General features: G+C 75.0%; 52 protein-coding genes (2 of these 52 cut by a window edge). 28 read left to right on the forward strand and 24 right to left on the reverse strand.

Annotated features, from left to right (window positions below; genetic code table 11):
• Positions 1–747, reverse strand: the 5' portion of a protein-coding gene (locus tag LG379_RS06935; protein WP_225753869.1) for a purine-nucleoside phosphorylase. Its footprint begins 99 nt before the window's first position; only the first 747 of its 846 coding nucleotides appear in the window; the start codon lies at positions 745–747; its stop codon lies beyond the left edge, outside the window.
• A 69-nt stretch (positions 748–816) separates the two neighbouring features.
• Between LG379_RS06935 and LG379_RS06940 the strand changes: the two genes are divergently transcribed.
• Both LG379_RS06940 and LG379_RS06945 read left to right on the forward strand, forming a co-directional pair.
• The gene (locus LG379_RS06940) at positions 817–2,295 is read left to right on the forward strand and encodes an NAD(P)H-quinone dehydrogenase (protein ID WP_370634461.1); all 1,479 of its coding nucleotides are present in this window, start codon (positions 817–819) and stop codon (positions 2,293–2,295) included.
• Complete coding sequence (locus tag LG379_RS06945; RefSeq protein WP_225753870.1) at positions 2,292–2,945, forward strand: MBL fold metallo-hydrolase; 654 nt, start codon at positions 2,292–2,294, stop codon at positions 2,943–2,945. The genes LG379_RS06940 and LG379_RS06945 overlap by 4 nt, the downstream gene beginning before the upstream one ends.
• Positions 2,946–2,957: 12 nt before the next feature.
• Here LG379_RS06945 and LG379_RS06950 read toward each other — a convergent pair whose 3' ends face one another.
• The 4 genes from LG379_RS06950 to LG379_RS06965 form a co-directional block, all read right to left on the reverse strand.
• On the reverse strand, positions 2,958–3,464 hold the full coding sequence (locus LG379_RS06950; protein ID WP_225753871.1) for an NUDIX domain-containing protein: 507 nt from the start codon (positions 3,462–3,464) through the stop codon (positions 2,958–2,960).
• A 1-nt stretch (position 3,465) separates the two neighbouring features.
• On the reverse strand, positions 3,466–5,313 hold the full coding sequence (locus LG379_RS06955) for a biotin carboxylase N-terminal domain-containing protein (protein ID WP_225753872.1): 1,848 nt from the start codon (positions 5,311–5,313) through the stop codon (positions 3,466–3,468).
• Between the two features lie 150 nt (positions 5,314–5,463).
• Entirely contained in the window at positions 5,464–6,126 is a 663-nt protein-coding gene (locus LG379_RS06960) for a nucleoside triphosphate pyrophosphatase (protein WP_225753873.1), read from the reverse strand.
• A 107-nt stretch (positions 6,127–6,233) separates the two neighbouring features.
• Positions 6,234–7,946, reverse strand: a complete 1,713-nt coding sequence (locus LG379_RS06965; protein ID WP_225753874.1) for a DUF885 domain-containing protein — start codon at positions 7,944–7,946, stop codon at positions 6,234–6,236.
• 119 nt (positions 7,947–8,065) lie between these two features.
• Here LG379_RS06965 and LG379_RS06970 point away from each other — a divergent pair, with 119 nt between their 5' ends.
• Positions 8,066–8,464 (forward strand): hypothetical protein, encoded by a 399-nt coding sequence (locus tag LG379_RS06970; RefSeq protein WP_225753875.1) that lies wholly within the window; start codon positions 8,066–8,068, stop codon positions 8,462–8,464.
• Between the two features lie 53 nt (positions 8,465–8,517).
• On the forward strand, positions 8,518–9,123 hold the full coding sequence (locus LG379_RS06975) for a DinB family protein (protein WP_225753876.1): 606 nt from the start codon (positions 8,518–8,520) through the stop codon (positions 9,121–9,123).
• A gap of 80 nt (positions 9,124–9,203) precedes the next feature.
• Here the strand turns inward: LG379_RS06975 and LG379_RS06980 are convergent, their stop codons facing one another.
• Positions 9,204–9,437, reverse strand: coding sequence for an acyl-CoA carboxylase epsilon subunit (locus tag LG379_RS06980; RefSeq protein ID WP_225753877.1), 234 nt, complete (start codon positions 9,435–9,437; stop codon positions 9,204–9,206).
• On the reverse strand, positions 9,434–11,044 hold the full coding sequence (locus LG379_RS06985; RefSeq protein ID WP_225753878.1) for an acyl-CoA carboxylase subunit beta: 1,611 nt from the start codon (positions 11,042–11,044) through the stop codon (positions 9,434–9,436). The genes LG379_RS06980 and LG379_RS06985 overlap by 4 nt, the downstream gene beginning before the upstream one ends.
• A 113-nt stretch (positions 11,045–11,157) precedes the next feature.
• Here LG379_RS06985 and LG379_RS06990 point away from each other — a divergent pair, with 113 nt between their 5' ends.
• Both LG379_RS06990 and LG379_RS06995 read left to right on the forward strand, forming a co-directional pair.
• Entirely contained in the window at positions 11,158–12,033 is an 876-nt protein-coding gene (locus LG379_RS06990) for a biotin--[acetyl-CoA-carboxylase] ligase (RefSeq protein ID WP_225753879.1), read from the forward strand.
• A 14-nt stretch (positions 12,034–12,047) separates the two neighbouring features.
• Entirely contained in the window at positions 12,048–13,106 is a 1,059-nt protein-coding gene (locus tag LG379_RS06995; protein ID WP_225753880.1) for an adenylate/guanylate cyclase domain-containing protein, read from the forward strand.
• 6 nt (positions 13,107–13,112) lie between these two features.
• Here the strand turns inward: LG379_RS06995 and LG379_RS07000 are convergent, their stop codons facing one another.
• The gene (locus LG379_RS07000; protein WP_225753881.1) at positions 13,113–14,015 is read right to left on the reverse strand and encodes an SOS response-associated peptidase; all 903 of its coding nucleotides are present in this window, start codon (positions 14,013–14,015) and stop codon (positions 13,113–13,115) included.
• Positions 14,016–14,186: 171 nt separating this feature from the next.
• Here LG379_RS07000 and LG379_RS07005 point away from each other — a divergent pair, with 171 nt between their 5' ends.
• From LG379_RS07005 to LG379_RS07015, 3 genes are all read left to right on the forward strand, one after another.
• On the forward strand, positions 14,187–15,665 hold the full coding sequence (locus LG379_RS07005; RefSeq protein ID WP_225753882.1) for a multidrug effflux MFS transporter: 1,479 nt from the start codon (positions 14,187–14,189) through the stop codon (positions 15,663–15,665).
• Positions 15,666–15,674: 9 nt separating this feature from the next.
• On the forward strand, positions 15,675–16,904 hold the full coding sequence (locus tag LG379_RS07010; protein WP_225753883.1) for a pyridoxal phosphate-dependent aminotransferase: 1,230 nt from the start codon (positions 15,675–15,677) through the stop codon (positions 16,902–16,904).
• A gap of 122 nt (positions 16,905–17,026) precedes the next feature.
• Positions 17,027–18,820 carry an HNH endonuclease signature motif containing protein gene (locus LG379_RS07015; protein WP_225753884.1) on the forward strand — a complete coding sequence of 598 codons (1,794 nt, stop codon included), beginning with the start codon at positions 17,027–17,029 and terminating at the stop codon, positions 18,818–18,820.
• A 191-nt stretch (positions 18,821–19,011) separates the two neighbouring features.
• Here the strand turns inward: LG379_RS07015 and LG379_RS07020 are convergent, their stop codons facing one another.
• A complete protein-coding gene (locus tag LG379_RS07020; protein ID WP_225753885.1) occupies positions 19,012–19,953 on the reverse strand; it encodes a DUF72 domain-containing protein in 942 nt (313 codons plus the stop codon).
• A gap of 175 nt (positions 19,954–20,128) precedes the next feature.
• Here LG379_RS07020 and LG379_RS07025 point away from each other — a divergent pair, with 175 nt between their 5' ends.
• From LG379_RS07025 to LG379_RS07040, 4 genes are all read left to right on the forward strand, one after another.
• A complete protein-coding gene (locus LG379_RS07025) occupies positions 20,129–21,625 on the forward strand; it encodes an RNB domain-containing ribonuclease (RefSeq protein WP_225753886.1) in 1,497 nt (498 codons plus the stop codon).
• A gap of 84 nt (positions 21,626–21,709) precedes the next feature.
• On the forward strand, positions 21,710–23,392 hold the full coding sequence (gene pgi, locus LG379_RS07030) for a glucose-6-phosphate isomerase (RefSeq protein WP_225753887.1): 1,683 nt from the start codon (positions 21,710–21,712) through the stop codon (positions 23,390–23,392).
• A 150-nt stretch (positions 23,393–23,542) separates the two neighbouring features.
• Positions 23,543–24,829, forward strand: coding sequence for an AI-2E family transporter (locus tag LG379_RS07035; RefSeq protein ID WP_225753888.1), 1,287 nt, complete (start codon positions 23,543–23,545; stop codon positions 24,827–24,829).
• 103 nt (positions 24,830–24,932) lie between these two features.
• The gene (locus tag LG379_RS07040; RefSeq protein ID WP_225753889.1) at positions 24,933–25,334 is read left to right on the forward strand and encodes an RNA-binding S4 domain-containing protein; all 402 of its coding nucleotides are present in this window, start codon (positions 24,933–24,935) and stop codon (positions 25,332–25,334) included.
• Positions 25,335–25,411: 77 nt separating this feature from the next.
• On the opposite strand, the gene LG379_RS07045 is transcribed toward LG379_RS07040, so the two are convergent.
• The 3 genes from LG379_RS07045 to LG379_RS07055 form a co-directional block, all read right to left on the reverse strand.
• The gene (locus LG379_RS07045; RefSeq protein ID WP_225753890.1) at positions 25,412–26,458 is read right to left on the reverse strand and encodes an ABC transporter ATP-binding protein; all 1,047 of its coding nucleotides are present in this window, start codon (positions 26,456–26,458) and stop codon (positions 25,412–25,414) included.
• The gene (locus tag LG379_RS07050) at positions 26,455–28,029 is read right to left on the reverse strand and encodes an iron ABC transporter permease (RefSeq protein WP_225753891.1); all 1,575 of its coding nucleotides are present in this window, start codon (positions 28,027–28,029) and stop codon (positions 26,455–26,457) included. The genes LG379_RS07045 and LG379_RS07050 overlap by 4 nt, the downstream gene beginning before the upstream one ends.
• A gap of 107 nt (positions 28,030–28,136) precedes the next feature.
• Positions 28,137–29,186 carry an extracellular solute-binding protein gene (locus LG379_RS07055; protein ID WP_225753892.1) on the reverse strand — a complete coding sequence of 350 codons (1,050 nt, stop codon included), beginning with the start codon at positions 29,184–29,186 and terminating at the stop codon, positions 28,137–28,139.
• A 206-nt stretch (positions 29,187–29,392) separates the two neighbouring features.
• On the opposite strand from LG379_RS07055, the gene LG379_RS07060 reads away from it, so the two are divergent.
• Positions 29,393–30,880 carry an L-serine ammonia-lyase gene (locus LG379_RS07060; protein WP_225753893.1) on the forward strand — a complete coding sequence of 496 codons (1,488 nt, stop codon included), beginning with the start codon at positions 29,393–29,395 and terminating at the stop codon, positions 30,878–30,880.
• A gap of 6 nt (positions 30,881–30,886) precedes the next feature.
• On the opposite strand, the gene LG379_RS07065 is transcribed toward LG379_RS07060, so the two are convergent.
• The gene (locus tag LG379_RS07065; RefSeq protein WP_225753894.1) at positions 30,887–31,357 is read right to left on the reverse strand and encodes a DUF4395 domain-containing protein; all 471 of its coding nucleotides are present in this window, start codon (positions 31,355–31,357) and stop codon (positions 30,887–30,889) included.
• 79 nt (positions 31,358–31,436) lie between these two features.
• Positions 31,437–31,946, reverse strand: coding sequence for a thioredoxin family protein (locus LG379_RS07070; protein ID WP_225753895.1), 510 nt, complete (start codon positions 31,944–31,946; stop codon positions 31,437–31,439).
• A 496-nt stretch (positions 31,947–32,442) separates the two neighbouring features.
• Here LG379_RS07070 and malQ point away from each other — a divergent pair, with 496 nt between their 5' ends.
• From malQ to mtnN, 8 genes are all read left to right on the forward strand, one after another.
• Positions 32,443–34,269: a 4-alpha-glucanotransferase gene (gene malQ / locus LG379_RS07075; protein WP_225753896.1), complete on the forward strand. Its 1,827-nt coding sequence runs from the start codon at positions 32,443–32,445 to the stop codon at positions 34,267–34,269.
• Between the two features lie 143 nt (positions 34,270–34,412).
• Complete coding sequence (locus tag LG379_RS07080) at positions 34,413–35,078, forward strand: hypothetical protein (RefSeq protein WP_225753897.1); 666 nt, start codon at positions 34,413–34,415, stop codon at positions 35,076–35,078.
• A 229-nt stretch (positions 35,079–35,307) separates the two neighbouring features.
• On the forward strand, positions 35,308–36,357 hold the full coding sequence (locus LG379_RS07085; RefSeq protein WP_225753898.1) for an agmatine/peptidylarginine deiminase: 1,050 nt from the start codon (positions 35,308–35,310) through the stop codon (positions 36,355–36,357).
• Entirely contained in the window at positions 36,345–37,355 is a 1,011-nt protein-coding gene (locus LG379_RS07090; RefSeq protein ID WP_225753899.1) for a nitrilase-related carbon-nitrogen hydrolase, read from the forward strand. Before LG379_RS07085 ends, LG379_RS07090 begins: the two co-directional genes overlap by 13 nt.
• Before the next feature lie 94 nt (positions 37,356–37,449).
• Complete coding sequence (locus LG379_RS07095; RefSeq protein ID WP_225753900.1) at positions 37,450–37,905, forward strand: Rieske (2Fe-2S) protein; 456 nt, start codon at positions 37,450–37,452, stop codon at positions 37,903–37,905.
• Positions 37,906–37,994: 89 nt separating this feature from the next.
• Positions 37,995–38,537 (forward strand): hypothetical protein, encoded by a 543-nt coding sequence (locus LG379_RS07100; RefSeq protein WP_225753901.1) that lies wholly within the window; start codon positions 37,995–37,997, stop codon positions 38,535–38,537.
• A 361-nt stretch (positions 38,538–38,898) separates the two neighbouring features.
• Complete coding sequence (locus LG379_RS07105; RefSeq protein WP_225754883.1) at positions 38,899–39,360, forward strand: S-ribosylhomocysteine lyase; 462 nt, start codon at positions 38,899–38,901, stop codon at positions 39,358–39,360.
• Positions 39,357–40,112, forward strand: a complete 756-nt coding sequence (gene mtnN, locus LG379_RS07110; RefSeq protein ID WP_225753902.1) for a 5'-methylthioadenosine/S-adenosylhomocysteine nucleosidase — start codon at positions 39,357–39,359, stop codon at positions 40,110–40,112. The genes LG379_RS07105 and mtnN overlap by 4 nt, the downstream gene beginning before the upstream one ends.
• Before the next feature lie 12 nt (positions 40,113–40,124).
• Here the strand turns inward: mtnN and LG379_RS07115 are convergent, their stop codons facing one another.
• Genes LG379_RS07115 through LG379_RS07125 form a run of 3 tightly spaced genes read right to left on the reverse strand, consistent with a single transcriptional unit; the run spans position 40,125 to position 43,232 of the window.
• The gene (locus LG379_RS07115) at positions 40,125–40,988 is read right to left on the reverse strand and encodes an ABC transporter permease (RefSeq protein ID WP_225753903.1); all 864 of its coding nucleotides are present in this window, start codon (positions 40,986–40,988) and stop codon (positions 40,125–40,127) included.
• The gene (locus LG379_RS07120; RefSeq protein ID WP_225753904.1) at positions 40,975–41,952 is read right to left on the reverse strand and encodes an ABC transporter ATP-binding protein; all 978 of its coding nucleotides are present in this window, start codon (positions 41,950–41,952) and stop codon (positions 40,975–40,977) included. Before LG379_RS07120 ends, LG379_RS07115 begins: the two co-directional genes overlap by 14 nt.
• On the reverse strand, positions 41,949–43,232 hold the full coding sequence (locus LG379_RS07125) for a hypothetical protein (protein WP_225753905.1): 1,284 nt from the start codon (positions 43,230–43,232) through the stop codon (positions 41,949–41,951). The genes LG379_RS07120 and LG379_RS07125 overlap by 4 nt, the downstream gene beginning before the upstream one ends.
• Positions 43,233–43,337: 105 nt before the next feature.
• Between LG379_RS07125 and LG379_RS07135 the strand changes: the two genes are divergently transcribed.
• The gene (locus LG379_RS07135; protein WP_370634463.1) at positions 43,338–45,074 is read left to right on the forward strand and encodes a DUF4921 family protein; all 1,737 of its coding nucleotides are present in this window, start codon (positions 43,338–43,340) and stop codon (positions 45,072–45,074) included.
• Positions 45,075–45,090: 16 nt separating this feature from the next.
• Here the strand turns inward: LG379_RS07135 and LG379_RS07140 are convergent, their stop codons facing one another.
• Positions 45,091–45,423, reverse strand: coding sequence for a hypothetical protein (locus tag LG379_RS07140; protein ID WP_225753906.1), 333 nt, complete (start codon positions 45,421–45,423; stop codon positions 45,091–45,093).
• Positions 45,424–45,599: 176 nt separating this feature from the next.
• Between LG379_RS07140 and LG379_RS07145 the strand changes: the two genes are divergently transcribed.
• Positions 45,600–46,058, forward strand: a complete 459-nt coding sequence (locus LG379_RS07145) for a GyrI-like domain-containing protein (protein WP_225753907.1) — start codon at positions 45,600–45,602, stop codon at positions 46,056–46,058.
• A 46-nt stretch (positions 46,059–46,104) separates the two neighbouring features.
• The gene (locus tag LG379_RS07150) at positions 46,105–47,211 is read left to right on the forward strand and encodes an AAA family ATPase (RefSeq protein WP_225753908.1); all 1,107 of its coding nucleotides are present in this window, start codon (positions 46,105–46,107) and stop codon (positions 47,209–47,211) included.
• A 41-nt stretch (positions 47,212–47,252) separates the two neighbouring features.
• On the opposite strand, the gene LG379_RS07155 is transcribed toward LG379_RS07150, so the two are convergent.
• Together LG379_RS07155 and LG379_RS07160 are read right to left on the reverse strand one after the other, a co-directional pair.
• Entirely contained in the window at positions 47,253–47,855 is a 603-nt protein-coding gene (locus tag LG379_RS07155; protein WP_225753909.1) for an NUDIX hydrolase, read from the reverse strand.
• Positions 47,855–49,060: a putative sulfate/molybdate transporter gene (locus LG379_RS07160; RefSeq protein ID WP_225753910.1), complete on the reverse strand. Its 1,206-nt coding sequence runs from the start codon at positions 49,058–49,060 to the stop codon at positions 47,855–47,857. The genes LG379_RS07155 and LG379_RS07160 overlap by 1 nt, the downstream gene beginning before the upstream one ends.
• A gap of 62 nt (positions 49,061–49,122) precedes the next feature.
• On the opposite strand from LG379_RS07160, the gene LG379_RS07165 reads away from it, so the two are divergent.
• Together LG379_RS07165 and LG379_RS07170 are read left to right on the forward strand one after the other, a co-directional pair.
• On the forward strand, positions 49,123–50,049 hold the full coding sequence (locus LG379_RS07165; protein ID WP_225753911.1) for a Ppx/GppA phosphatase family protein: 927 nt from the start codon (positions 49,123–49,125) through the stop codon (positions 50,047–50,049).
• 121 nt (positions 50,050–50,170) lie between these two features.
• Positions 50,171–51,226 carry a zinc-dependent alcohol dehydrogenase family protein gene (locus LG379_RS07170; protein ID WP_225753912.1) on the forward strand — a complete coding sequence of 352 codons (1,056 nt, stop codon included), beginning with the start codon at positions 50,171–50,173 and terminating at the stop codon, positions 51,224–51,226.
• A gap of 134 nt (positions 51,227–51,360) precedes the next feature.
• On the opposite strand, the gene LG379_RS07175 is transcribed toward LG379_RS07170, so the two are convergent.
• On the reverse strand, positions 51,361–52,149 hold the full coding sequence (locus tag LG379_RS07175; RefSeq protein WP_225753913.1) for a hypothetical protein: 789 nt from the start codon (positions 52,147–52,149) through the stop codon (positions 51,361–51,363).
• Between the two features lie 11 nt (positions 52,150–52,160).
• Positions 52,161–52,583: a pyridoxamine 5'-phosphate oxidase family protein gene (locus LG379_RS07180; RefSeq protein ID WP_225753914.1), complete on the reverse strand. Its 423-nt coding sequence runs from the start codon at positions 52,581–52,583 to the stop codon at positions 52,161–52,163.
• A 163-nt stretch (positions 52,584–52,746) separates the two neighbouring features.
• Between LG379_RS07180 and LG379_RS07185 the strand changes: the two genes are divergently transcribed.
• The gene (locus tag LG379_RS07185; protein WP_225753915.1) at positions 52,747–54,090 is read left to right on the forward strand and encodes an NYN domain-containing protein; all 1,344 of its coding nucleotides are present in this window, start codon (positions 52,747–52,749) and stop codon (positions 54,088–54,090) included.
• 20 nt (positions 54,091–54,110) lie between these two features.
• Here the strand turns inward: LG379_RS07185 and LG379_RS07190 are convergent, their stop codons facing one another.
• A complete protein-coding gene (locus tag LG379_RS07190; protein WP_225754885.1) occupies positions 54,111–56,039 on the reverse strand; it encodes an ABC transporter ATP-binding protein in 1,929 nt (642 codons plus the stop codon).
• 143 nt (positions 56,040–56,182) lie between these two features.
• Positions 56,183–56,515: the 3' portion of an ABC transporter ATP-binding protein gene (locus tag LG379_RS07195; protein ID WP_225753916.1), read on the reverse strand. Its footprint extends 1,398 nt past the window's final position; the window shows 333 of its 1,731 coding nt (coding positions 1,399–1,731); its start codon lies off the right edge, out of view; its stop codon occupies positions 56,183–56,185.

Genomic DNA, 56,515 nt, shown 5'->3' on the forward strand with positions numbered 1-56,515 from the left:
GATCCCGGCAGCCAGGTTCGTCACGAGGGAGATGCCGAGCACCTCGAGCCCCGCGTGCCGGGCGGCGATCGCTTCGAGCGTCGTGGACATGCCGACGAGGTCCGCGCCCATCCGGCCGGCCATCCGGACCTCCGCGGGGGTCTCGTAGTGCGGCCCGCGGAACTGCGCGTACACGCCCTCCGGCAGGTCCGGGTCGACCTCCCGCGCCACCGCGCGCAGGCGGGCCGAGTACAGGTCCGTGAGGTCCACGAACGTGGCGCCCTCCAGGGGGGACGTCGCGGTGAGGTTGAGGTGGTCGCTGATGAGGACCGGAGTCCCCGGCGTCCAGTCCGGGTCCAGTCCGCCGCACCCGTTGGTGAGGACGACGGCACGCGCGCCGGCCGCCGCGGCGGTCCGCACGCCGTGCACCACCCGGCGCACGCCGCGCCCCTCGTACAGGTGGGTGCGCGAGCCGAGGACGAGGGCGTGGCCGCCGTGGGGGAGCCGGATCGACCGCGTGGTCCCGCCGTGCCCGGCGACGGCGGGAGCGGAGAACCCGGGGAGCTCGTGGCTCGGGATCTCGGCGACCGTCTCGCCGACCAGGTCCGCGGCACCGCCCCAGCCGGACCCGAGCACGAGCAGCACGTCGTGGCGGTCGACGCCGGTGCGCTCCGCGACGACCGCGGCGGCCTCGCGCGCGATGTCGAACGGGTCGGTGGTCGGGTCCTCGAGGGTGGCGACTGCGGCGTCGTCGGCGGTGCTCGTCATGGTCCCCGAGGCTAGTGCCCGCGCCGTGCCGGTGTGCCGTGGGTGGCGCACGGACGGCACAATGCGGGTGTGACAGCGACGACACCCGGCATCGCCGAGCCCCCGCCCGAGCAGCCGACCGAGGACGTCCGCCCCGCCAGCCGGGTCGTCGTCGTCGGGGGAGGGCCGGGCGGATACGAGGCCGCGCTGGTCGCGCGGCGCGCCGGCGCCGAGGTGACGCTCGTCGAGCAGCAGGGGCTGGGCGGCGCCGCGGTGCTCACGGACGTGGTGCCGTCCAAGACGCTCATCGCGACGGCGGAGTGGATGACCATCGCGGAGCGGGCTCCCGAGCTCGGCATCCGGGACGGAGGCGTGCCGGACCCGACGGGGACGCATCCCGCCCACCTCGTCGACCTCGCGCGCGTCAACGCGCGGGTCGTCGAGCTCGCGGCGGCGCAGTCCCGGGACATCTGCGCGCGGCTGGAGTCCGAGGGCGTCCGCGTGCTGGACGGGCACGGTCGCCTCGACGGGCCCCAGCGGGTCGTGGTCGACCGCACGGACGGCGGCACCGAGACCGTCGACGCCGACGTCGTCCTCCTGGCCACCGGCGCCACGCCGCGCACCCTCCCGGAGGCGATGCCCGACGGCGAGCGCATCCTCACGTGGACACAGCTGTACGACCTCACCGAGCTGCCCGAGCGCCTCGTCGTCGTCGGCTCGGGCGTCACCGGCGCGGAGTTCGCCGGCGCCTACAAGGCCCTCGGCGCCCAGGTGGTCCTCGTGTCCTCGCGCGACCGGGTCCTGCCGGGGGAGGACGCGGACGCCGCGGAGCTCATCGAGGACGTCTTCCGGCAGCGCGGCATGGAGGTCATGTCCCGCTCGCGCGCGCAGTCGGCGGTGCGGACCGACGACGGCGTCCTCGTCACCCTCGCGGACGGGCGCACGGTCGAGGGCAGCCACTGCCTCATGGCTGTGGGCTCCGTGCCGTCGACGAGCGGTCTGGGCCTGGAGACGGCGGGCGTCCGGACGACGCGCACCGGCCACATCGAGGTCGACCGGGTGTCCCGGACCAGCACGCGCGGCGTCTACGCCGCCGGGGACTGCACCGGCGTGCTCCCGCTCGCGTCCGTCGCCGCCATGCAGGGCCGCATCGCGATGGCGCACGCGCTCGGCGACGCGGTCGTCCCGCTGGACCTCCAGGTCGTGGCCGCCAACATCTTCACCGCCCCGGAGATCGCGACCGTCGGGGCGTCCCAGAACAGCCTCGAGGAGTCCGGCGTGCGGTACCGGACCAGCATGCTCGAGCTGGCGCGGAACCCGCGGGCGAAGATGCTCGGCATGCACGACGGGTTCGTCAAGCTCTTCGCGCACGCCACGACGGGCATCGTGCTCGGCGGCGTCGTCGTGGCCCCCCGCGCCGGGGAGCTGGTCTTCCCGATCACCCTCGCGGTGGCGCAGCGCCTCACGGCCGACGACGTCGCGCAGTCCTTCACGGTCTACCCGTCCCTGTCCGGGTCCATCGCCGAGGTCGCCCGGACGCTGCACCACACGGAGGTCGGATCCCGATGACGACGACGACGCTCACGCTCCACGGCCACGCCTGCGCGCGCCTCGAGCGCGACGGGCGCGTGCTCGTCGTGGACCCCGGCTCCTACAGCGACCGTTCCGTGCTGGACGAGGCCGACGCCGTCCTCGTGACGCACGACCACGCCGACCACCTCGTCGCCGCGGACGTCGTGGCGGCCCTGGCGGAGCGGCCCGCGCTGCACGTCTGGGGCCCGGCGCCGGTGGTGACGCTGCTGGTCGCGGAGGGCGCGGACCGCGGTCGCGTGCACGAGGGCGCGCCGGGCGAGCGCTGGACCGCCGGGGGCTTCGAGGTGCAGGCGTTCGGCGGGAGCCACGCGGTCATCCACCCCGACCTGCCCGTCCCCGCGAACCTGGCCTACCTCGTCGACGGCGTGCTGCACCCCGGGGACTCGTTCACGGTGCCGGACCTGCCGGTGGAGGTGCTGCTCCTGCCGGTGGGCGGTCCGTGGATGAAGGTCGCCGAGGCCGTGGACCACGTCCGGGCGGTCGGGCCGCGGGTCGTCGTGCCCATCCACGACGCCGTCCTCGCGGAGGCCGGCAAGGGGCTCGCGGACCGCCTGGTCGGCACGCTCGGCGGGGCGCCGCAGTACCGCCGCCTCGCGCCGGGGGAGCGGCTCGCCGTCGGCGGCTGACCGTCCGTCCGGCTACGGCAGGAGGTCCCGGAGCGCGGGCCACGCCGCCTCGAACGCCGGGAGCAGCGGCCGCGCCGGGACCTCGGCCAGCCCGACCCAGGCGACCGCCAGGCTCTCGTGGTCGGTCGGTCTCGCGTCGTGCGCGGTGGTGGCGCGCGCCACCACCGTCGTGTAGCTCCACACGCCGTGGTCGAGCACCCGCGTGGTGAGGACGAGGACGCCGGCGGGGTCGATGCCAGCCTCCTCCGCGGCCTCGCGGACGGCGCCGTCCTCGGGACGCTCACCGGGCGCCAGGGCGCCTCCCGGGATGCCCCAGGTGCCGCCCTGGTCGCTCCACTCGGCACGGTGCTGGAGGACGACGGCCTCCGCGCGGCCCTGCGGGTCCGTGCGGAACAGGAGCAGGCCCGCGGCTCCGTGCAGCCCCCAGTGCCGGCGGCCGCAGCCGCACTCGACCCAGCCGTCCCCCGGCTGCCGGTGCAGGCCGGCGGGCCGCGAGGGTGGTCCGGTGGGCGCGGGCACCTCAGGCAGGTGCCGTGGCGCCGTCGGTCGTGCCGCCCTCGGCGGCGGAGGCGTCCACGATGTCGCACAGCGCGCTGCCCGCGCTGACCGTCGCGCCGACCACGGCGGACAGGCCGCGCACGACGCCGGCGCGGTGCGCGACGAGCGGCTGCTCCATCTTCATCGCCTCGAGGACCACCACGAGGTCACCCTGTGCCACCTCGGCGCCCTCGGCGACCGCGACCTTGACGATGGTGCCCTGCATGGGCGACGTGAGCGCGGCGCCGTTGCTGGCGGCGGGCCCGCCCGAGCGCGCCGCGGACCGCCGTGGCCGGGCGCCGCCGCGCTGCGGCGCGCCGGGGCGCCCACCGCGGGCCAGGCCGCCGAGGCCCGCCGGCAGCACGACCTCGATCCGCTTGCCGCCCACCTCGACGACGACCCGCTCGGTCGCCGGGGCCTCGTCGTCCGTGCCGGCCACCCCCGCCCCGCCCTCGCGCAGCGTCGGCAGGACGTCGGCGAAGTCGGTCTCGATCCAGCGGGTGTGGACGCGGAACGGCTGCGTCGGGTCCGTGGGCACGAAGTCGGGGGAGTCGAGGACCGCGCGGTGGAACGGGACGACGGTCGGGATGCCCTCCACCTCCAGCTCGCGCAGCGCGCGGCGGGCGCGCTCGACGGCCTGCGTCCGCGTGGCGCCGGTGACGATGAGCTTGGCCATCATCGAGTCGAACGCCCCGGAGACGGTGTCGCCCTCGATGACGCCGGAGTCGACGCGGACGCCCGGCCCGGACGGGAAGCGCAGGCGGGACAGGCGGCCCGGTGCGGGCAGGAAGCCCTGCGCCGGGTCCTCGCCGTTGATTCGGAACTCGAACGAGTGGCCGCGCACGGGCAGCTCGGTGTAGCCGAGCGGCTCGCCGGCGGCGATGCGGAGCTGCTCCCGGACGAGGTCGACGCCGGTGACCTCCTCGGTCACGGGGTGCTCGACCTGCAGGCGCGTGTTCACCTCGAGGAACGAGATCGTGCCGTCCGTGCCGACGAGGAACTCGCAGGTGCCGGCGCCGACGTACCGCGCCTCGCTGAGGATCGCGATGGAGGACTCGACGAGGAGCCGGTTCTGCTCGTCGGTGAGGAACGGCGCGGGCGCCTCCTCGACGAGCTTCTGGTGCCGGCGCTGCAGCGAGCAGTCGCGCGTGGAGACGACGACGACCGTGCCGTGCTGATCCGCCAGGCACTGCGTCTCGACGTGTCGGGGCGAGTCGAGGTAGCGCTCCACGAAGCACTCGCCGCGGCCGAACGCCGCGACCGCCTCGCGCACCGCGGAGTCGTACTGCTCGGTGATCTCCTCGGCGACGCGGGCGACCCGCAGGCCGCGCCCGCCACCGCCGAACGCAGCCTTGATCGCGATGGGCAGGCCGTGCTCCTCGGCGAACGCGTGCACCTCGCTGACGTCCGCGACGGGGTCCCGGGTGCCGGCGACGAGGGGCGCACCGGCGCGCTGCGCGATGTGCCGGGCGGAGACCTTGTCGCCGAGCGCCTCGATGGCCGCCGGGGGCGGACCGATCCAGGTCAGGCCGGCGTCGATGACCGCGCGGGCGAACTCCGCGTTCTCCGACAGGAAGCCGTAGCCGGGGTGCACCGCGTCCGCGCCGCTGCGGCGCGCGACGTCCAGCAGCTTGGCGATGTCGAGGTACGTCTCGGCGGCGCGGGTCCCCCCGAGGGCGAACGCCTCGTCGGCGAGGCGGACGTGCTGCGACTCCCTGTCGGGGTCGGCGTACACGGCGACGCTGGCGATGCGGGCGTCCGCGCAGGCGCGGGCGACACGGACCGCGATCTCACCGCGGTTGGCGATGAGGACCTTGTGGATCTCGGGCACGGCTCACCGTAACGTCAGGCGCTCCGGCCGTTCACCTGCGGCGCAGGTGGTGGACCAAGACTGTGGGGAACCGACAACGCTCCGGCGAGGCTTTGTGGGTTCACCCAGCAGCGCGCGGCGGCGCCGTCGGGCGGGGGGTACGAGGACCGCTCAGGTCCACAGGTCCGTGACGGAGAGGTCGACCTGCTGCAGGAGATCCCGCAGGACCGGCAGGCTCAGCCCGACGACGCCGTGGTGGTCACCCTCGATCCCGCGGACGAACGCGCCGCCCCGGCCGTCGACGGTGAAGGCGCCCGCCACCGCGAGCGGCTCACCCGTGGCGACGTAGGCGTCGATCTCGGCGTCCGTCACGTCGGCGAAGTGGACGACCGTCGTCGAGGTGGCCCCGAGCGTCGCGGTCGGGCTGCCCGGTCGCAGGTCGACGAGCCAGTGGCCGGTGTGCAGCAGCCCGGAGCGCCCGCGCATGCGCTTCCAGCGGGCCACGGCGTCGTCCGCGTCGCGGGGCTTGCCGAGCGCCTCGCCGTCGAGGTCCAGCAGGGAGTCGCAGCCGAGGACGAGGAGGTCCTCGGGCAGCCCGTCCTCCTGCCCGGGCACGGTCTCCCCGCCCTCGAGCCGTGCTGCGACGTCGTCGGCCTTGGCGTTGGCGAGCACGAGGACGGCGTCGACCGGGTCGAGCGTCCCGAAGCGGGCCTCGGCCTCGCGCAGGACCGCGTCCTCGTCGACCCCCGAGACGAGCACGTGCGGCTCGATGCCGGCGGCGACGAGGGTCGCGCGGCGGGCGGGTGAGGCGGAGGCGAGGAGGAGCGACGGCACCCCCGCAGGGTAGTGGCCGGGCCCGGTCCGCGACGGACCGGGCCCGGCCAGGACTCAGGCGCCGACGGTCACCCGGGTCCGGCAGGCTCGAGGCTCGGGCCCGGCCGTCACACCAGCGCGACGCGCAGCACGTCCAGCCCGATCGAGCCGAGGCCGAGCGCGCGGGCGTGGAACGCCCGGAGGTCCGCGTCCTCGCCCCGGCGCGTGGCGGCGGCCGCCGCCTCGTCCCGCGCCGCCTCCCACAGCCGCTGGCCGACCTTGTACGACGGCGCCTGGCCGGGCCAGCCGAGGTACCGGTTCAGCTCGAACCGCAGGAAGCCCTCGTCCATGTTGACGTTGGCGCGCAGGAACTCCCACGCGGTCTCCGCGTCCCAGGGGCCGCCGCCCCACCGCTGGGGCCGGTCCAGCCCCAGGTGCACGCCGATGTCGAGGACGACGCGTGCGGCGCGCATCCGCTGGGCGTCGAGCATGCCCAGCCGGTCGCCCGGGTCGTCCATGAAGCCCAGGTCCGCCATGAGCCGCTCGGCGTAGAGGGCCCAGCCCTCGCCGTGGCCCGAGACCCAGCACGCGAGCCGGCGCCAGGTGTTGAGCGCCTGCCGCTGGTGCACCGCCTGGGCGATCTGGAGGTGGTGGCCGGGGACGCCCTCGTGGTAGACGGTCGTCTTCTCGCGCCAGGTCGTGAACGTCTCGACGCCGGGCGGCACGGACCACCACATCCGCCCCGGCCGGGAGAAGTCGTCCGACGGCCCGGTGTAGTAGATGCCGCCGTTCTGCGTGGGCGCGATCATGCACTCCAGCGCGAGCAGCGCGTCCGGGATGTCGAAGTGCGTCCCGCGCAGGGCGGTGATCGCGGCGTCCGACGTCTCCTGCATCCAGCGGCGCAGCTCCTCGGTGCCGTGCAGGACGCGTGCCGGGTCCTTGTCGAGCTCGGCGATGGCGTCGGCGACGGTGGCGTCGGGGCCGGCGATCCGCCGCGCGACCTCCTCCTGCTCGTCGATGATCCGGTCGAGCTCCTCCAGGCCCCAGCGGTACGTCTCCTCGAGGTCCACCTCCGCGCCGAGGAAGTACCGGGACCACAGGAGGTAGCGCGCGGCGCCGACGGCGTCCTCGGCCGGCGCCTCGGGCAGGAGCTCCTCGCGCAGGTAGGTGGCCAGGTGCGCGTAGGCGGCGCGGGCGGCGGCGGCACCCCGGTCGAGCGCGTCCCGACGCTCGGCGGCGTCGGGCGCGTCGGCGAGGGCCGCCTGGGCCTTCGGCCCGGTCACGAAGGTCGTGAAGAAGGATGTGTCCGGCGCGGCGAGCTGCTCGGCCTGGGCGATGCACTCGAGCACCTGCCGCCGGGCGGCGGTGCGGCCCCGGGCGGCGGCGAGGCGCAGCGACTCCACGACGCCGTCGGCCGCTGCGGGCAGCGCCTCGAGACGGGCGAGCACGGCGTCCCAGTGGGCGGGCGTCGCCGTCGGCATGAGGTCGAAGACGTCGCGGAGCTCCTGCACGGGGGAGGCGATGTTGTTGAGCTGACCGAGCAGCTCGTCCGCCTCGTGCAGCTCGAGCTCCAGGCCGATGCGCTCCCGCATCGCGGCGAGCGTCACGGTGTCGGTGTGGTCCTGCGGGGTCGCGGCGTCGAGCTCGGCGAGCACGGCACGTGCGGCGTCGGCCTGGGCCTGGTGGCCGGCGGGGGAGAAGTCGGTCATGAGGTGGTCGTACCCGGACAGCCCCATCGCGGTCGCCGCCAGGGGGTTGAGGCGGGCGATCGTCTCGACGTAGCGGTCGGCGATCGCGTCGATCGCCGTGGGGGTGCGGGCCGGCTGAGCGTCGGTGGTCATGGGGCAGGAGCCTATTCCGGTCCCCGGTGTCTCTCGCAGGCGAGCCGCAGGGACCTCCGTCCCTCCCGCCGGCGTGCGACACGGTCGAACACTGGAGCCACGTCGTCGGAGGAGGAGCCATGCACCCGTCCCGACTGGTCGCCGCCGCGGCGGCCTGGGCCGCAGCGGTCCTGTACGTCCTTGTCGGCCTGGGCGTGCTCGACATCGGCCGCGCCGTCGAGCCCGGAGCGGAGGACCTCCTGGCGTTCGGGCTCGCCGCGGGTGCCGCTCAGCTGCTCGTCGGCGTCGCTGTCCTGGTGGCGCGCGGGCGGGCGCCGCTGCTCGTCGTCGTCGGCTTCGAGATCCTCGTGGTGCTCATGTACGTGGCCGTGGCGAGCGTCCGGGTCCCGGCGTACGAGGTCTACGGCGTGACCATCAAGGCGCTCGAGATCGTCGCGATGGTGGCCACGCTCGTGCTCGCGACCCACCTGCAGCCCGTCCGCACCGGTGCGGAGCGCCACGTCGGCCACGGCATCTGACGCGGGCCGCGCGTACCGTCGTCCTCGTCGAGCGGAGTCGCGAGGAGGACCCGGTGACGCAGGACGAGGCGACCTACGGGTCGGAGGAGTTCGACTGGTCGGTCCTGCAGGTGCCGACGGCCGCCGCGATGGTGCGGGGGCAGCTCGAGTTCTCCTGGCTGGAGCTGCGCGACCGGCTGCGTGCGGTCGACGACGAGACGTTCCGGTGGGAGCCGGTGCCCGGTGCCCTGTCCGTGGTGCGGCGGGGCACCGAGCGGACGCCGCGCACCCTCGGCACGGGGGACTGGGTCGCCGAGTGGCCTGGCGGCACCGACGAGCCGACCCCGCGGACGATCGCGTGGCTGGTCGCCCACCTCACCGAGGCGGTCTTCGAGCGGTGGGAGTGGACGTTCGGCGAGCACCGGCGGCGGCGCACCGACGTGGAGGTGCACGGCGAGGTCGGCCCGGCGGTCGCCGGGCTGTCACGCTGGGTCGACGCCTGGCGGGCGGGCATCGCGGCCCTGCCGGACGAGGACGTGATGCGGGTCGGGCTGAGCACCGCGACGCCCATCGACGCCCAGGCGCCCTTCGGCCACCTCGTGCTCCACATGAACCGCGAGATCATCCACCACGGCGCGGAGATCATGGCGTTGGCCGACCTGCGCGGCGCCCTGCGCTGACGGCCGCCACGGCGCCCGGCTGGCACGGCGTGCGAGAGCTCACGACGCTCGCGCCACCACTGCCGGCGCGGGACCGCACCTCAGGGGTGCGTGCTCCAGCGCCAGGCGTCGGGCCCGGGCGAGAGGCGGTCGGACAGGCGGTTCGCGGCGTCGCGCCAGCGGCGCCGCGCCTGCACCGAGGGGGTGGGGTCGGCGGCGAGGTGCGCGGCGTCGTCGTCGGCGGACTGCGCGCCGGCGGCGAGCCCGGCGACCAGGGCCGCCAGCTCGACGTCGTCGGGGGCTCCGCGGACGACGCGGACGTCGGGCGGGGTCACAGCGGGATGTTCCCGTGCTTCTTGGCCGGCAGGCTCGCGCGCTTGGTGCGCAGCGCCCGCAGCGCGCGGACCACCTGGGCACGCGTCTCGGACGGCCGGATGACGGCGTCGACGTAGCCGCGCTCGGCGGCGTCGTAGGGGTTCACCAGCGCCTCCTCGTACTCGGCGGTCAGGCGGGCGCGCTCGGCGTCCACGTCACCACCGTCCTCCGCGACCTTCTTGAGCGCACCCCGGTGGAGGATGTTGACGGCGCCGCCCGCGCCCATGACGGCGATCTGGGCGGTCGGCCACGCGAGGTTGACGTCGGCACCGAGCTGCTTGGACCCCATGACGATGTACGCGCCGCCGTAGGCCTTGCGCGTGATGACGGTGACGAGGGGCACCGTGGCCTCGGCGTAGGCGTAGATGAGCTTCGCGCCGCGGCGGATGATGCCGTTCCACTCCTGGTCGGTGCCCGGGAGGAAGCCCGGGACGTCCACGAAGGTCAGCACCGGGATGTTGAACGCGTCGCAGGTGCGCACGAAGCGGGCGGCCTTCTCGGCGGCGTTGATGTCGAGCGTCCCCGCCATCTGCTGCGGCTGGTTGGCGACGACGCCCACGGGGCGCCCCTCGACGTGGCCGAACCCGACGATGACGTTCTGCGCGTACAGCGGCTGGACCTCGAGGAAGTCGCCGTGGTCGAGGACGTGGCCGATGACGGTGTGCATGTCGTACGGCTGGGAGTCGGAGTCCGGGACGAGGGTGTCCAGCTCGAGGTCCTCGTCCGTGGTGCCCAGGTCGGCGTGCGCGTCGTCCTCCCACACCGGGGGCTCGGAGAGGTTGTTCGACGGCAGGTAGCCGACCAGCGCCTTGACCCAGTCGATGGCGTCGTCCTCGTCCGCGCCGAGGTAGTGCGCGACGCCGGAGCGTGCGTTGTGCGTCTGACCGCCGCCGAGCTCCTCGAAGCCGACGTCCTCGCCCGTCACGGCGCGGATGACGTCCGGGCCGGTGATGAACATGTTGGACGTCCCGTCGGCCATGACGACGAAGTCGGTGAGGGCGGGGGAGTACACCGCCCCGCCGGCGCTCGGGCCGAGGATGAGGGAGATCTGCGGGATCACGCCCGACGCGGCGACGTTGCGGCGGAAGATCTCGGCGAACTGCGTGAGGGCCGCCACGCCCTCCTGGATCCGCGCGCCGCCGCCGTCCAGCACGCCGATGAGCGGCACGCCGGTGCGCAGCGCCAGGTCCATGACCTTGGTGATCTTCTGCCCGTGCACCTCGCCGAGGGAGCCGCCGAAGACGGTGAAGTCCTGGCTGTAGACGCAGACCTGGCGGCCGTCGATGGTGCCGTACCCGGTGACGACGCCGTCGCCCGGCGTCTTGCGCTTCTCGAGGCCGAAGCGGGTCGACCGGTGGGCCGCGAAGGCGTCGAGCTCGACGAAGCTGCCCTCGTCCAGCAGGGCGGCGATGCGCTCCCGTGCGGTCTTCTTCCGCCGCGGGTGCTGCTTGGCCGCCGCGACCTCCTCCTGGGCGTCGACGGCACGGGACGTGCGCCCGGCGAGGTCGGCGAGCTTCGCGTCCGTACCCGCGGAGGTGCCGGTCGAGGTGGCGAGTGCGTCAGTCACCCGAGTGAGGGTAGTTGTCGGGATCAGCACATGCCGGATGCCGTTCCCCACCGTGTCGGCCCACCGCCGTGTGCGGGTCTCGACAAACGTCGGCGTGTCGCTAGGGTCGCGCCATGTCTGCTGCGCGTGAGCCGTTGGAGCCCGCTGCCGTCGTGGCGGCGCTGCGGTCCGCGGGGGCGACCGGGCGCGTCGTCGTCGTCGAGCGGACGGCGTCCACCTCGGCGGACGTCCTTGCCGGTCTCGCCGCGGCGCCGGCGGACTGGCCCGACCGCTCGGTGCTGGTGACCGACCACCAGGAGGGCGGGCGCGGCCGGCGCGGGCGGACCTGGACGACGCCGGCGCGCGCCGCCCTGACCTTCTCCGTCGTGCTCCGGCCCGCGGGTGCGGTGCCGCCGGACCGGTGGGGGTGGTTGCCGCTCCTGGCCGGGCTGGCGGTCGTCGAGGCGGTCGAGCGGGTCGCCGGTGTGCGGGCCGGGGTGAAGTGGCCGAACGACGTGCTTGTCGACGCGGACGCCGAGGACCTCCCGGGCTGGGGGACGCGCCGCAAGCTCGTGGGCATCCTCGGCGACCTCGCACTCGTGCCGGAAGGACGCGCGGCGGTCGTGGGGATCGGCGTCAACGTCGACCAGACCGCGCACGAGCTGCCCGTGGCGACCGCGACGTCGCTGCGCCTGCTCGGTGCGGACGGCAGCGGGGCCGCGCCGGAGCGCACGGCGCTGCTGGCCGCCGTCGTCGAGGGCCTCCTCGAGGTCGACGCCCGGTGGCGTGCGGCGGGTGGCGACGTCCACCGGGCCGGCCTGGACTCCCGCGTCGCCGCGGTCTGCACGACGCTCGGTCGGCAGGTCCGTGTGGACCTCCCCGGCGACGGGGTCCTCGAGGGCGTCGCCCGGTCGCTGGCACCCGACGGGTCCCTCGAGGTGGTCGATGCCGGCGGCCGTGTGCACGGCGTCCTGGCCGGTGACGTCCGTCACACGCGGATGGCCCGCTGAACTAGCCTGGCCGGGTGGACGACGACGAGCGGGGGGACGGGCCCGAGGCCTCGACGGACGCCGACTCGACCGTCGCGCGGCTCGAGGACCAGCTCCTCGGCGGGCCCCGGACGCTGTCCCTCTCGGATGTCGCCGCCAGCGCGGGCGCCGGCATCGAGGACGTCCGCCTCTTCTGGCACGCGCTCGGCCTGCCGACGCTCGAGGACGGCGCGGTCGCCTACACCGAGGCCGACGCCGAGGCGGTCCGGCTGCTGCACCGCGCGTCGCAGACCTACGACGTCTCCGACCGAACGGCCGTCTCCCTCGTGCGGTCGATCGGCCACACGACGGACCGGCTGGTGCTGTGGCAGGTGGAGGCGCTGACAGAGCACCTCGCCCAGCGCCACGACCTCGACGACGTCACGGCGCGCCTCCTCGTGCTCGACCGCCTCAGCGAGATCGCCCCGTTGCTCGAGCACCAGCTCGTGCACGCCTGGCGCCGGCAGCTCGCGGCGCTGGCGGCGCGCATCGCGGCGGAGTTCGGATCCGCCCGCGGCAGGCCCTCCGGCGACGACGACGAGCTGCCGCTTGCCCGGGCCGTCGGGTTCGCCGACATGGTGTCCTTCACCAAGCGCACGGCCCGCCTCGGGGCGCACGAGCTGGCCGACTTCGTGCAGCACTTCGAGACCGGCGCACGCGACGTCGTCACGAACAACGGCGGACGCGTGGTCAAGACGATCGGCGACGCGGTGCTCTTCGTCGCCGACGACGTGCGGGCGGGCGCGGAGATCGCGCTGGGCCTGGCCGACAGGTTCCACGCGGGCGCTCCGACGCCCGTGCGCGTCAGCTGCGTGTGGGGCCGCGTGCTCTCGCGCTTCGGCGACGTGTTCGGGCCCACCGTCAACGTGGCGGCCCGCCTGACGGAGGAGGCGGAGCCGGGCACGGTGCTGCTGGACCCCGGGACGGCCGCCGAGGTGCGCGCGTTGGGCGGGTACCACCTGGTGGAGCTGACGGACCGCGAGATCGAGGGCATCGGCCCGTTGCGCCCGGTGCGGCTCGAGCGCGTGCGGCTCCGGCTGGCGCACGAGGACTGAGCGCGATCACGCTCGTCGCGGCCCGCTGGGCGACCGTGCGTCCGGCACGGATGCGTCGGGCACGGGTGCGTCGGGCTCGACCGGCTCGATGAGCTCGGGACCGTTCGTGCCCACGCGGTTCACCGCGGTCGAGACGGGTGTCGCGACCAGAGAGGGCGCCTGGGTGCGGAGGAGCGCGACGGCCGCCGCGCCGTCCTGCTGGTGCGGGTCCAGCCACGCGTCCCAGGCCTCGGGCGGCAGGATCACCGGCCGCCGGTCGTGGATGCTCGACAGGTGCGGGTCGTTCGTCGGCGCGCCGCCGGTGACGATGGTCATGGTGACGAGCCAGCGGTTCGGGTCGTCGTCGGGCAGGGAGCGGTCCCGCCAGAACTCGTACAGGCCGGCGAAGGCCAGCGGGGCGCCGTCGGGGGAGTGGATCCAGAACGGCTGCTTCGGGGTTCGCTTCGGGGAGCCCTCGGGCGGCGCCTGCCACTCGAAGTAGCCCTCCGCGGGCACGAGGCAGCGGCGCGCGGCGACGGCCTTGCGGAAGGCCGGCTTCTCGACGAGGGACTCGACCCGCGCGTTGATCATGCGGTTGCCGACGCTCGGGTCCTTCGCCCAGCCCGGGACGAGGCCCCACCGCACCACCCGCAGCGACCGCTCGACGGGCGTGTCCCGGTCGGGCGCGTCCTCGTCGGCTGCGTCGCCGCGGGCTCCGTCGTCGTCGGGCACCTCGCCGCCGGTCTGCGGTGGCGCAGCGTCCGCGGTCGGCCGCTTCTCGCGCTCGACCACCACGCGCACCGGGTCCGTCGGGGCGAGGTTCCACGAGGGTGGGAGCGCGCGGGCGTCGTCGGCGACCGCCTCCGGTGCCACGTCGAAGGCGTCGGCGAGGTCCAGGGCGTCCCGGAACGAGGCGTAGCGGCCGCACATGGGACCAGCATGCCGCCGGGCACCGACATCGGCCCACGACGCTGGCCACGGGCGAGCGCCGTCCACCGCAGCCGGCCTGCCGTGTCGATGCGGAGACCGCGTCCGAGGGGTGGAAGACTGTCCGCCGACGCGCGGATCGAAACGATTCGGTGTCACAATCGAGCAGTGCCTGTGACCTCACCCGACCGGACCGCTCTCCGGTCGACCTCGCCGCCCGCGCGGACCGCCCCGTCGGAGCGGACGTTCTGGTTCGTCCTGCTCGTGGGATCGCTGACCCTGCTGCCCGCCGTGACGACCGACATGTACCTGCCGTCGCTGCCCGACGTCGCGGCCGACCTGTCGACGACGCCCGCCGCGGCCCAGTTCACCATCACGGGGATGCTCATCGGGGGGGCGCTCGGCCAGCTCCTCGTCGGGCCGTTCTCGGACCGGGTCGGCCGCCGTCTGCCGGTGCTCATCGGCGTCTCGCTGCACGTCGTGATCTCGCTGCTGTGCGTGGTGGCCACCACCATCGAGCAGCTCGCGACGCTGCGTGTGCTGCAGGGCCTGGTGAGCGCGGGCGCCACCGTCGTCGCCATGGCCGTCATCCGCGACCGGTACACCGGCGCGGAGGCCGCCCGGATCATCTCCCGCCTCATGCTGGTCATCGCTGCGGCGCCCCTCCTCGCCCCGACGGCCGGCAGCGTCATCGCCGAGGCGTGGGGGTGGCGGGCGGTCTTCGTGACCCTCGCGATCTTCGCGGCGCTGCTCGTCGCCGTCGTCGCCCTCTTCCTGCCGGAGACCCTCCCGCCGCACCGCCGCGCCGCCCACGGCATCGCGGCGTCCTTCCGCGGCTACACCGCCCTGCTCCACGACGGACGCTTCGTCGCGCTCGCCGTCATCCCCGGCATGGCGATGGCGCTCATCATCAGCTACGTCGCCGGCTCGTCGTTCGTGTTCCAGGAGCAGTACGGGCTCAGCGCCCAGCAGTTCGCGTACGTCTTCGCGCTCGGGGGGACGTCGCTCGTCACAGGCTCGCAGGTCAACGCCGCGCTGGTACGCCGCTTCGGCCCGCTGACGCTGCTGCGGGTCGGCCTGCCGGTCACCCTCGCCTTCACCGTGCTGCTGGCAGTGCAGGGCGCGACCGGGATCGGTGGCTTGCCAGGCCTCGTGGTCGCGATCTGGTTCTCGACGGCGGTGCTCGGGTTCGTCATGGCCAACGCGTCGGCCCTCGCGCTGTCGCGCCACGGGGACCGCGCGGGGACGGCTGCGGCGTTCATCGGCTTCTTCCAGGCCGGCCTGGCCGGGGTGGTGAGCCCGCTCGTCGGGCTCCTGGGCGGCGACGCCCTGGCGATGACCGGTGTGATGCTCGCGAGCATGGTCGTCGCGCAGCTGGTGCTGACGTTCGGGACGCCCGCGTACCGGCGCGACGCGCACGAGCAGCTCGAGCACGTCGGGACGCAGGTGGCCCAGGTGCGAGCCGCGGCGGTGACGGCCGGTGAGGGGGAGCCTCTGCCGGTGGCGGACGTCGCGCCGGCACGGGAGCATGCGCCCGTCGAGGACGCGGAGCAGGCCGTCAAGGTCCCGGGCGAGGTCGGGGTGCGGGCCGTCGGGACGCCAGGCGAGGTGGCGATGCAGGGCGCGGGCGCACCGGCGCAGGCCCGGCCCTAACCTGGGGCGATGGCTCCTCACGTGCCCGGCCGCTGGAACGACGTCGTGCGAGCGGCCGGCCTGGTCGCACCCGACGGCACGGTGCGGGCGACGGTGTTCGCGGAGATGTCGGCGCTCGCGACGCGGACCGGCGCGATCAACCTGGGTCAGGGGTTCCCCGACGTCGACGGTCCCGCGCACGTCGCCGAGGCGGCGGTCGCGGCGATCCGTGCGGGGCACAACCAGTACCCGCCCGGGCCGGGTGTGCCGGCGCTCCGGCACGCGATCGCCGAGCACCAGCGGCGGCAGTACTCGCTCGACGTCGACCCCGAGTCCGAGGTGCTCGTGACCGTCGGGGCCACGGAGGCGCTCGCGGCGGCGGTGCTCGCGCTGGCCGGGCCGGGGGACGAGGTCGTGACCGTCGAGCCGTACTACGACAGCTATGCGGCGGTCGTCGCGGCGGCCGGCGCCACCCACGTGACGGTCCCCCTGCGTGCCGACGACGGCGGCTACCGCCTCGACGTCGCGGCGTTCCGTGCGGCCGTCGGTCCGCGGACCCGCGTCATCCTGCTCAACACCCCCCACAACCCGACGGGGGCGGTGCTCGACCGGGCCGAGCTCGAGGTCGTGGCGGCCGCCGCCCGTCAGCACGACGTCGTCGTCGTCACCGACGAGGTGTACGAGCACCTGGTGTACGACCGGGCGCGCCACGTCCCGATCGCGACGCTGCCCGGGATGTCGGAGCGGACGCTCACGGTGTCGTCGGCGGGGAAGACGCTGTCCTTCACCGGCTGGAAGGTCGGGTGGGTCACGGGGCCGGCCGACCTCGTCGACGCCGTGCGTGCCGTCAAGCAGTACCTCACGTACGTGGGCAGCGGGCCGTTCCAGCACGCGGTCGCCGAGGCGCTCACGGACGACGGCGGACGGACGCGGGCGTGGCTGGCGGAGCTCGTCGCCTCGCTCGAGAGGCGTCGGGACCTGCTCTGCGAAGGCCTGGAGGCCGCGGGGTTCGACGTCGTAGTGCCGCAGGGGACGTACTTCGTGGTCGCGGACGGCCGCGCGCTCGGGTTCGAGGACGGAGCCGAGCTGTGCGCGCGCCTGCCCGAGCTCGCCGGCGTGGTCGGTGTGCCGGTGAGCGCGTTCTGCCGCGAGGGGACGGCCGCCGCGGAGGAGTTCAGGTCCGGTGTGCGGTTCACGTTCGTCAAGCAGGAGGACGTGCTCGTCGAAGGGGTGCGGCGGCTGGGCGCGATGCGGCGCTGACAGCCTCGCCAGCCACCGCCGGCACGTGGCGACTTCGAGCTGTCCGGCTCCGGGAGCCATGTCGTCCACAGCCGGGCTGTCGTGTCCGGTGCGTGTCGGTGCCTCGTTCTAGTGTCGTACACATGTTCGAGGGTGTGGTGGTGGAGCGGTCGGCGGAGGATGACGTCGCCGCGGCGCTGGCGTTTGCGCGGTCGCGGGCGGGCCGGTCGATCCCGGCGCAGGACGTGGCGGTGCGGTGGGCGTTGAACCACCCCCACGCGGCGAGGTTCGCCGCTGCGGTCCCGGGTCCGGGGCTGGCGGGGATGGTGCAGGAGGTCGCGGTCGCCGACGCCCCGAGCCAGGACCTGCTGGAGGTGGTCGGGGCGTGGGAGCGGCTGGGTGCGTGGGTGGTGGCCGGTCAGGCCAGGGTGCTGCAGGAGCTGCACCGCCGGGCGGTGGGGTCCACGTGGGCGGTCAAGGGCCTGCGGGACGAGGTCGCCGGCACGTTGGCCGCGTCCGGTCGGGCCGCGCAGGTCCTGCTGGACCGGGCCGTGGAGCTGGGTCACGCCCCGGAGGTCCACGACGCGTTGGCGCACGGGGTGGTGTCGGTGCGCAAGGCCGACGTGCTGCTGCGCGAGACCGGGTCCCTGACCGGCCAGGAGGCCCGGGCGGTGCACACCGAGGTGCTGGACCGGGCGCACGAGCTGACCGCACCCCAGGTCGGTGCCGCCGCCCGGCGGCTGGTGCTGCAGGTGGACCCCGACGCCGCCGAGCACCGCCACCACCAAGCCCGACGGGACCGGTGCGTGGTGCTCGAACCCGCGGCGGACTGCATGGCGACCCTGCGGGCGTACCTGCCGGCGGGGGACGCGGTGCGGGTCATGCACGCCCTGGACACCGTCGCCACCACCGCCGCCCCGGAGGACCCCCGTGGTGTGGACGCGCGCCGCGCGGACGCTCTCGTCGACGTCCTGGGTTCGGTCCTGGACGGCACGACCGACGACCTGGGCGCGCTGCTCACCGGCCGCGGCGGCCCGGGCGCCGACGCACGCGACAGCGCGGGCGCGGGCGGCGGTGCCGGTGTGCGGTCCTCACGGCGGCGCCGGCGCCGCCCGGTCAAGCTCGCGATCACCGTCACCGCGGACGCGCTGGCCGGGGCGACCTGGACCCCGGCGTGGCTGGGCCGGTACGGGCCGGTCCTGCCCTCCCTGGCCCGCCAGCTGGCCGCGGAGGCGACGTGGCACTTCCAACGCACCGACCCCGCCACCGGGGAGGCCCTGGAGCAACCCGGCAGCCGCTACCGCCCCCCGGACGCCCTGCGTGAGGCGATCATCGCCCGCGACGTCACCTGCACCTTCCCCGGCTGCCGCACCCCCGCCCACACCTGCGACCTGGACCACACCATCGCCTTCGACGACACCCGCGACGCGGCCGGGCAGACCCGACGGTCCAACCTCGCCGCCCTGTGCCGCCACCACCACCAGCTCAAGACCCACGCCGGATGGACACCCCACCGCGACCCCGCGACCGGAGTCACGACGTGGACCTCACCGACCGGTAAGCCGTACACCCGCAACCCCGTCCCCGCACCGAGCGAGGTCCGACCCGACCAGAACCGACCGAGCCAGAGCGCACCGAGCGAGACGGGACCGAGCCAGAGCGCACGGAGCGCGACGAGACCGACCCACACCGCACGGAGCGATACCGGACCGAGCGAACCGGAACCACCACCGGACAAGGACGAGAGGCACCGTGACCCGGCCGCCACGAAGGGAGCTGCCCCGTCCGCCGCTGCAGGGGGCACCCCACCCGACACCCAGAGCGCCCAGTCGCCCGAAGCCGAGACGCGCAGCCGACCCGGCACCAGCGACCACGGCATGCCCGAAACCGACACCGGCCGCGGAGACGAGACATCGCGGGGCGACCCACCGTTCTGAGAACGTCGGCCGATGGCGTGCATCACGGCCCGCCCGCGCTTCAGCACACCCCGAGGTGCGGCCAGGCCGCCGCCGTCAGGACCCGGTGCTCGGCACTCGGACGATCGGCACCCGTGCCGCCCGCGTCCGACGGTTCGGGGACGCCGGCCGGGTGCGTGCGCGGTCAGCCACGCCGCCCACCGTCAGCCAGGTCACCCACTGTCAGCCTGTCGCCCGGCGGAGGACGTCACGGGCTCCGTCGCCTCACCCCGCGTGACAAGTGCGGCGGGACGCCCCGGACCGGCGGGCGGAGCGGGCCGATGGGTCGTCCCCGGGCCGACACCAAGCAGAGCAGCGAGCCGCTGGGCGTCGAACGGCGCGTGCACCTTGACGTCGTTGTCGAAGTACACGAACACGTCCAGTCCCGCACCGGACCACCGGCGGATCTTGTCCGCCCACCGTGTGAGCGACGCGTCGTCGTAGCCGCTGACGTAGAGCTCCTCGGCGCCGTGCAGCCGTACGTAGACCAGGTCGCTGGTCACGTCCTCCAACAGCGGCCACTTCCCCGCGGTGTCCGCGACGACGAGCCCGATGTCGTGCCGCCGCAGCAGGTCGACGGCCTCGGCGGTGGCGAAGCTCGCGTGGCGCACCTCCATGACGTGGCGCAGCGGACGGTGCTCGTCCGTCGTCGTCAACGACCGGCCCTCCATGCGGTCGTCGTGCTGCTCGGCGAGCGCCGCTGCCGCCGTCGTCGTCCGGGGCAGGGCGCGGAAGAAGGCGTCGAGGCGGTCGGCGTCGAAGCGGAGCACGGGCGGCAGCTGCCACAGGAAGGGCCCGAGCTTCGGCCCGAGGGCGAGGACGCCCGACGCGAAGAAGTTCGCCAGCGCCGTCTCCGGTCGCGTGAGCTTGAGCATGTGCGTGATGAACCGTCCACCCTTGACCGAGAACACGAAGTCCTCCGGTGCGGTGGCAGCCCACGCCGCGTAGCTCGCCGGCCGCTGGAGCGCGTAGAAGGACCCGTTGATCTCCACCGTGGAGAGCAGCGTCGAGGCATGCTCGAGCTCCCGGCGCTGAGCCAGGCCCGGCGGGTAGAACACCCCCCGCCAGGGCGCGTAGCGCCAGCCGGAGATGCCGACCCGCACCGTGCCGCCCATGCCGCTCACGCTAGGCACGCCCACCGCGGTCCGCGCGGCGTGGGGCCGCCCCCGGGTGCGGGACCGCCGGAGCACGGGGGGCGACCACCGCCCTTCCTCCCTAAGGTGGCCATCACGACGGCGCCGCCGCCGGACCGACGCCCGACCGCGCCGCCGCGACATCGAGGAGCTCGTCATGCCCACCCGGATCCGCCGTTCCCGGGACGACCGTCGCCTGGCAGACCTCGCCGCCGCGGGGGAGATCCGGGAGGACCGGCGCAGCGCCGTCGTCGACGGCCCGCAGCTCGAGGCGATCCTCGCTCGCATCCGGGAGGAGCTCGCGCTGCCGGAGCGCTTCCCGCCCGACGTGCTGGCCGCCGCCGAGCGGTCCGTCGCGGACCCGGCGCTGCCCACCACCGACTGGACGGACATCCCGTTCCTCACGATCGACCCGCCGGGCTCGACCGACCTCGACCAGGCGCTGCACCTCGCGCGCCGGGACGGCGGCTTCCGCGTCCACTACGCCATCGCCGACGTCCCCGCCTTCGTCCCGCACGGGTCCCCGGTCGACGCGGAGGCCCGCCGCCGCGGCCAGACGCTGTACAGCCCCGACGGTCGCGTGCCGCTGCACCCGCCCGCCATCAGCGAGGGGGCAGCGAGCCTCCTGCCCGACAACACCGCACCGGCCTTCGTCTGGGTGCTGGACCTCGATGCCGAGGGCCGCACGACGACGGCCCAGGTCGAGCGGGCGCTCGTCCGCAGCCGCACCCGCTACGACTACGAGCAGGTGCAGCGCGAGGTCGACGACGGGACGGCCCCGGACGTGCTGCGGCTCCTCAAGGAGGTGGGTGAGCTGCGCGCGGCGCTCGAGCGCGAGCGCGGCGGCGCGACCCTGCCGCTTCCCGACCAGGAGGTCGTCGAGCACCCCGACGGCTACGAGCTGCGGCTGCGTCCACCGGTCCCGAGCGAGGACTGGAACGCCCAGATCTCCCTCATGACCGGGATGGCCGCAGCGGCGATGATGCTCGACGGCGGTGTCGGGATCCTCCGGACGATGCCGGCGCCCGACGCGCGGACGGTCACCCGGTTCCGCCGCCAGGCCCTGGCGCTGGGTGTCGCCTGGCCCGAGGGAACCCCCTACGGGGAGGTGCTCCGCGGCCTCGACCCGGCCGACCCCCGACAGCTGGCGCTGCTGCACGAGTCCACGGTGCTGTTCCGCGGCGCGGCGTACACGCCGTTCGACGACGGCGTGCTGCCGGAGGTCCGGGAGCAGGCTGCCGTCGGCGCGCCGTACGCCCACGTCACCGCACCGCTGCGTCGTCTGGTCGACCGGTTCGGCCTCGTCACGTGCGAGGCGCTGTGCCGCGGGACGGAGGTGCCCGCCTGGGTGCGCGAGGCGCTGCCCACGCTGCCCGCGCTCATGGCCGCCTCCGACCGCCTCGCGGGTGCCCTCGAGCGGGCGGCGGTCGACGCCGCCGAGGCCGCGCTGCTGGCAGGTCGGGTCGGGGAGGAGCTCGAGGGGGTCGTCGTGGACGTCGACGACGACGGCGCGGGCGCGCTCCTGCAGGTCGTCGCTCCGCCCGTGCTGGCACGGGTCACCGGGGCGGGCCTCCAGCCAGGGGCGACGGTGCGCGCCCGCCTCGTCGAGGCCGACCCGGTGCAGCGCGTCGTGCGCTTCGAGCTGCTGCCCTGAGGCAGGGGCTCCTCGGCACCGGCCCCGTCCTCGCGCCCCGACGGGCCTACTCCTACCCGATCGCCCCTCAGTAGGGTCGGCACTGTGACGACACCTCCCATCGACCCGACCTCCACCCAGGCATGGACGGCGCTCGACGCCCACAAGTCCGGCCTCGACCCCGACCTGCGCGGGTGGTTCGCCGCCGACCCGGACCGCGCCGCCCGGCTCACCCGGACCGTCGCCGACCTGCACGTCGACCTCTCGAAGAACCTCGTCACGGACGAGACGCTGGGGCTGCTGGCGCAGCTCGCGGACGAGGTGGGCCTCCGTGACCGGATCGACGCGATGTTCCGTGGCGACCGCATCAACGTCACGGAGAACCGGGCCGTCCTGCACACCGCGCTGCGCCGGCCGGCCGGGACGGAGCCTCGTCTCGTCGTCGACGGCCAGGACGTCGACGCCGACGTGCAGGCCGAGCTGGCGAAGATGTCCTCGTTCGCGGAGCGCGTGCGCTCCGGGGAGTGGACGGGCGTGACGGGCGAGCGGATCAGGACCGTCGTCAACATCGGCATCGGCGGCTCCGACCTCGGGCCCGTCATGGTCTACGAGGCGCTGCAGCCGTACGTGAAGGACGGCCTCGAGCTGCGCTTCGTCTCCAACATCGACCCGACCGACGTCGCCGAGACGGTCGGCGGCCTCGACCCGACCACGACGCTCTTCATCGTCGCGTCCAAGACGTTCGGCACCCTCGAGACGCTCACTAACGCACGCCTGGCGCGGGACTGGCTGTGGGAGAACCTGCAGGCCTCGGGGGCCATCGACGGGTCCGAGGAGTCCCGGAAGGCGGCCGTCGCCCAGCACTTCGTCGCCGTGTCCACCGCGTTGGACAAGGTCGCGGCCTTCGGGATCGACCCGGCCAACGCCTTCGGGTTCTGGGACTGGGTCGGCGGGCGCTACTCCGTGGACTCGGTCATCGGCACCGCGCTCGCGGTGGCGATCGGGCCGGACGCGTTCCGCGACTTCCTCGCCGGCTTCCACGCCGTCGACGAGCACTTCCGGACCGCTCCCTTCGAGCAGAACGTCCCGGCGCTGATGGGCCTGCTCAACGTCTGGTACGTCAACTTCTTCGACGCCCACACGCACGCCGTCCTGCCGTACGCGCAACACCTGCACCGGTTCCCCGCCTACCTGCAGCAGCTCACCATGGAGTCCAACGGCAAGTCGGTGCGCTGGGACGGCACGCCCGTCACCACGCAGACCGGCGAGGTCTTCTGGGGGGAGCCGGGCACGAACGGCCAGCACGCGTTCTACCAGCTCATCCACCAGGGCACGCGGCTCGTCCCGGCGGACTTCATCGCCGTCGCGAACCCGGCCCACCCGTTGCGCGACGGGGACACCGACGTCCACGCCCTCTTCCTGGCGAACTACTTCGCGCAGACCAAGGCGCTCGCCTTCGGCAAGACCGCCGACGAGGTCCGTGCCGACGGCACCGCGGAGGAGATCGTCCCGGCGCGGGTGTTCACGGGCAACCGGCCGACGACGTCGATCCTCGCGCCGGCGCTCACGCCGTCGGTCGTGGGACAGCTCATCGCGCTGTACGAGCACATCACCTTCGTCCAGGGCGTCGTCTGGGGCATCGACTCCTTCGACCAGTGGGGCGTCGAGCTCGGCAAGGTGCTCGCGACCCAGGTCGCGCCCGCCGTGGCCGGCGACGCCGCGGCCCTCGACGAGCAGGACCCCTCCACGCGGGGCCTCATCGAGTACTACCTGCAGCACCGCCGCTGAGGCGGCCGGGCCGCGGGACGACGACGGCGGCGTCCCCCACCGTGGCCGACGACGACGGCGGCGTCCCCCACCGTGGGCGATGCCGTCGTCGTCCTCGGCGGCGCGCGGGCTCGGGGAGCCGGATCGTCGGGCGCTGCCTAGGGTCGTCACATGATCTCCTGGCTCAAGCGCTCGACGTCGTCCGGAGGGCGCCGGCCCGCAGCCCCCGCGACGGGGGCGTCCCCCCGCCCGGCGGGTACCACCGTGACCCACGACCCGTCCGCGACGTCGGCGTCCGCGTCCGCGCGGGTGACCGGGCCGGAGCGCCGGCGTCGGTCGCCGTGGGAGGACCTGCTCGGCCGGACCGCCCTGCGTTCCGGTCAGCTGCTCCTGGTGCTCCTCCTCGTGTCCGTGACGGTGTGGGGGCTCCGTCAGGTCTCGCTCCTGGTCATCCCCCTGCTCATCGCGACGATCATCGCGGCGGCGGTGGCGCCCGTCGTGCGGTGGCTGCGTGGGCGCGGCGTGCACAACACCGTCGCGACAGCGATCGCGATGGTCGTCGGCGTGGGGGCACTGGCGCTCGTGCTGTGGTTCGTCGGCCGCGCCGTCCGCAACGAGTGGGGCGAGCTCCGCACCCGCGCGATGGAGGGCTTCGATGAGCTCCAGCGGTGGTTGACGGAGGGTCCGCTGCAGCTGGACGACCAGCAGATCACCGCCGCGCGGGAGCAGCTCGGCGAGCTCGCCGCGAGCGACGCCGTCCAGAGCGGGGCGGTGGCCGGCGCGACGGCCGCCGCGGAGGTCGTCACCGGGACGGTGCTGGCCCTCGTGGTGCTGTTCTTCCTGCTGCGCGACCACCGGCGCATCTGGCAGTTCTTCCTTCGACCCTTGGAGCCGGACGTCCGCCGGCGGGCCGACCGGATCGGTGTGAGCGCCGTCGACGTGCTGGGTGGTTACGTCCGAGGCATCACGATCATCGCCTTCGTCGACGCCTTCTTCATCGGCCTCGCGCTCTTCCTCCTCGGGATCCCGCTGGCCCTGCCGCTCGCCGTGCTCGTCTTCCTCGGTGCCTTCATCCCGATCCTCGGAGCGACGCTGGCCGGGACGTTCGCGGCACTCGTCGCCCTCGTCTCCGACGGCCCCGTGACCGCGCTCATCGTCCTGGGCGTCGTCGTCGCCGTGAACCAGATCGAGGGGAACTTCCTCGAGCCCGTCGTGCTGGGACGGGCACTGCACCTGCACCCGCTCGCGGTGCTGCTGGCTCTGACCGCGGGGACGATCCTCTCCGGCATCGTCGGGGCGCTGCTGGCCGTGCCGCTGGCCGCAGTGGCCTGGACGGTGGTCAGTGCGTGGAACGCGACGGACGGCGGCGAGGACGACCACCCGGGGCTCGGCGGACGCGACGACCCGCGCAGCCGCATGGTGACCACCGCCGAGGGCGGGCTGCGGTCCGGTCGCTGACCCGCCCAGGACACGGTCGAGGGCACCGGCCGACAGCGGCGGGGACTCCCCGGTCCGCCTACCCTGGGTGGGCAGGTCAGCGTGCGTGACGTCGGGAGGGTCGATGGCGGAGTCGCAGGTCCCCGCGGCTGCCGTCACCCCCCAGCCGCGTGTCCGCGTCGACGCGTGGGCGTGGGCGGTGCGTCTGTTCCCGACCCGGTCCGCCGCCGGTGCCGCCTGCCGCGCCGGTCACGTGCGCGTCAACGGTGACCGGGCCAAGCCCGCGACCCCCGTGGGGCCCGGTGACGAGGTCCGCATCCGCGTGGCCGGTCGGGAACGGCTCGTCGAGGTGCGCCGCACCCTCGTGAAGCGGGTCGGCGCCGCGGTCGCCGTCGAGTGCTACGTCGACAACACCCCACCGGAGCCGCCGCGCGAGGAGATCGCGCTGCTGCCGCGACGCGAGCGGGGCGCGGGCCGGCCCACCAAGCGCGACCGCCGCGAGATCGAGCGACTCCGCGGCTACTGACGGTCCGCTCCGCGCCGGCGCGCGCTCAGGCCACGAGCCGGAGCAGCTCCCCGAGCAGCGGCCGGAGAGGTCCTCGGTCAGGCGGCGCCCGGGAACCAGGTGACAGGCCCCGCGATGCGGACGCCGACGGTGTCCCCCTCGGGCATCTCGCCCTGCGTGCGGCACAGGACCGGCAGGAGCACGTCGCCGGGGCATCGGACCTCGAGCGCGACGCTCGCGTCGTGCCCGTAGAAGTACCGGTCGACGACGCGCGCCGTGAGGCCCTCGCCCTCGGGGACCAGGTGCACCTGCTCGGGTCGCAGCACGGCGCGGCCCACGCCGTCGGCCGCGGCCTGGGCGAGCGGCAGGTGGCCCAGCGGGGTCCAGACGACCCCGTCGCGCACGGTCGCAGGGATGACGACGGCCTCGCCGACGAACCGCGCGACCTCCACGTCCCGCGGGAAGCGGTACACCTCCTTGGGCGTGCCCGCCTGCACGACGACGCCGTCGCGCATCACCGCGACGACGTCCGCGGTGGACAGCGCCTCCTCCTGGTCGTGCGTGACCAGGACCGCCGTGGCCCCGGCCGCGTGCAGGGCGGCGCGCACGTCCGCCCGGACGCTCGCCCGCAGGGCCGCGTCGAGCGCGGAGAACGGCTCGTCGAGCAGGACGACGTCGGGCCGGGGTGCGAGCGCCCGCGCGACGGCGACGCGTTGCTGCTGCCCGCCGGACAGCTGAGCGGGCATGCGCCGCTCGTAGCCCCGCAGACCCACGAGCTCGAGCAGCTCGGTGACGCGGGCGCTGCTGGTGCGTCGCGCACCCCGTCCACCGCGCAGGCCGAACGCGACGTTCTGGGCCACCGTGAGGTGCGGGAAGAGGGCGCCCTCCTGGGGCACGACGGCGACGCGACGCTTCTCGGGCGCCAGGTGCGTCCCCGCCCCGGTGACCGTCCGGCCGGCGAGGACGACGGAGCCGTCGTCGGCCCGCTCGAAGCCCGCGATGACGCGCAGCAGCGTCGTCTTGCCGCACCCTGACGGGCCGAGGACGGCGGCGAGGCGCCCGGAGGGGACCTCGAGGTCGACGCCGCGCAGCACCGGCTGCTCGCCGAACGCCTTCGTGACCCCACGGACCTGCAGGGGGCTCATCGCAGCCTCACTCCCTCCGGACGGTCAGGACCCGGAGGTCCTGCTGGTCGACCGACGGCCGGTCGAGCCGGTCCGAGGACCGCCTCGGTCGCGGCGTCCCCCGTCCGCGACGTCCCGTCCGCGGTCGTCGTGCGGTTCACCGTCCGTGTCTGGACCCGCGTGAGCAGGACCGTCGGGACGATCGCGAGCAGGACGAGCGCCGCCGCGTACGGGGCAGCCGCAGCGTAGGCACCGGATCCGGTCTCGGTCCACAGCCGGGTGGCCAGGGTGTCCATGCCGGTCGGTCGCAGCAGCAGTGTCGCGGGCAGCTCCTTCATCGCTGTCAGGAGAACGAGCGCGGCACCCGTCGCGATTCCCGGACCGGCGAGCGGGACCGTGACGCGTCTCAGGGTGGCCCACGGCCCGAACCCCAGGGAGCGCGACACCTCCTCCAGCCGGCGGGGGCTCTGCGCGACGCTCGCGCGGACCGCACCGACCGCGGCGGGGAGGAACAGCACGGCGTACCCCAGGACCAGCAGGGGCACCTCCTGGTACAGCGGCTGGAGGTACCGGACCCCCAGGAAGACCAGCGCGAGGGCGACGACGACGCCCGGCAGGGCGTGGCCCGCGTAGGTGGCGTGCTCCAGGACGCGGACCGACCGTCCGGCGAACCGTGCCGCCAGGATGCCCACCGGGACCGCGAGCAGCGTGGTGACGAGGGCGCCGAGGACCGCCACGCCGACGGTCGCCCCGGCCGCGTCCGTGAGCCGGCCGACGTCGAGCCGGGCCGAGGACCCGACGACCAGCCAGTACGCCAGGCTCCCCGCCGGGAACGCGAGAGCGACGCCGGCGACCGCGGCGCAGGCGAGGACGCCGACAGGCGCCCACCGGCCGAGTGCCACGGGCGCCGCCGCCCGCGCGACGCCCGACCCGACGCGGGCCTGGCCGGCACGGCCGCGGCTGCGCGTCTCGGCGACCGTGATGGCGATCGTCAGCACGACCAGGATGATCGAGAGGACCGCCGCCGGCGTGCGGTCGAAGCTGGAGCGGTACGACGCGTGGATGACGCGCGTGAAGACGTCGTAGCGCAGCAGCGACGGCGCGCCGAAGTCCGACAGGACGTACAGCGCCACCAGCAGCCCGCCGGCCGCCGCGGCCGGCCGGATCTGCGGCACGGTGACCCGGAGGAACGTCGCGAGGCTGCTGCGGCCCAGGGAGCGGGAGACCTCCTCCAGGCTCGGGTCCGCTCGGCGCAGCGCGGCCACGACGGGGAGGAAGACGTACGGGTACGTGCACGCCGATAGCACCAGGAGCGTTCCCCAGAAGCCGGCGAGCTCCGGGAACGTCGAGATCCACGCGTACGCGGCGACGTAGCTCGGCACCGCCAGCGGCAGCGCGGCGACGACGCCCCACGTCCGCCGGCCAGGCAGGTCCGTGCGCGCGGTGAGCCAGGCCAGGCCGACGCCGACGACCAGGCACACACCCGTCACCGCGGCGGTGAGCCCCAGGCTGCGCAGCACCAGCCGGACCGTCCGCTCACGGACGACGATCTCCCAGGCGGCGCCGAGACCGCTCTCCCCGGCCCGGACCACGAGGTAGGCCAGCGGGAGCAGCGCGACGAGCGCCGCGGCCGTCGCGGGGACGACGAGGACGGCCGGCGGGCGTTCCCGGACCGGCCGCCCTCGCGGCGTCGTCAGGCTCAGGTGAGTCCCACCTCGTCGAGCAGCGCGAGGGTCTCGTCGAGGGACTCGAGGTCGTTGAGGTCGATCTGCTGGCCCTGCAGCTCCGACAGCGGCGGGAGGTCGAAGGTGGTCGACTCGACGCCCTCGACGACGGGGTACTCCGCGGTCTCGTCCGCGAAGTACTGCTGCGTCTCGTCGGACAGGAGGAAGGCGATCGCCTCGGCGGCGGCCTCCGGCTGGTCGGTGCCCTCGACGATGCCGGCGCCCGCGACGTTGATGAGCGCCCCCGGGTCGTCGCTGTCGAGGAAGTGGATCCGCGCGTTCACGCCCTCCTCGCCGACCTCCGCGGTGCGCTGGTACCAGTAGTAGTGGTTGATCAGGCCCAGGGCGACCTGCCCGGCGTCCACGGCGTCGAGGACCGCGTTGTTGTTCTCGTACGCCTGCGGGTCGTTCGCCGCGAACGCCTCGAGCCACTCCCGGGCGCCGTCGTCGCCGCGCGCCACGCGCAGCGCGGTGACGAACGCGTGGAAGCTCGCGTTGCTGGGCGCGTAGCCGATCTTCCCCGCCCACTCGGGCTCGAGGAGCTGGTCGATGCCCGTGATCGACTCGATCTCGGGCACCTGCTCCGGGTCGTACGCGAGGACGCGGGCACGGCCCGACGTCGCCACCCAGCGGCCCTCGGCGTCCCGGTACGCCTCGTCGACGAGGTCGAGGACCTCCTGGTCGAGCTCGGCGAGCATGCCCGCATTGGCCAGCGCACCCAGGGCGCCGGCGTCCTGGCCGAAGAAGACGTCGGCGTCGGTCGCCTCGCCCTCCTCGAGCAGCTGGGCCGCGAGCTCGCTCGTCCCGGCGTAGCGGACCTCGACGGGCACGCCCACGGCCTCCTCGAGACGGTCCAGGACCGGCTCGACGAGGTTCTCGTTGCGCCCGGAGTAGATGACGAGCGCGCCGTCGGCGTCCTGCGCGTCCCCGGTGGCCTCGGGCGCACCGGCGTCGGAGCCGCAGGCCGCGAGCGTCGCGGTGACGGCGAGGAGGGCGGTCGGGAGGGCGAGTCGCGAACGGCGCACGCGTGCTCCTGGGTGGTCTGGACCGGACGGTCGTCGGCTGGGGGAGGTGCACCTCGTCGTGCCGGTCGCCCGGTGCGGACGGCCGGATCGAGACTAGGTGAGGCATGCCTTACCTCCAAATCGCCGCGGGGTGCCGCTCAGCGGCGGGCGGCCGTGGTCGGTCACGGCTAGCGTGGGCGGACCACCACCACGCGCGAAGGGGCACGATGAGGGGCGCCGACCAGGCCCGGCGGACGACGACCGCCTACGTCTCGCTGTTCGACCTGTTCTCCATCGGGGTGGGTCCGTCGTCCTCCCACACGGTGGGACCCATGCGCGCGGCCCGCGCCTTCGCCCGACGCCTGCGCGACGACGGGCTGCTCGACCAGGTCGACCGTGTCACGTGCGTCCTCTACGGGTCGCTCGGGGCCACCGGCCTCGGCCACGGCACGCCCGACGCCGTCGTGGCCGGGCTGGCCGACCTCGACCCCGCCACCTGCGACCCGGACGCCGTGCGCGGTGCGTGGTCGCGCCGGCCCGCCGAGGCTGACGGCGCGCCGGGGGCGCCGCAGGTCGACGTGGCACCGGCAGCTCCGGCCGGACCGCGGGCACCCCGCCACGCCGCCGACGACGGGCTGCTGCTCGCGGGGGAGCGCCCCATCGTCTTCCCGCGGGACGCCGTCGCGCTCGCGCCCCGGACCCGGCTGCCGGGACACCCCAACGCCCTGACCCTGCTGGCGTGGCAGGACGGCGAGCCGCTGCCCCTGCGGGAGGAGACGTGGTACTCGGTCGGCGGGGGGTTCGTCGTCCGCGACGGCGCAAGGACCGACGGCGACGACGCGGCGCCGCCCGTCCCGTACCCCTTCGACACGGCCGCCGACCTGCTCGCGACGTGCGACGCGACGGGGCTCGACATCGCCGGCGTGGCGCGCGCCAACGAGGAGGCGCTGCACGGGCGCGAGGCGGTCGAGGCGCGCCTGGACGCCGTGTGGGACGCCATGACGACGTGCGTGTCCCGCGGCCTCCGGGCGACGGGCACGCTCCCCGGCGGGCTCCGCGTGCCCCGGCGTGCCGCGGCCGTGCGGGCCCACCTGGAGGAGCGCGACGCCCGGGGCGAGGGCGGGACGTCGACGGAGTGGCTGCACGCGTGGGCGCTGGCGGTCAACGAGGAGAACGCCTCCGGCGGCCGCGTGGTGACCGCGCCGACGAACGGCGCGGCGGGGATCGTGCCGTCCGTCGCGCACCACTACCTGCGTTTCGTGCCGGGCGCGTCGCGCGAGGGCGTCCACCGGTTCCTGCTCACCGCGGCGGCGCTCGGCTCGCTGTTCAAGCGCAACGCCTCCATCTCCGGCGCCGAGGGGGGCTGCCAGGCCGAGGTGGGCTCGGCGTGCGCCATGGCAGCGGGTGCGCTGTGCGCCGTCCGCGGCGGTACGCCCCGCCAGGTGGAGAACGCCGCGGAGATCGCCATCGAGCACCACCTTGGGCTGACCTGCGACCCGGTGGGCGGTCTGGTGCAGATCCCGTGCATCGAGCGGAACGCGATCGCGGCGTCGACCGCGGTGAGCGCGGCGCTGCTGGCCCTGCACGGTGACGGCACGCACCTCGTCTCGCTCGACACCGTCGTGGAGACGATGCGGCAGACCGGACAGGACATGTCGAGCAAGTACAAGGAGACGAGCGAGGGCGGGCTCGCCGTCAACGTCGTCGAGTGCTGAGGACCTTCAGGCCGCCGTCGGCCGCAGCCTGCGCAGGAGCAGGTACATCTCGCAGCCCAGGCACAGGCCGAAAGCCGCGTTGAGGAAGGCGGCGACGAGCGCGACCGCCGCGGCCACCGTCACGGCGCCGGGCACGCCCACCAGCGCCAGCACGAGGCCGAGCCCCGTGACGACGAGGCCCACGAGCTGCGCGAACCGCGGTGGCGCGGGGTCCTCGAGCTGCTGCGGCGGCGCGAGACGCGGGCGGACGAAGCGGCGGTAGGCGACGCCCTGGACGGACCCCTGCACGCCCCGCACCACGCCGACGACGAAGAGCGCGACGACCACCGCGAGCAGGACCGTGCCCGCCGCCATCCCGCCGAGCAGCACGGTGAGGGCCAGCAGCACGGTGGTCACGGCCGCGCCGAAGCGCGGCCCACGGGGGTCGATCCCGGCGCCGTGCGGCGGGGCCGGCGAGGGAGTGCGGGGTGACGTCACGGGAGCTCCTGGGTTGGTGCTGGGAGAGGGATGCGGTCGTGCAGGCGCGCGGTCTGCAGGCGCGCCTGCGCCGTGGTGCTCAGCGGGCGACGGCGACCAGGTCGTCGTGGTCGAGGGCGGCGCGGGCCTGGTCCGGCCGCATCGGACCGGAGGTCCGCGACAGCACGATGCCGTCCGCGTCGAGCAGCAGGACGGTCGGGGTGCGCAGGACGCCGAGGCGCCGCACGAGCGCGTCGTGCTCCTCGACGCGGATCTCGACGTGCGCGACGCCGTCCCTGTCGCCGGCGACGGCGCCGAGCGCGCGCGCCACCTGGGGGCACGTCGCGCACGTGGCGGCGGAGAGCTGGAGGAAGGTGCGGTGGCTGCCGAGGGCGTGCCCGAGCTCGTCGGCCCCCACCCTGACGCCCGGCTCGGCGGCGCGGAAGCGCCCGTCACTGCGGCGCAGGAGCAGGCCGGTGACGGTCGCGGCGGCGAGCACGGCGAGGAGCACGAGCCCCTGGCTCCCGAGGGACCCCGCGGCGCCGCCGTCCGCTGCGGCGGTCAGCACGGTGCCGAGGGCGTGCTCGGGCTGGACGAGGAAGGCGGTCACGTCCGGTCCGAACCGTCGGAGGCCGTGGATTAGTCCCGGCCGACGTCCCCGTGAGACGCGGACAGGGACACTCCGGGACCTCTGCCGGGACGCGTCGGGCGGTCCCCGAGGAGCCCGAGGAGCCCGGCACAAGTCGTGGGATGGTTGCGCTCACGCCATGTAAGCGCTTGCATGCGATCATCGGGACGTCCGGTCGACCACTGACCGCGTCCCCGGCGGCTCGTCCCCCGGTCCCGCTCGACGGAGAGGTGCGGGGACCACAGGGCCGTTCGGGGGTCGAGGGTCGAGGGACCTAGGATCGGGCGCCCCGCCGCAGTAAGTTTCTGAAAGTCTTGCAAGGAACGACCCGAGCACCACCTCGACCGAACGAGCAGCAGCACCCGACAGATCGACCCGACAGCCCTAGGGGCAGCAGGGCACGACCGGTGGAACATCACCCGTCCCACCGACGTTGTGCCGTCACTGGCCCTCGGGCCCCGAGCGAACGAGTGCAGGTATGGACACCACCGTGACACTCCCCGAGATCGTCCCCGCGTCGTACGTCGACGCACACGAGACCGTGCAGGAGCTGGACCCGCGGACCCGGTCCGCCGTGATGTCGGTGATCGCCGACCACGGCGACCCCGTCCCCCCGGTCGTGTGCGCCCCGGGGCGCGCCTCCGACGAGCTCGACGGGGAGCTCTGGACCCTCGACGGCCACCGCATCGGCGACGCGGGCGGCGTCGGTCCCGAGGCCGGCTACTACCGCCTCGCGCAGCCGGACGGCCGCCGACGGCTCGTCGTCAGCGCACCGGAGCGCTTCGCGCAGCCCGAGCGCGGCTGGGGCTGGGCCGTCCAGCTCTACGCCGCCCGGTCCCGGGACTCCTGGGGCATCGGCGACTTCGGCGACCTCGCGCTCGTCGCCCGGTCCGCCGCGCGGGCGGGCGCCGGCTCGGTTCTCATCTCGCCGGTCCACGCGGCCGCCCCCGTGCCCGCGCAGCAGGCCTCGCCCTACTCGCCGGCCTCGCGGCAGTGGCTGCAGCTGCTCCACATCGCGATCGACGACGTCCCCGGCGCCAGCGAGGTGGACCTGTCCGACCTCGCGGTGCGCGGCAAGGCCCTCAACACCGAGCGGCGCATCTACCGCGACTCCGTCTGGGAGCTGAAGCTCGCCGCGCTCGAGCGCGTCTGGGCCGCCACGAAGGGGCACCTGCCCGTCGAGCACGACGTCTTCGTCGCCGAGGGTGGGGAGGACCTGCGTCGCTTCGCGCTGTGGTCGGCGCTCGCGGAGCGCTTCGGCACCGCGCACTGGAGGGCCTGGCCCGAGCGCTTCCGGACGCCGGCCGGCGCCGAGGCCTTCGCGGTGGAGAACGCCGACCGGGTCGCGTTCTTCGCCTGGGCGCAGTGGGTCGCCGACGTGCAGCTCGCCGCCGCCTGCCAGGCGGGGGCGACCATCGTCGCGGACGTCGCCGTCGGCTTCGACTCCTCCTCGGCCGACGCCTGGATGCACCAGGAGATGGTGTCGTTCGACTACGAGGTGGGCTGCCCGCCGGACCGGCACAACCTCGACGGCCAGAAGTGGGGCCTGCCGTCCATCAACCCCGCCGCCCTCATCGCGTCGGACTTCGCCCCCTTCGTCGGCATGATGCGTGCTGCCCTCCGGCACGCCCGCGCGCTCCGGATCGACCACGTCATGCAGCTGTGGCGGCTGTACTGGGTGCCTCTGGGCGGCCACCCCGCCGGCGGCGTCTACGTCCACTACCCGACGGAGGCGCTCCTCGCGATCCTGCGGCTCGAGGCGAGCCGGGTCGGCGCGTGGGTCGTCGGTGAGGACATGGGGACCGTCGCGGCCGGCGTGCGGGAGACGATGGAGGAGTCCGGGATGCTCGGCTACCGCGCCGCCCTGCGGCTGCCGGTCGACCAGTTCCCCGAGGCCGTCATGGGCGCGTCGTCGACGCACGACCAGGCCACGGTCGCGGGCACCCTGACGGGGTCGGACAACGAGGACCTCCGACGGATCGGCAAGGCCGCGAACTTCGAGCAGCTCGAGGGTGTCCGCCGGGAGCTGGCCGCCACGGCTCGGGTCGACCTGGACCAGCCGATCGGCCGGCCCGAGATCGAGAAGGCCGTGGTCGCGCAGTACACGCGGCTCTCCGAGTGCCGGGCGCGCGTGGTCCTCGCCTCGCTCGACGACGCCGGAGGGGTGGCGGAGCGGCCCAACATGCCCGGCACGGTCACGCAGTGGCCGAACTGGTGCCTGAGCCTCCCGCTCCCCGTCGAGGACCTGCTCGCGGAGCCGCTCGCCGTGCGGGTCGCCGAGGTGCTGGACGCCCGCCGGCGCTGAGTACCCGGCAGGGGACGACGGCACGACGCCGCTTTCACCCCCGCGGGCGCTACCCGGCGCCCGTCCGGGACGGGACGATGGTCAGGACCCCCACGTCGGGCGTCCTGGCCATCGCCGCTTCGCGGCACGTCCGAGGAGCACCCATGGCTGCCTCCGTCATCGCCGCGGTCGTGGCGAAGCTCGCCGCGCTGAGCTTCCCGGCCAAGGCCACGCTCGCTGTGGGCGTCGCCGTCGGGGCCGTGGGCGCCGTGCCGGTCGCGGACGTCGTCGTGCCGGACCAGGTCGTCTCCGACGACGGGTCGAGCGCCGGCGGTGACCCGGTCGACGGTGACCCGGCCGGCGGCGGTGACCCGGTCGACGGTGACCCGGCCGGCGGCGGTGACCCGGTCGACGGTGACCCGGTCGACGCGGACGCGGCTGACGACGCGGGCGCGGGTGGTGACGGGGACGCCCTCACCGACGGCGAGGACGTCGCACCCGCAAAGGACCGGCCCGCGGCGTCGGACTTCGGGCAGTCCGTCGCGGCCGACGCCCGTGACGGCGGGGTGGACGGGCAGGAGATCCGGCGGCGCGCGCACGAGCGCAACGCCCAGCGGGCAGCCGAGCGGGCGGCCGAGCGCGCCGCCGAGCGTGCTGCCGAGGGCACCGGGGCGCCCGAGGACCCGGCCGCGCCCGGGACGGACGCGGGACCGGAGCGGACCGGGCCGTCCGCCCCGGGCGACAAGAAGCCTCACCCGCGGGGCAAGGTCGCGGGGAGCCCCGCCGGCAACGGCCACGGCAACGCCTACGGCCGGGCCGGCCGCCCCTGAGACGTCGAGCGACGGCGTGCGCCTGCCCACGCGGGCGACGCCCTGCTCGCGCGTGCTGCCGGCGAGCCCGACCGTCCGCGGGGCAACCTGAGAGCACGCAGGCCTGCGCGGAGCCGGACCCTTCCGCCGTGTCCGCACGACGGCCTAGCGTGAGGCTCCGGTCGGCGACGCCGTCGGCCGTCGCGCGACGGAGGTGGCGGTGAGGTCTGCGGGTGGCCCGGTATTCCTCATGCCCGCCGAGTGGGAGCCGCACGAGCGGACGTGGATGGCGTGGCCGTCGGGCGGGTACACGCTCGGTGACAGCGCCGCCGAGGCGGACGCCGCGCGCCGCGCCTGGGCGGCTGTCGCGAACGCCGTCGTCGAGCACGAGCCGGTGACGATGGTGGTGACCGCGTCCGAGGAGCGCACGGCACGGCCCATGCTCGCCACCGCGGTGGACGTCGTCGTCCTCCCGCTCGACGACGCCTGGATGCGCGACATCGGCCCCACGTTCGTCCGGGCACCCGACGGAGCGGTGGCGGCGGTCACCTGGGTCTTCAACGGGTGGGGGCAGCAGGAGTGGGCGTCGTGGGAGCACGACTCCCGGGTCGCCGCCGAGGTCGCCGGCCTGGCCGGCGTCGAGCGGATCACCTCGACGCTGGTCAACGAGGGCGGCGGCCTCCACGTCGACGGACGCGGGACGGTGCTCCTCACGGAGACCGTCCAGCGCGACCCCGCCCGGAACCCCGGCTGGTCCCGGGCGGACGTGGAGGCCGAGCTCGCCAGGACCATCGGGGCTCGCCGCGTCGTGTGGCTCCCCCGGGGGCTCACCCGTGACAGCGAGCGCTACGGCACCCGCGGTCACGTCGACATCGTCGCGGCACCCACCCCCGGCGGCCCGGTGCTCCTGCACGACCAGCGCGACCCGACCCACCCGGACCATGCGGTCACCCGCGAGGTGCGCGCGGCGCTGGAGGCGGCCGACGACGCCCTCGGCCGGCCGCTGCCGGTCGTCGACCTCCCGGCGCCGCGCACGCTCCGCGACGGCAGCGGGTGGGTCGACTGGAGCTACGTCAACCACTACGTGCTCAACGGCGCCGTCGTGGCCTGCTCCTTCGACGACCCCGCCGACGACGAGGCCGCCGCGATCCTCGCGGAGAGCTACCCCGGGCGCGACGTCGTCCGGGTGGACGCGCGGCCCCTGTTCGACCGGGGCGGCGGCATCCACTGCATCACCCAGCAGCAACCCGCGTCGCTCCGCACCGGGGCGGCGCACGAGGAGGCCACGTGGAGCTCGTGACGGCGTTCGACCCACCGCAGTCCCCGGCCAGGACCGGCCCCGCGCGAGGTCCGGTGCTGCGGGTCGGCGTGGTGCAGCACCGCTGGCACGCCGACCCCGAGCGGCTGGCGGACGAGCTCGCGCAGGGCGTCGCGCTGGCGGCGCGCGAGGGTGCCGTCGTCGTCTTCCTGGCCGAGCTGACCCTCTCCCGATACCCGGCCGACCGGCGCGGGGGTCCCGACGCGTGCGCCGCCGCCGAGGACCTGGACGGCGGACCGACGGTCACGCTCGCGACCCGCCTCGCGCGCGAGCACGGCGTGCTGGTCCAGGCGTCCCTCTACGAGCGGGCCGACGCGCCGGACGGGCCCGACGGGCTCGGCTACAACACCGCCGTGCTCGTCGGTCCCGAGGGCGTCGTGGGGCGGACCCGCAAGCTCCACATCCCGGTGACGGCCGGCTACCACGAGGACACGTACTTCCGGCCGGGCCCGGCCGCCCCGGACCCGTTCCCCGTCCACGGGCACCCCCTGCTGGCCGGCGCGCGGCTGGGGATGCCGACGTGCTGGGACGAGTGGTTCGGCGAGGTGGCGCGCGCGTACGCGCTGGCAGACGCCGACCTGCTGGTCTACCCCACGGCGATCGGGTCGGAGCCGGACCACCCGGGCTTCGACACGGAGCCGCTCTGGCGCCAGGTGGTCGTGGGCCACGGCATCGAGAACGGCCTGTTCATGGTCGTCCCGAACCGCTGGGGTGCGGAGGGCCTCATCACCTTCTACGGGTCCTCGTTCGTGTCCGACCCGTACGGGCGCGTGCTGGCCCGCGCGCCGAGGGACGCGTCCGCGGTCCTCGTGGTCGACCTGGACCTCCAGCAGCGGCAGGACTGGCTGACGCTGTTCCCGTTCCTGCGCACGCGGCGGCCGGACGCCTACGGCCTCCTCACGCATCCGGTGGTCCCCGAGCGTGCCGGTGACGTCGCCGATCCGGCCGACGACGTGGAGCCGTCACTGACGCCTCCGTGACCCATCCGTGCGCCCCGCAGCCGCGAACCCCCTGTGCCCACGCACGGGCCGGTCGGCACCGACGTCGGCCGCCCGCCCACCCGAAGGAGTCCCCATGAGCCCCACCCGACGCCACGTCCTCACCGGAGCCGCCGGAGCGGCCGCCGGGGCCTGCCTCCTCGCGGCTTGCGGCGCGTCCGGCGGTGACCGGCCCGCTGAGGGCGGGGCGCCGGAGCCGGACGAGGGTGCGACCACCGGAGGCGACGACGGTGCGGGCTCCGGTGCTCTCACGGCTCTCGCGGACGTGCCGGTGGGTGGCGCCGTCCTCGTGACGAGCTCCTCGGGGCTCAAGGTCCTCGTGGCCCAGCCGGTCGAGGGCGAGGTCGTCGGCTACAGCTCGGTCTGCACCCACCAGGGGTGCACCGTCGCGCCCGCCGGCAGCGAGCTAGCGTGCCCGTGCCACGGATCGGTGTTCGACGTCGCCACCGGGGAGCCCCTCGAGGGGCCGGCGACCGAGCCGCTGGTGCCGTTCGAGGTGCGTGTCGAGGGCGGTGACGTGCTGGAGGCCTGACCGTTTGGAGTTGCGGCTCCTGCCCGGTGGCCGTCCAATCGAGTCGACGGTGGCGATCACGCCCCCGCCGCCGACGAGAGGTGAGGACGATGGAGACCGGGACGATCGTGTGGATCGTGGTGGCCGTGCTGGTGCTCGCCCTGATCATCGGGCTGGCCCTGTGGTGGTCGCGCCGTAGCTCCGAGCGCCGCGTGGAGAAGCAGCGGCACGAGGCCGCCGAGCTGCGTCGTCGCGCCGAGGCCGACCAGGTGGAGCTGCAGCAGCGGCAGGCGGAGGCGGAGCGCCTTGACGCGCACGCGCGCATGGCGCAGGCCGAGGCGGACAGCCGCTCCGCCGACGCCGCACGCCTGCAGGCCCAGGCGCGGGAGCGTCAGGAGGAGCTCGCGACGCCGAGGCACGACGTGGAGGAACGGCTGCGCCGCGCCGACGAGATCGACCCCGACCGGCCGGGCGACGGCAGGCACGACGGTCGCACGGACCGCGGGACGGACCACGACACGGACCGCGGCACGGACCACGACGCTCGCCGGGACGACGGCACCCCGGGCTCCTCCGACGGGTACGACGACGGCCGTGAGCGGCACGTCGCCCACGAGACGCACGACGACGGGGGCCGCAGCCCGTCCCGCTGAGCGGGGGCGGCGCGTGCCGGGAGCCGACGACGACCACGGACGGGACCCCGCCGGCCGCGACGGAGGTCCCAGGAGTCGTATGACGAAAGTCCTCCGACGGGGCGTCGCCGACTGCCGAGAGTAGGGACATGACCACGCTCACCCCCCGCCCCGACACCATCCCCGTCGACGACGAGGACGACGACCTGCCGCAGTTCTGGGACTGATCCCCCGAGCAGGCACGGCACAGAGGGCGGCACCGCGCGGTGCCGCCCTCTGCCGTTGCCGGGCCGGCCGTACGGAACACTGGGGGAGGGCGTTCCGTCGTGGGGACGGACGTGGACCGTACCGATGAGGGAGCACACCGGTGGACCAGCCGAAGATGAACGTCGAGTCCTTCAACCTCGACCACCGCACCGTCGCGGCGCCGTACGTGCGCCTGGCCGACCGCAAGGTCCTGCCCGCCGGGGACGTGCTCAGCAAGTACGACGTCCGCTTCGCCCAGCCGAACGTGGCGCACCTCGAGATGCCGGTGGTCCACTCCCTGGAGCACCTCTTCGCCGAGCACTCCCGCAACCACTCGGACCGGGTCATCGACTTCTCCCCGATGGGCTGCCAGACCGGCTTCTACCTCATCCTCTCCGGCGAGTGGGCGGACGGGGACGTCCAGGACCTCATCGCCGCGACGCTCGAGGACGTCACCCGGGCCCAGGAGGTGCCGGCCGCCAACGAGACGCAGTGCGGCTGGGGTGCCAACCACACGCTCACCGGCGCGCAGGACGCGGCACGGCGCTTCCTCGCCGCGCGCGCGGAGTGGAGCACGGTGACGCGGGCGACGGCGTGACCGTGCCGCCGCCCTCGCGGGGCGGGCCCGAGGTGGCCGCCGCCGTCGTCGTCGCGATGGACGACGAGGCCGCCCCGTTCCTCGACCGCGCGACGCGCGTCGGTGACCCGGTGCAGGTGGGCGGCGCCGTCGAGCGCATGCTGGAGGTCGACGGCAGGGCGGTGCTCCTCGTGCGGAGCGGCATCGGTCTCGTCAACGCGGCCACCGCGGTCGCCGTCGTGGTGGCGACCGCTCGCACGCGCGTCGTCATCAGCGCCGGCAGCGCGGGCGGCCTCGGCAGCGACGTGCGCGTCGGCGACGTCGTCGTCGGGGAGCGGTACGTCTACTCCAGCGCCGACGCCCGGGCGTTCGGGTACGTCCTCGGACAGGTCCCGGGCATGCCGGCGGCCTACACCGCCGACGGCGGCCTCGTGGACGCCGTGGCCGAGGGCGCCACCGTGGAGGCGCCTGACCTCACGCTGCGGGCGGGCACCATGGTCTCCAGCGACACCTTCGTCGAGGCGTCCCGGGTCGAGCACCTGCGGTCGGCCTTCCCCGACGCGCTCTCGACGGACATGGAGTCCACGGCCCTGGCCCACGCCTGCTTCGTGCACCGCACCGCGTTCGTCTCCGTGCGGGGCGTCTCCGACCTGTGCGGACCCGCCGCCGACGGCGACTTCCTCACCCACGTCGACGACGCCGCCGACCGCTCCGCCCGGGTCGTCCTGGCTGCGCTCGCGCGCCTCGCGACACCGCTCACCGCACCGCGGTGAGCAGCGCCGCTCTCAGGAGCTGATGTCCTTCGTGGTGAACCGCGCCCACGCGGCCGCCGTGAAGACGGCGGTGTAGGCGAGGGCGGACACCACGCCGGGGAGCAGGGCCTCCGTCGCGACGGGGTCACGCAGCAGGTCCGCGAACGCGAACCACCAGTGCGTCGGCAGGTACTCGTGGATCGGCTCGAGCTGGGACAGCGCGTCGAGGATCTGGCTGGTCAGCGCCACCACGAGCACGGCGATGGTCGCCGCGAGCGGCTGCTCGGTGAGCGTGGAGATGAACAGGCCGATCGCACCCAGCGCCACCAGGCACAGCGTCAGGTACCCGCAGACCAGGAGCACGCGCCCGAGCCCTTCGGCGAACGTGAGGGTCGTGCCCGAGATGGTCGGCAGCGGGCCCGTCCCGAAGAGGGCGACCCCGACCGTGCCGCCGACGCCGGCGACGAGCAGCGTCGCGGAGGCGGCGAAGACGACCATCGCGGCGAGCTTCACGAGCAGCAGCCGGGTCCGCTCGACCGGGACGACGAGCAGGTAGCGCAGGGTGCCCTGGTTGGCCTCGCCCGCGACGGCGTCCCCGGCGATCGTCGCGACCGCCGTCGGCAGGAAGAACGGCATCTGGACGAAGAGCGCGGCGAGCGCGACGAAGAGGCCGTTGACCGTGATCTGGCCGAAGAGGAACGAGTCGCCGTCGCCGGAGCCCGACACCCGGATCGACACCGCGATGATCACGGGGACGGCGGCGAGCACGACGGCGCCCGCGATGTTGCGGCGCCGCCGGTAGATGAGCCGCAGCTCGGACACGAAGAGCCGCCACGTCGCGCCCCGAGGGCCGGCGTCGTCGGCGACGACGGGCCGCACCGCCTCAGCCGCTGACATCGAAGCCCTCCCCGGTGAGCTCGACGAACATCTCCTCCAGGTCGGCGGTGCGGACCTCCAGGCCACGCACCGGCACGCCCGCCCGGACGAGCGCGACGACGACGTCCTCCGGGGCGGTGGCGCCCAGCGTGGCGGTGACGGCGTCGGCGTCGAGGGCCACGGCCGCGAGGCCCAGGCGGTCGAGCACCCTCGCGGCGCCCGCCGGGTCGCTCGAGCGGACGGCGACGACGGCGGCGCTCCGCGCGCGCAGGTCGGGCAGGGCGTCCTGCGCGACGAGCCGGCCCCGGTGCATGACGCCCACGTGCGTGCACACCTGCTCCACCTCGGACAGCAGGTGGGTGGAGAGCACGACGGTCGAGCCGGACGCCGCGAGCTCGAGCAGGAGGGACCGCACCTCGCGGGTACCCTGCGGGTCCAGCCCGTTGGTGGGCTCGTCGAGGACGAGCAGGTCGCGCGGGCGCAGCAGGGCCGCCGCGAGGCCCAGTCGCTGCCGCATGCCGAGCGAGTAGTGCCGGTAGCGCTTGCCCGCCGCGGCCGCCAGCCCGACCCGCTCCAGCGCGGCGCCGATCCGCCGGTCGAGGGTGCGCGGGTCGGTGGTGCGGTCGGCGGCGTCGAGACGCCGCAGGTTCTCGACAGCGGACAGGTAGGGGTGGAACGCCGGCCCCTCGACGAGGGCGCCGACGCGCGGGAGGACCGCCGCGGCGTCGTCGGGCATGGCGTGACCGAGCAGGAAGCGCTCGCCCGCCGTCGGCTGCAGGAGGCCGAGCAGCATGCGGATCGTCGTCGTCTTGCCCGAGCCGTTGGGGCCGAGGAAGCCGTAGACGGCCCCGTGCGGCACGGCGAGGTCGACCCCGTCGACGGCGACCTGGCCCGACCGGAAGCGCTTCGTCAGTCCGCGGGTCGCCAGGGCGAGGTCCGTCGGCGGAGCCGGTGCGAGGGGGACGTCGAGGGCGGGGGCGCTCACCCGGTCGGCCCGGGCGGGGCGGCGGCCGCGGCCGCCTCGAGCGTGGCGCGGTCCACCGCGCCGACGAGCACCCGGCCGTCGTCGGTGACGAGGACGCTGAGCAGGCGCGACGTGAGCAGCCGGCCCGAGCCCCACTCACCGGACACGGCCGGCAGGGACTTCAGGAGCGCGGCTGCCTGGGCGGCGGTCGACCCGGTCTCGTCCTCCCCGCCGTGCCCCGGACCGAAGGGCGCACCGCCGTCGTCGCCGGGCGCCTCGCCCGCGCCGCCGCCGGCGAGCCGGTCCAGCGCTCCCGGGGGCAGCGCCGCCACGAGCACCGACGACCAGCCGTCGCCCACGAGCTGCGGCTCCGCGTCCGTCGTGGCGTCCGGCACGCCTCCAGGGCCCGGAGCGGCGCCGTCCGCCGCAGCGTCGCCGGGCGCCGGGGCGGGGCCGTCGCCGTGGCGGGCCGTGAGGTCGACCTCCTCGACCGTCGCACCCGGCGGCGGCGTGAACGTGACGGTGTCCTCGGCCGGCGGCACGAGGCTGAGGCTCGTGAACCCGACCTCGAGGGCCGGCGCGGCGTGGCCGACCGCGAAGACCTGGACGCGCGTGGGCACCCGGTCCGCGGCGTCGACGGCGATCCGGACGGACGCCACGAGCGACCCCTCGCCGCGCGGGGTGAGGACGAGCTGGTGGGCGGGTCGGCCCGCGACCGTCACCGGCTCACCGACGGTGACGTCGGTCGACGGCTCGAGCGCCTGCAGGACGAGGTCGCTCACCTCGCGCGGCGTCAGCGGCGGCACCGCGGCGTCGACACGGGCGCGCAGGTCCGCCGCGGGCGTGCCCGGGCCGTCGTCGGGCAGGAGGTAGCGGGTGGCGAGGCGGTCGTCGCTCGACCACGTCCACAGGTCCTCGCCGTCGGCGACCACGGTCAGCTCGCCCATCCGGCCGTGCAGCGAGACGCGCGAGCGATCGGGCCCGAGCGCCCAGACCCGCAGGGTGTGCTCACCCTCGAGGAGCGACATGGCGTCCGTGGAGGACCCGGGGCCGGCGTCCGCCGAGATCCCCGGCAACGACGGCAGGCCGAGGTCCGCGCGGTGAACCAGCGTGCCGGACAGCCCCTCGACCTCGGCGGACTGCAGGTCGTCCAGGAGCTCCGTCGCCGTGCGGTCGGGCAGGTCCGGCGCGGCGGAGGCGACGACGGGGGCCACCAGCCCCGCACCGACGACGGCGACCGCGAGTCCGGCGGGCAAGGCCCAGCGGACGCCTGGGCGGGGACGGCGGGGTCGCGACGACATGCCCCCATCCTCGCCCCGGTCCGGGAGCGCGTCGAGGTCCGCAGGTCCGACGCCGCGCGCGCCCTCAGTCCTCCCTCAGGGGGATGCGGGCACCAGGATGGGCCCATGGTGCGACGCAGCGCGGGACTCCTCCCGTACCGCCGGCGGGACGGCGTCGTCGAGGTCTTCCTCGGCCACATGGGCGGGCCCCTCTGGGCGCGCAAGGAGGAGGGCGCGTGGACGGTCCTCAAGGGCGAGCACGACGACGACGAGGACGCGGACACGGCGGCCGACCGCGAGTTCGCCGAGGAGACGGGCCTCGAGCCCCCGCCGGGGCGGCGACTGCCCCTCGGGACCGTGCGGCAGAAGGGTGGCAAGGAGGTCACGGCCTGGGCCGTGGAGGCCGACCTGGACGCGGGCGCCGCCGTCAGCGGCACCTTCGAGATGCCCTGGCCGCCGCGGTCCGGGCGGGTGCAGACGTTCCCGGAGATCGACAGGTTCCGGTGGTGGCCGCTGGCGCAGGCCCGCGAGGTCGTCGTCGGGGCGCAGACGGAGCTCCTCGACCGCCTCGAGGCAGCGCTCGGTGCCGCGGGGGAGGACGACCCGCCGGTGGTGGTGCGGCTCCCGGACGGGACCCTCAAGCACCGCTCCCCGCTGACCGGCACCGAGGTGTGGACGGTGCCGCGTCGGGCCCACCGGCCGCACCACGACCGGCCCGGTGAGGGTCCGCGGCGGCCGCTCGACGCCGCCGCGGCGGGGCGGGTCTGCGCGTTCTGCCCCGGACGGCACCTGGAGACGCCGCCGGAGAAGGCGCGGATGCTGTCGACCGGGGAGGTCCAGCGGCACGTCCCTGCGTCCGCGCTCGGAGCGACGGAGCCCGAGCTGCGCCGGTTCGCCAACCTCTTCGAGATCCTGTCGGTGGACTACTGGCGGACGGACCACGGCTGGGCGGTGCCCGACGAGGTGCAGGCGCGGGCGGCGGCCTACGTCGCCCAGCCGCTCGGTCGCGAGCACGTGCTCGGGGTGCTGCGCCGGCGTGCCGCGGCGGAGGGCGTCGACGACGCCGCCTGGGCCGCGCTCCCGGACGACGCCCGGCTGGAGCGTGCGGTCGACCTGTTCGCCGGGGCGCACGACGTCGTCGCCGCCCGCAGGCACCACGTGGACGGGGCGCGGTTCGAGGACGAGCTGGCCGGTCCGGGCACGATGACGCCGGACGAGCACCACCGGTTCGTCGCCTTCACGCTCGACGCGGTGCGCTCGCTGTACGCCGAGCAGCCGCACGCCCGGTACGTCGTCGCGTTCCAGAACTGGCTGCGCCCGGCCGGGGCGTCGTTCGACCACCTGCACAAGCAGGTCATCGCCATCGACGAGCCCGGGCCGCGCACGGCTGCGGTCCTGCGCCGGCTGCGCGAGGACCCCGACGTGGTGCGTCGCCGGGTGCTGGCCCACGCCGAGGAGCGCGGGCTCGTCGTCGCGCGGACGGACCACGCCGTCGCGCTGGCCGGCGTCGGGCACACCTACCCCGCGTTCGAGGTGTGGTCGCTGGACGACCGGCTGCCGTGGGAGCACGACGACGAGCAGGTCCGGGGGATGTCGGACCTGCTGCACGCGCTGCACGCCGCGACGGGTGTCGCGATGCCGTCGAACGAGGAGTGGCACCACCGCCCGCCCGACGCCGCCGAGCGGCTGCCGTGGAACGTCGTCCTGAAGTGGCGCGACGCGACGGCCGCGGGGTTCGAGGGCGCGACGGGGATCCACGTGACGACGGTGGACCCCTGGGTGCTGCGCGCGGACACGGTCGCGCGGCTGCATGAGCTGCGCGGCACGGGGGTCGTCGCCGAGGTGCGTCTCGGCGACGAGTGACCGTCGTCGGGTCGGCTCAGCGGACGAGGCGCCCCTCGTCGATCGACAGGTGGACCGTCTCGTCGTCGTCCACCGACGCGACGTCGTCGCCGCTCACCCAGGTGTCACCCCCGAGCAGCCCCTTGTGGATGCGCAGGTAGCCCGTGCGGGCCAGCCAGTGCGCCGCGGAGGCGGGAGGGCCGTCGTCGCCGAGGAGGGTCTCCTGCCCTTCGGCGGTCACGGCGTCCGGGTCCCCCAGGTGCACGTCCTTGACCTTGCCCAGCTTGTGGCCGTCGACGTCCACGACGGCCATGCCCTCCCTCACCAGGGTGATCGCGCGGGTCCCGTGTCCGAAGGCGTCGGCGCTCATGGCTCCTCCTCGAGCTCGTGGTCCTCCCAGTGAACGACGCCCCGCCGTCGTCGGCACGTCGAGCCGCGGCGGGTGGGCACCGCCGGGGACGTTGGTACCTGGACCGGACTGCTCGACGGGCGTGGCCTGGGGGAGTCGCCGGTGGCCGGCGGCGCGACATCGGGGAGGAGGACGACATGGACGTGGAGACGGTGGACCTGGCGCCTGGGCGGCTCGTGGGGGTGCACGAGGTGGTCGCGGTGCCGGACCTCACGGACTTCTTCGGTCGTGCCTTCGGGACCGCGGCCGCGGCGGTGGCGGCCGTGGGTGCGCCGCCGTCCGGGCCGGCGGTGGCGCTGTACCGCGGCGACGTCACCGACCGGGTCGACGTCACGGCGGGGTTCCCCGTGCCGCTCGACGCCCCGGCGCCGGGGGACGGCCTGGCGGACGTGCGGCTGCCGGAGGGCCCCGCCGTGGTCACCGTGCACGTCGGTCCCTACGACACCCTGCGGGACACCTATGCGCGTCTGGAGCAGTGGATGTCCGGACGCGGGCTCGTCGCGCGCGACGTCATGTGGGAGGAGTACCTCGACGGCCCGGATGCCGAGCCGGACCCGGCGCGCTGGCGGACCCGGGTCGTCATGCCGGTCCGCTGAGCGGGGCGGCCGCCGCGCGGTCGGTGCCGGGGCGTACGGTTCGGCGATGATCCGGACGATCGCCGTCGAGGGGTACCGCTCGCTGCGCCACCTCGTCGTCGGTCTGGGGACGCTGACCGTGGTCACCGGGCCGAACGGCTCGGGCAAGACGAGCGTCTACCGTGCGCTGCGGCTGCTCGCCGACCTGACGCGGGACGGCGCGCTGTCCAGCCTCGCGCGCGAGGGCGGCCTCCGGTCGGCGCTGCACGCGGGGCCGTGGACCGGTGAGCGCGTGTCCCTCCGCCTGGGGTTCGCCGACGACGACCTGTCGTACGCCGTCGACCTCGGCATGCCGCAGCCGCCGACGCCCTTCCCGCTCGACCCCGAGGTGAAGTCCGAGGTCGTGTGGGCGGGTCCGCACCTGCGCGCCGGCGCCGTCCTCGCCGACCGGAAGGGCCCCCGGGTGCGGATCCGGGACCGCGACGGGGAGCTGGTCGTCGCCCCGTGGCAGGTGCGCGCGCACGAGTCGCTCGTCGCGACGCTCGCGGACCCGGCGGAGGCCCCCGAGCTCTACGCGATCCGGGAGCAGGCGCGGCGGTGGCGCTTCTACGACCACGTCCGCACCGATGCCGACGCGCCCGCTCGGCGGCCGGGGGTCGCCACGTTCACGCCGGTGCTGGCGGCCGACGGCGCTGACCTGGCCGCCGCGCTGCTGACGATCCAGCGGGTCGGCGTGGCGCAGACGCTCGACAGCGCGGTGGACGCCGCGTTCCCGGGATGCACCCTCCAGGTCGGCGAGGACGCCGACGGCGGCTGCCGCCTCACGCTGGACCAGCCGGGCGTGCGGCGGCCCCTGGGCGTGGCCGAGCTCTCCGACGGCACCGTGCGCTTCCTGCTGCTCGCCGCGGCGCTGCTGTCCCCGCGCCCGCCGGCGCTCCTGGTCCTCAACGAGCCCGAGGCGAGCCTGCACCCCAGCCTCATGCCGGCGCTCGCCGCCCTGGTGGCGGACGCGGCGACGCGCTCGCAGGTCGTCGTCGTGACGCACTCCGGCGAGCTCGTCCGGGCGCTGCGTGCGGACGCGGACCTCCTCGAGCTGCACAAGGACGGCGGCGCGACGGGCGTCGTCGGCAGCCTCGCCTTCGAGGGGCCGGAGTGGTCGTGGCCGCGCCGCTGAGGGGCGCCCCGCTGCGACGGTGACGCGTCCCGTCGTCGGACCTACGTCGCCGCGCGTGCGTGGAGCTCGAGGAGTGCCAGGCGGAGCCGCTCGGCGAGCCCGGGCGCCGCGTCCGCCGGCAGAGCCGAGACGTCGAACCACGCGACGTGCTCGCTCTCGTCGCTGACGGCAGGCGTCGCGTCGGCGGGGGCGAGGGCGACGTAGCCGACGTCCCAGTGCGCCCGGCACCGGCCGAACGACGCGCCCAGCTCGTGCCGGTCGAGCTCCGCGGGGAGCAGCCGGTCACCGACGGCGCCGACGAGCCGGAGCCCGGCGATGCCGCTCTCCTCGCGCGCCTCCCGCAACGCGGTCATGGCCAGCGAGGTGTCCGCCGCCTCGGCGTGCCCACCCGTCTGCACCCAGAACCGGCCCTTGCGGTGGAAGCAGAGCAGCACCCGGCTCAGGTCGGGCGTGAGGATCCAGCACGAGCCGGTGAGGTGCTCCGGCCCTCCGTCACGCGAGAGCGCCGCGGGCCCGAGGGTGCGCACGAGCGACGCGTAGCGGGCGGCCAGCCGGCGCTGGCCGTCGTCCACCGGCGTCCAGGTGCGCAGGTCGTCGAGGAAGGCCTCCGCAGGGTCGGGCGTCCCGGCCGCGGCGGTCGGCATCAGGGCGTCCCGCGGCGCCGGGCGTCCAGGCGCGCCACCAGCCACCATGCGAGGAGCCCCAGGACGAGGGCGACGGCGAGGTTGAGCACCACGCCCAGCACGCCCACGACCACGGCGAACGCCCAGTCGACCGGTCGGCGCAGGTCGCGCAGGAGCGTCATGTGCAGGACACCGGCGACGGCCAGCAGCCCCGCGAGCACGGGCAGGGGGAAGGCCTGCAGCGCGGGTCCGAGCCCCGCCCCGACGCCCAGCGCCAGCCCGACGAGCAGCGTGCCGATCGCGATCGACGCCCCGCCGGTCCGGGCTCCGAAGGCGCGGTGGGCCGTGAACCCGCCGGCGCCGTGGCACACGGGCATCCCGCTCACCGCCCCCACGCCGACGTTGGCGAGCCCGAGGCTGATGGCGAGGCGGTTGGGGGTCACCCGCCGCGCCGCCGCCCCGTAGTAGGTGCGGGCCGCCTCGGCCGCGCCGATGCAGGAGTTCGCGAACGTCAAGGGGATCTGCGGCAGCGTGAGGGTCACGGCGGCCACGGCGACGACGGACCACGACAGGTCCGGCGCGTCGAGCGGGGCCGGCCCGAGAGCCACCGCACCGGGGCCCGTGACGAGCACGACGACGACGCCCACCGCCACGAGCGCGAGGCTGACGGCGTACCGCCGCAGCAGCGCGGCCAGGACCGCGACCAGGAGGGCCCCACCGACGAGGTAGGCGGTGGGGCGGGTGTGGTCGGCGAACGTGGTCGGTGGCGCGGTGACGAGTCCGGTCGCCACCTCGAGGAACAGCAGACCCACGGACAGCTGGACCGCGCGCACGAGGGGCAGCGGGAAGACGCGCGCCGCCCGGTCCAGCAGCCCGGTGGCGCCGAGGACGAGGAAGACCACGCCCATGAGCAGCGCGCCGGCGGCGATCTCGTCCGGGCCGAGCCGGGCGGCGATGGCGATCGCGCCGAAGGCCTTGAGCGGCTGCACGGGGACCGGGACGCGGTAGTACAGCCCGGAGAGGATGTAGAGCACGCCCGCGGGGAGCAGCGCGGCCGTCGCCGAGAGGCCGTTGACGACGATCATGGCGACCGCGATCGGGACCAGCACCCCGACGTCGCCGACGGCTCCCGCGATCTCCCGGACGTCGAGGCGCGGCCGCAGGAGTGGCCCGCGGTCGGCGCCGGGTGCGACGCGGACGCCGTCCTCGCGGAGGTCGTCGTGCACGTGGGCTCCAAGGGTGTGGGTGTCGACGCCGCGGTCAGCGTACGCGGCACTACCGTGCGTCCATGAGACTGGGTGTGCTCGACGTCGGCTCCAACACCGTCCACCTCCTCGTCGTCGACGCGCACCGCGGCGCCCCGCCGGTGCCGCAGTCGTCCACGAAGTCGGTGCTCCGCCTGATGCGGTACCTCGAGCCGTCGGGCCGGATCAGCGACGAGGGGGTGGAGGCGGTCCTGGCGGCGGTGCGCGAGGCGTGCCGCCACACCGAACGCTCCAAGATCGACGAGCTCCTGCCCTTCGCGACGTCGGCGCTGCGCGAGGCGCCCAACGGCCAGGAGGTCCTCGACCTCGTGGAGTCCGAGACGGGGGTGCGCCTGCAGGTGCTGTCGGGCGACGACGAGGCCCGGATCACCTTCCTCGCCGTCCGCCGCTGGTACGGGTGGTCGGCGGGGGAGATCCTCCTGCTGGACATCGGCGGCGGCTCCCTGGAGATCGCTGCGGGCGGGGAGGAGGAGCCCGAGGTGGCGGTGTCGGTCCCGCTCGGTGCCGGCCGGTCCACGATCGGCTTCCTCCACGACGACCCACCGACCTCGAAGCAGATGGACGAGCTGCGGGAGCACGCGGCCGGCGTCCTCAAGAAGACCGTGAAGGCGTTCTCCGACGCCCCGAAGCCCGAGCACGTCGTCGGGTCCTCCAAGACGATCCGCTCGTTGGCACGGCTGGCCGGGTCGGTGGCGGACGGCGTCGGGGCCCAGGACCGCCGCCTGCTCCGGCTCGACCAGCTGGAGGACTGGGTGCCGCGCCTGGCGAAGATGCCGGCCGACGCCCGCCCCGCCCTGCCCGGCATCACCCAGGACCGGACCTTCCAGATCGTCGCGGGAGGCATCGTGCTCGCCGCCGCGATGCGCGCGTTCGGGGTGCGGGAGCTCGAGGTCTCGCCGTGGGCGCTGCGCGAGGGGCTCATCCTGCGCTACCTCGACCGTCTGGCCTAGCCGACCGCCCGCCGCCGATCCGAGGACGTTCGTCCCTCACGCCACGCCCGCCGTCGGGCGTTCCCTGGGGGACAGGGGCGGGGACCCCGCCCCCAGCGGTCGACGGCGACTGGAGGTCACCATGAAGGCTCTCGTCTACCACGGGCCCGGCTCGAAGGCCTGGGAGGACGTCCCCGACCCGCACATCAAGGCGCCCACGGACGCCGTGGTGAAGGTCGACACCACGACCATCTGCGGCACGGACCTGCACATCCTCAAGGGCGACGTGGCCAGCGTGACGGAGGGCCGGATCCTCGGCCACGAGGGCGTCGGCACGATCGTCGAGGTCGGTGCCTCGGTCCAGAACCACAAGGTCGGCGACAGGGTGATCATCGCCTGCATCACGTCGTGCGGCGTGTGCGTGTACTGCCGCAGCGGCAACCCCTCGCACTGCCTCGCCGACGAGGGCGCCTCAGGGATCGGCTGGATCCTCGGCCACCTCATCGACGGCACCCAGGCCGAGTACGTGCGCATCCCCTTCGCCGACAGCTCGCTGTACGCGCTGCCGGAGGGCGTGCCGGACGAGGCGGCCGTCCTGCTGTCGGACATCTTCCCGACAGGCTTCGAGATGGGTGTGCAGTACGGCGCCGTGAAGCCGGGCGACACCGTCGCCGTCGTCGGCGCGGGACCCGTGGGTCTCGCCGTCATGGCGACCGCCGGCCTCTACGGCGCGGCCCAGATCATCGCGATCGACCTGGACGAGAACCGGATCGAGATGGCGAAGACGATCGGCGCGACGCACGGGGTCGACTCCGGTGCCGCCGACTGGAAGGAGCAGGTCCTCGCCCTGACGGACGGCTACGGCGTGGACGTCGCCGTCGAGGCCGTGGGCATCCCCGCGACGTTCCGCATGTGCACCGACATGGTGCGGCCCGGTGGCCACGTGGCGAACGTGGGCGTGCACGGCCACCCGGTCGAGCTCCCGCTCCAGGACCTCTGGATCGCCAACCTGACGATCACCACGGGGCTCGTGAACACGACGACCCTCGCGATGCTCCTCAAGCTGGTGAAGCAGCAGAAGCTGCCGGTCGAGAAGTTCGTGACGCACCGGTTCGGCTTCGACAAGGTCCTCGACGCCTACGAGACCTTCGGCGACGCCGCGGCGACCAAGGCGCTCAAGGTGGTCATGGCCCACTGAGCCCGCCGGGACCGGGCCCGGTCGCCCTCGCAGGGAGGGCGACCGGGCCGTCACGCGCCGGCGACGGGCCCCGGGCGCGCCGGCGGCTCGTGCGGCGCTGCGTCGAGGCGGCTCGGTCGGCGCGTCGAAGCGGCTCAGTCGGCGCAGAGCGCGAGCACCGCGGCTCGCATCGCCGGGTCCACGTCGACGTGCTCGTCCAGCCATCCCAGGACGGCCCGGGCCGACTGCGGCGTCCTGTCGTAGCCCTGCACGAACGTCGCGAGGTGCTGCGCCGTGAGCGGCAGCCGCCGCTCCGCCCGCCGCTCCGGCGCGAAGGGGTCGACGGGCGCCGCCGTCGGCATCTCGACCGACGCGGCGATCTCCAGCACACGGTCCACCGCGTGCGACTGCACGAGGCGCGCCGCGGCGAGCCGCTCACCGCGGTGGTACCGCCCCAGCCCGACGTAGAGGGCGGTGAGCGCCTCACCGGTGGCCCACGCGACGTCGACCGGCGGGGGAGCCGGTGCGGTGCGCACCGGTCGCAGGAGCGTCGTGTCGAAGCCCTCCTGCGCCCACACGACACGCCCGGCCGCGAACGGGATGCCGGGGAGCTCGTGCGGCTCGAAGACCGCGAGCTCGCACAGGACGCCGTCGCGGTAGAGGAGCTTGTAGCCGTCCGGCGTGTTGCGGAACGCGTACGCCACCGGGGCGACCCCCGTCAGCCAGGAGAGGTCCTCGATCATCGGGCCCTTCGCGCCCGGTCCGACGACGACGAAGAAGTCCAGGTCCGACCACCGGTCCAGGCGGTCCCGCTCGAGACCGACGGATCCCAGCCCCAGCAGCGCGAGCGCGCGGCCGTCGGCCGCGAGGGCCGCGCCGATCCGGTCCAGCCGGCGCAGCAGGCGCTGCACCGCGACGTCGTCGGCCGCGTCCCGGTCACCCACGGACGGGCGGGTCAGATCGTCGGCTCGTCGGCACCCGGCAGGTCCACGTGGAAGCGCCGGCCGGTGATCTCCTCGACGCTGATCGCGACGAGCTGGGTCTTGTCCGTGCCCACCCACGGGCGCAGCGGCAAGGCCTCCGCACGGTCCGCGGCGTCGCCCTTGAGGTGACGCGCGGTCCCCCGCACGACGACGCTCACGGCGTGGTCGGCCACCACGTCGTCGACCTCGAACGCCACGCCGTGGTTGACGGTCGTCCCGAAGAGCTTGCTGCCCTCGGCCGTCCGGAAGACGACGCGATCGCCGTCCACGACGAAGTTCACGGGGACGAGGTACACCTCGCCGGCGACCTGGTACGCCAGTCGCCCCAGGGACTGCCGCTGCAGGACGTCCCACGCCTCCGCGTCGGTGAGAACCACCATGTCGGTCTGCTCCATCACGCCACCTCCCGTCCTCCCACGCTAGGCGCCCGACGGCGGCCCGCACGGGACCTCCGTCGCTGGCGCGCCCGCCGGGATCGGCCCGCACCTCGCCCGGCCCCGGACCACCGCAGCGAGGGCGGCGGTGGTCCGTGATCGACCCGTGCACCACGATGGGGGCGTGACCACCACCGACGCGGCCTCCCGCCGCCTGCGCTGCGCCCTCTTCGTCGACTTCGACAACGTCTACATCGGGCTGCAGCGACTCGACCCGACGGCCGCGGAGGCCTTCGCCACGCACCCGGGGCACTGGCTCTCCGGGCTGGAGAGCGGCACGGACGACGACGGCGACTTCACCCGCCGCTTCCTCGTCCGGGCGTGCTACCTCAACCCGTCGGTCTTCTCGCAGTTCCGGCCGAACTTCACGCGCGCCGGCTTCAGCGTCGTGGACTGCCCGTCGCTGACGCAGCAGGGCAAGAGCAGCGCGGACATCAACCTCGTGCTCGACGCCGTCGACGCGCTCGCGGCGCCCACGTTCTACGACGAGTTCGTCATCGTCTCCGCCGACGCGGACTTCACCCCGCTGGCGCACCGGTTCCGCGCCGCCGACCGCCGCGTCACCATCATCACCGCGAGCCCGGCCGCGAGCGCCTACCGCGCCGTCGCGGACACCGTCATCACGGCCGACGCCCTCACCGAGCTCGTCCTGCCGACGACGGCGGAGCGACTCGCGGAGGCCGTGGCCGCCGTGCCGGTCCCCGTGGTCGAGCAGACGGCCACCGCGTCCGCGACCGGCACCGGCAGGTCGGCCGGCGGCGAGGGCAGCACCCCCGGAGGCGCCGGCACGGGCCGACGGCGCGCCGGGGTCGAGGAGGGTGCACCGCCGAGGTCCCGCGGCATCGGCGGCGGACCGGCGCGCGCGCTCGTGCTGCGCCAGGTCCGGACGGCGGACCGGCCGCTCAACGGCGGGTCGCTCGCGCAGGCGGCCCAGAAGGCGGAGCCGGCGCTCGCCTCCACGAACTGGGACGGTGCGGGGAGCTTCTTCCCCTGGCTCGCCACCGCGGTGCCGGAGGTCGCGGCGTCGGCGGGGTTCGTCTGGGACCCCGCCCGGTTCAGCGAGGCGGACCTGCCCGGTGCGGGCGGCGTGGACCTGCCGCCGCTGCAGCGTCAGGTCGTCGAGGTGACCGAGATCCCGAACCTGCCGACGGAGCGGTACCGCGCGCTCCTCACGGCCCTCGCCGACGACGTGGCGGCCCACCCGTTCGACCGGCCGGAGACGGCCCGACGGGTCCGCGACGCGTGCCAGGCCGCGGGGGAGGCGATCGGCAAGGCGTCCGTCAACACCGTCATCGCCGGGGTGCTCTACGCCGGGCTCGACCTGGCGGCGAGGCCCGACGCCCGGACCATCGCGCAGACGTGGGCGGACAACGTCCTCGGCCTGTGCCGCGGCGCTCGCATGGACCTCACCGCGCAGGACGTCGCCGCCATCCGGACGTGGGTGGGCGGGGGGCTGCTCGACCGCTGACCCCGGCCCGCGGGCACCGGTCAGTCGGCCGGCGCCACCGCCGCCGCGAACTGGCTCCGGTGCAGGGCCGCGTAGGCCCCGTCGGCGGCGAGCAGCTCCTCGTGGCTGCCCTGCTCCACGATCGAGCCGCGGTCCATGACGAGGATCGTGTCGGCGTCGCGGATCGTCGACAGGCGGTGGGCGATGACGAACGACGTCCGCTGCCTGCGCAGCCGCGCCATCGCCTGCTGCACGAGCACCTCGGTGCGCGTGTCGACCGACGACGTCGCCTCGTCGAGCACGAGGATCGCGGGGTCGGCCAGGAACGCGCGCGCGATGGTCACCAGCTGCTTCTCGCCCGCGCTGAGGTTGCCGGCCTCCTCGTCGACCACGGTGTCGTACCCGTCCGGCAGCGCCTGGACGACGTGGTCGACGTGCGCGACCCGAGCCGCCTCGAGGACCTGGTCCTCGGTGGCGTCGGGACGTCCGTACGCGATGTTCTCCGCGATCGTCCCGCCGAACAGCCACGTGTCCTGCAGCACCATCCCGACGTTGCGGCGCAGGGCGGCCCGCGACATCTGCCGGGTGTCCACGCCGTCGAGGGTGATCCGTCCCGCGTCGATCTCGTAGAAGCGCATGAGCAGGTTGACGAGGGTCGTCTTGCCCGCCCCGGTGGGACCGACGATGGCGACGGTGCGGCCCGGCTCGACCTCCAGGGAGAGGTCGTCGATGAGGGGCGCGTCGGGCTCGTACCGGAACGACACGTGCTCGAACGTCACCTTCCCGCGGGCACGGGTGCCGTCCGCCGGCGCGGGGGCGGGCGCGACGTCCGGTGACTGCTCCGGTGCGTCCAGCACCTCCACCACGCGCTCGAAGCTCGCGACGCCCGACTGGAGGAGGTTCATCATCGACGCGATCTGCGTGATGGGCTGGGTGAACTGACGGGAGTACTGGATGAACGCCTGGACGTCGCCGAGGGTGATCGCGCCGGCCGCCACCCGCAGGCCCCCGACGACGGCGATGGCCACGAACGACAGGTTGGACAGGAACATCATCGCGGGCTGGATGAGGCCCGAGATGACGTTGGCCCGGAAGGCGGCGTCGTAGAGCGCCTCGTTCTCCTCGTGGAAGCGCTGGGACACCGCACGCTGCCGTCCGAACACCTTGACCAGCGCATGGCCGGTGTACATCTCCTCGACGTGGCCGTTGAGCGTCCCCGTCCTCGCCCACTGCTGGACGAACTGCGGCTGCGCGCGCTTGGCGATCACGGCGGTGAGCAGGCCCGCCGCGGGCACCGTGATGACCGCCACGAGGGCGAGCACGGGCGAGATCCACAGCATCATCGCGAGCACGCCGAGCACCGTGAGGACCGCCTGCACGAGCTGGCTCAGCGTCTGCTGCAGGGTCTGGGCGAGGTTGTCGACGTCGTTCGTCACCCGGGAGAGCAGGTCACCCCGGGCGCGCCGGTCCACCTCGGCCAGCGGCAGCCGGTCGAGCTTGGCCTGGACGTCGCGCCGCAGGCCGAACACCGTCCGCTGGACCACGCCCGTGGTGATCCGCCCCTGCAACCAGCCCAGCACCCAGGCGCCCGCGTACAGCGCGAGAGCCACGACGAGGATCCGGGCCAGCGCACCGGTGTCGATGCCCTCGCCCGGCACGAGCCCGGGCGCGGTCGCGGCGATCGCCGCCAGCTCGTCCTGCCCCGCCGCCTCGAGGGAGGCGACGACCTGTTCCCGGGTCGCGCCGGCGGGCAGCTGCCTTCCGAGCACGCCGGAGAAGATGACGTCGGTGGCCCGACCCAGCACGTACGGCCCTGCCACCAGGGCGGCGACGGAGCCGACCGTCAGCAGCCCGACGGTGGCGAGCCGGACCCGCTCGGGAGCGAGGACGCCGAGCAGGCGCCCCAGCGACGCGCGGAAGTGCAGCGGCTTGGCGGGGGGCACGGCCGCCGCCATCGGCCCGTGCCCCATCGGCCGGCCACCGGCGCCGGGCGGCGGCCCGCCGCCCGGACCGGGCCCGCTCGCACCGCCGTGCCCCGCACCGCCGTGCCCACCACCGCCGTGCCCACCACCGCCGTGCCCGCCGTGCCCGGTCGCAGGCCGTGCCGGCGCGCTCATGCCGCCTCCTCCACGGTCACCTGCGACAGGACGATCTCGCGGTACGTCGCGTTGGACTCCATGAGCTCGTGGTGGGTCCCCTCGCCGACGACGACGCCCTCGTCGAGCACGACGATGTGGTCGGCGTGCCGGATCGTGCTCACCCGCTGCGCGACGACGATGACCGTCGCGTCCCTCGTCTCGGGCACGAGCGCCGCCCGCAGGGCGGCGTCGGTCGCGACGTCGAGGGCGGAGAAGGCGTCGTCGAAGAGGTAGACGCGCGGCCGCCGGACCAGCGCCCGGGCGATCGACAGGCGCTGGCGCTGCCCCCCGGAGACGTTCGTGCCCCC

Source organism: Actinotalea sp. Marseille-Q4924 (genome assembly GCF_916618755.1).
Classification (GTDB): Bacteria; Actinomycetota; Actinomycetes; order Actinomycetales; family Cellulomonadaceae; genus Actinotalea.

What these genes read in the sequence shown, in the direction of transcription:
- LG379_RS07045 (WP_225753890.1), bottom strand. Translation starts at nt 26,458, where the DNA reads ATGAGCCCCCTGCAGGTCCGTGGGGTCACGAAGGCGTTCGGCGAGCAG.
- LG379_RS07165 (WP_225753911.1), top strand. Translation starts at nt 49,123, where the DNA reads ATGAGACTGGGTGTGCTCGACGTCGGCTCCAACACCGTCCACCTCCTC.
- LG379_RS07135 (WP_370634463.1), top strand. Translation starts at nt 43,338, where the DNA reads ATGGTGCGACGCAGCGCGGGACTCCTCCCGTACCGCCGGCGGGACGGC.
- LG379_RS07085 (WP_225753898.1), top strand. Translation starts at nt 35,308, where the DNA reads ATGCCCGCCGAGTGGGAGCCGCACGAGCGGACGTGGATGGCGTGGCCG.
- LG379_RS06970 (WP_225753875.1), top strand. Translation starts at nt 8,066, where the DNA reads ATGCACCCGTCCCGACTGGTCGCCGCCGCGGCGGCCTGGGCCGCAGCG.
- LG379_RS07035 (WP_225753888.1), top strand. Translation starts at nt 23,543, where the DNA reads ATGATCTCCTGGCTCAAGCGCTCGACGTCGTCCGGAGGGCGCCGGCCC.
- LG379_RS07025 (WP_225753886.1), top strand. Translation starts at nt 20,129, where the DNA reads ATGCCCACCCGGATCCGCCGTTCCCGGGACGACCGTCGCCTGGCAGAC.
- LG379_RS07180 (WP_225753914.1), bottom strand. Translation starts at nt 52,583, where the DNA reads ATGGAGCAGACCGACATGGTGGTTCTCACCGACGCGGAGGCGTGGGAC.
- LG379_RS07190 (WP_225754885.1), bottom strand. Translation starts at nt 56,039, where the DNA reads ATGGGGCACGGGCCGATGGCGGCGGCCGTGCCCCCCGCCAAGCCGCTG.
- LG379_RS07010 (WP_225753883.1), top strand. Translation starts at nt 15,675, where the DNA reads ATGGCTCCTCACGTGCCCGGCCGCTGGAACGACGTCGTGCGAGCGGCC.
- LG379_RS07125 (WP_225753905.1), bottom strand. Translation starts at nt 43,232, where the DNA reads ATGTCGTCGCGACCCCGCCGTCCCCGCCCAGGCGTCCGCTGGGCCTTG.
- LG379_RS06990 (WP_225753879.1), top strand. Translation starts at nt 11,158, where the DNA reads ATGTCTGCTGCGCGTGAGCCGTTGGAGCCCGCTGCCGTCGTGGCGGCG.
- LG379_RS07100 (WP_225753901.1), top strand. Translation starts at nt 37,995, where the DNA reads ATGGAGACCGGGACGATCGTGTGGATCGTGGTGGCCGTGCTGGTGCTC.
- LG379_RS07150 (WP_225753908.1), top strand. Translation starts at nt 46,105, where the DNA reads ATGATCCGGACGATCGCCGTCGAGGGGTACCGCTCGCTGCGCCACCTC.
- LG379_RS07140 (WP_225753906.1), bottom strand. Translation starts at nt 45,423, where the DNA reads ATGAGCGCCGACGCCTTCGGACACGGGACCCGCGCGATCACCCTGGTG.
- LG379_RS07060 (WP_225753893.1), top strand. Translation starts at nt 29,393, where the DNA reads ATGAGGGGCGCCGACCAGGCCCGGCGGACGACGACCGCCTACGTCTCG.
- LG379_RS07115 (WP_225753903.1), bottom strand. Translation starts at nt 40,988, where the DNA reads ATGTCAGCGGCTGAGGCGGTGCGGCCCGTCGTCGCCGACGACGCCGGC.
- LG379_RS07080 (WP_225753897.1), top strand. Translation starts at nt 34,413, where the DNA reads ATGGCTGCCTCCGTCATCGCCGCGGTCGTGGCGAAGCTCGCCGCGCTG.
- LG379_RS07145 (WP_225753907.1), top strand. Translation starts at nt 45,600, where the DNA reads ATGGACGTGGAGACGGTGGACCTGGCGCCTGGGCGGCTCGTGGGGGTG.
- LG379_RS07020 (WP_225753885.1), bottom strand. Translation starts at nt 19,953, where the DNA reads ATGGGCGGCACGGTGCGGGTCGGCATCTCCGGCTGGCGCTACGCGCCC.
- LG379_RS06965 (WP_225753874.1), bottom strand. Translation starts at nt 7,946, where the DNA reads ATGACCACCGACGCTCAGCCGGCCCGCACCCCCACGGCGATCGACGCG.
- LG379_RS07155 (WP_225753909.1), bottom strand. Translation starts at nt 47,855, where the DNA reads ATGCCGACCGCCGCGGCCGGGACGCCCGACCCTGCGGAGGCCTTCCTC.
- LG379_RS07040 (WP_225753889.1), top strand. Translation starts at nt 24,933, where the DNA reads ATGGCGGAGTCGCAGGTCCCCGCGGCTGCCGTCACCCCCCAGCCGCGT.
- LG379_RS07015 (WP_225753884.1), top strand. Translation starts at nt 17,027, where the DNA reads ATGTTCGAGGGTGTGGTGGTGGAGCGGTCGGCGGAGGATGACGTCGCC.
- LG379_RS07095 (WP_225753900.1), top strand. Translation starts at nt 37,450, where the DNA reads ATGAGCCCCACCCGACGCCACGTCCTCACCGGAGCCGCCGGAGCGGCC.
- LG379_RS07000 (WP_225753881.1), bottom strand. Translation starts at nt 14,015, where the DNA reads ATGTGCGGCCGCTACGCCTCGTTCCGGGACGCCCTGGACCTCGCCGAC.
- LG379_RS07170 (WP_225753912.1), top strand. Translation starts at nt 50,171, where the DNA reads ATGAAGGCTCTCGTCTACCACGGGCCCGGCTCGAAGGCCTGGGAGGAC.
- LG379_RS07105 (WP_225754883.1), top strand. Translation starts at nt 38,899, where the DNA reads ATGAACGTCGAGTCCTTCAACCTCGACCACCGCACCGTCGCGGCGCCG.
- malQ (WP_225753896.1), top strand. Translation starts at nt 32,443, where the DNA reads ATGGACACCACCGTGACACTCCCCGAGATCGTCCCCGCGTCGTACGTC.
- LG379_RS06945 (WP_225753870.1), top strand. Translation starts at nt 2,292, where the DNA reads ATGACGACGACGACGCTCACGCTCCACGGCCACGCCTGCGCGCGCCTC.